Annotated in this window: 48 protein-coding genes; 26 read left to right on the forward strand and 22 right to left on the reverse strand. The window is 60.6% G+C overall.

Annotated elements, in window-relative coordinates:
• The 3 genes from G5306_RS19700 to G5306_RS19710 form a co-directional block, all read right to left on the reverse strand.
• The coding region (locus G5306_RS19700; RefSeq protein ID WP_421313550.1) for a hypothetical protein at positions 1-226 on the reverse strand (226 nt) is incomplete at its 3' end.
• 68 nt (positions 227-294) lie between these two features.
• Positions 295-2,877 carry a GNAT family N-acetyltransferase gene (locus G5306_RS19705; RefSeq protein WP_421313552.1) on the reverse strand — a complete coding sequence of 861 codons (2,583 nt, stop codon included), beginning with the start codon at positions 2,875-2,877 and terminating at the stop codon, positions 295-297.
• A 73-nt stretch (positions 2,878-2,950) separates the two neighbouring features.
• Positions 2,951-3,142 (reverse strand): hypothetical protein, encoded by a 192-nt coding sequence (locus G5306_RS19710; RefSeq protein ID WP_005339486.1) that lies wholly within the window; start codon positions 3,140-3,142, stop codon positions 2,951-2,953.
• Between the two features lie 192 nt (positions 3,143-3,334).
• On the opposite strand from G5306_RS19710, the gene G5306_RS19715 reads away from it, so the two are divergent.
• On the forward strand, positions 3,335-4,195 hold the full coding sequence (locus G5306_RS19715; RefSeq protein WP_236317843.1) for a hypothetical protein: 861 nt from the start codon (positions 3,335-3,337) through the stop codon (positions 4,193-4,195).
• On the opposite strand, the gene ilvY is transcribed toward G5306_RS19715, so the two are convergent.
• Positions 4,184-5,077, reverse strand: a complete 894-nt coding sequence (ilvY, locus tag G5306_RS19720) for an HTH-type transcriptional activator IlvY (protein WP_005342097.1) — start codon at positions 5,075-5,077, stop codon at positions 4,184-4,186. The genes G5306_RS19715 and ilvY overlap by 12 nt on opposite strands.
• A 221-nt stretch (positions 5,078-5,298) precedes the next feature.
• Between ilvY and ilvC the strand changes: the two genes are divergently transcribed.
• Positions 5,299-6,780, forward strand: a complete 1,482-nt coding sequence (gene ilvC / locus G5306_RS19725; RefSeq protein ID WP_421313554.1) for a ketol-acid reductoisomerase — start codon at positions 5,299-5,301, stop codon at positions 6,778-6,780.
• A gap of 156 nt (positions 6,781-6,936) precedes the next feature.
• Here the strand turns inward: ilvC and pgi are convergent, their stop codons facing one another.
• The 5 genes from pgi to coaBC form a co-directional block, all read right to left on the reverse strand.
• Positions 6,937-8,586, reverse strand: a complete 1,650-nt coding sequence (pgi, locus tag G5306_RS19730; protein WP_236563704.1) for a glucose-6-phosphate isomerase — start codon at positions 8,584-8,586, stop codon at positions 6,937-6,939.
• A gap of 347 nt (positions 8,587-8,933) precedes the next feature.
• On the reverse strand, positions 8,934-9,770 hold the full coding sequence (locus G5306_RS19735; protein ID WP_005339493.1) for a mechanosensitive ion channel domain-containing protein: 837 nt from the start codon (positions 9,768-9,770) through the stop codon (positions 8,934-8,936).
• Between the two features lie 165 nt (positions 9,771-9,935).
• Positions 9,936-10,532, reverse strand: coding sequence for a nucleoid occlusion factor SlmA (gene slmA / locus G5306_RS19740; protein ID WP_005339495.1), 597 nt, complete (start codon positions 10,530-10,532; stop codon positions 9,936-9,938).
• A gap of 67 nt (positions 10,533-10,599) precedes the next feature.
• Positions 10,600-11,058, reverse strand: coding sequence for a dUTP diphosphatase (gene dut / locus G5306_RS19745; RefSeq protein WP_005339498.1), 459 nt, complete (start codon positions 11,056-11,058; stop codon positions 10,600-10,602).
• Between the two features lie 81 nt (positions 11,059-11,139).
• On the reverse strand, positions 11,140-12,342 hold the full coding sequence (coaBC, locus tag G5306_RS19750) for a bifunctional phosphopantothenoylcysteine decarboxylase/phosphopantothenate--cysteine ligase CoaBC (RefSeq protein WP_421210221.1): 1,203 nt from the start codon (positions 12,340-12,342) through the stop codon (positions 11,140-11,142).
• A gap of 147 nt (positions 12,343-12,489) precedes the next feature.
• Here coaBC and radC point away from each other — a divergent pair, with 147 nt between their 5' ends.
• The 6 genes from radC to G5306_RS19780 all read left to right on the forward strand — a co-directional run bounded on the left by radC (position 12,490) and on the right by G5306_RS19780 (position 16,179).
• Positions 12,490-13,164: a RadC family protein gene (gene radC, locus G5306_RS19755; RefSeq protein ID WP_421259607.1), complete on the forward strand. Its 675-nt coding sequence runs from the start codon at positions 12,490-12,492 to the stop codon at positions 13,162-13,164.
• A gap of 136 nt (positions 13,165-13,300) precedes the next feature.
• Positions 13,301-13,537 carry a 50S ribosomal protein L28 gene (gene rpmB / locus G5306_RS19760; protein WP_005307492.1) on the forward strand — a complete coding sequence of 79 codons (237 nt, stop codon included), beginning with the start codon at positions 13,301-13,303 and terminating at the stop codon, positions 13,535-13,537.
• An 11-nt stretch (positions 13,538-13,548) separates the two neighbouring features.
• Positions 13,549-13,716 (forward strand): 50S ribosomal protein L33, encoded by a 168-nt coding sequence (rpmG, locus tag G5306_RS19765; RefSeq protein WP_005307500.1) that lies wholly within the window; start codon positions 13,549-13,551, stop codon positions 13,714-13,716.
• Positions 13,717-13,809: 93 nt separating this feature from the next.
• Entirely contained in the window at positions 13,810-14,265 is a 456-nt protein-coding gene (locus tag G5306_RS19770; protein ID WP_216952392.1) for a hypothetical protein, read from the forward strand.
• 24 nt (positions 14,266-14,289) lie between these two features.
• Entirely contained in the window at positions 14,290-15,102 is an 813-nt protein-coding gene (gene mutM / locus G5306_RS19775; protein ID WP_005357390.1) for a bifunctional DNA-formamidopyrimidine glycosylase/DNA-(apurinic or apyrimidinic site) lyase, read from the forward strand.
• Positions 15,103-15,216: 114 nt separating this feature from the next.
• The gene (locus G5306_RS19780) at positions 15,217-16,179 is read left to right on the forward strand and encodes a VirK/YbjX family protein (protein ID WP_421313558.1); all 963 of its coding nucleotides are present in this window, start codon (positions 15,217-15,219) and stop codon (positions 16,177-16,179) included.
• Positions 16,180-16,243: 64 nt separating this feature from the next.
• On the opposite strand, the gene coaD is transcribed toward G5306_RS19780, so the two are convergent.
• A complete protein-coding gene (gene coaD, locus G5306_RS19785) occupies positions 16,244-16,729 on the reverse strand; it encodes a pantetheine-phosphate adenylyltransferase (RefSeq protein ID WP_071914926.1) in 486 nt (161 codons plus the stop codon).
• Between the two features lie 134 nt (positions 16,730-16,863).
• Between coaD and G5306_RS19790 the strand changes: the two genes are divergently transcribed.
• The gene (locus G5306_RS19790; protein WP_421313560.1) at positions 16,864-17,901 is read left to right on the forward strand and encodes a glycosyltransferase family 9 protein; all 1,038 of its coding nucleotides are present in this window, start codon (positions 16,864-16,866) and stop codon (positions 17,899-17,901) included.
• 51 nt (positions 17,902-17,952) lie between these two features.
• On the opposite strand, the gene G5306_RS19795 is transcribed toward G5306_RS19790, so the two are convergent.
• On the reverse strand, positions 17,953-18,729 hold the full coding sequence (locus G5306_RS19795) for a glycosyltransferase family 2 protein (protein ID WP_227341725.1): 777 nt from the start codon (positions 18,727-18,729) through the stop codon (positions 17,953-17,955).
• 276 nt (positions 18,730-19,005) lie between these two features.
• Between G5306_RS19795 and waaF the strand changes: the two genes are divergently transcribed.
• Together waaF and waaA are read left to right on the forward strand one after the other, a co-directional pair.
• Positions 19,006-20,040: a lipopolysaccharide heptosyltransferase II gene (gene waaF, locus G5306_RS19800; protein ID WP_227341726.1), complete on the forward strand. Its 1,035-nt coding sequence runs from the start codon at positions 19,006-19,008 to the stop codon at positions 20,038-20,040.
• A gap of 1 nt (position 20,041) precedes the next feature.
• A complete protein-coding gene (waaA, locus tag G5306_RS19805) occupies positions 20,042-21,307 on the forward strand; it encodes a lipid IV(A) 3-deoxy-D-manno-octulosonic acid transferase (RefSeq protein WP_227341727.1) in 1,266 nt (421 codons plus the stop codon).
• A gap of 78 nt (positions 21,308-21,385) precedes the next feature.
• Here the strand turns inward: waaA and G5306_RS19810 are convergent, their stop codons facing one another.
• From G5306_RS19810 to G5306_RS19820, 3 genes are read right to left on the reverse strand one after another with little or no spacing between them, the layout of a single operon-like run.
• On the reverse strand, positions 21,386-22,645 hold the full coding sequence (locus G5306_RS19810; RefSeq protein ID WP_042030406.1) for a PTS ascorbate transporter subunit IIC: 1,260 nt from the start codon (positions 22,643-22,645) through the stop codon (positions 21,386-21,388).
• A gap of 51 nt (positions 22,646-22,696) precedes the next feature.
• Positions 22,697-22,984: a PTS sugar transporter subunit IIB gene (locus G5306_RS19815; RefSeq protein WP_227341728.1), complete on the reverse strand. Its 288-nt coding sequence runs from the start codon at positions 22,982-22,984 to the stop codon at positions 22,697-22,699.
• Between the two features lie 35 nt (positions 22,985-23,019).
• On the reverse strand, positions 23,020-23,463 hold the full coding sequence (locus G5306_RS19820; RefSeq protein WP_421313562.1) for a PTS sugar transporter subunit IIA: 444 nt from the start codon (positions 23,461-23,463) through the stop codon (positions 23,020-23,022).
• 251 nt (positions 23,464-23,714) lie between these two features.
• Between G5306_RS19820 and G5306_RS19825 the strand changes: the two genes are divergently transcribed.
• From G5306_RS19825 to G5306_RS19840, 4 genes are all read left to right on the forward strand, one after another.
• A complete protein-coding gene (locus tag G5306_RS19825) occupies positions 23,715-24,737 on the forward strand; it encodes a LacI family DNA-binding transcriptional regulator (protein ID WP_115522531.1) in 1,023 nt (340 codons plus the stop codon).
• A gap of 32 nt (positions 24,738-24,769) precedes the next feature.
• The gene (locus tag G5306_RS19830; protein WP_227341729.1) at positions 24,770-25,750 is read left to right on the forward strand and encodes an MDR family oxidoreductase; all 981 of its coding nucleotides are present in this window, start codon (positions 24,770-24,772) and stop codon (positions 25,748-25,750) included.
• 74 nt (positions 25,751-25,824) lie between these two features.
• Positions 25,825-25,962 carry a hypothetical protein gene (locus G5306_RS19835; RefSeq protein ID WP_216952376.1) on the forward strand — a complete coding sequence of 46 codons (138 nt, stop codon included), beginning with the start codon at positions 25,825-25,827 and terminating at the stop codon, positions 25,960-25,962.
• A 137-nt stretch (positions 25,963-26,099) separates the two neighbouring features.
• Positions 26,100-26,432: a DUF2799 domain-containing protein gene (locus G5306_RS19840; protein ID WP_216952374.1), complete on the forward strand. Its 333-nt coding sequence runs from the start codon at positions 26,100-26,102 to the stop codon at positions 26,430-26,432.
• Positions 26,433-26,450: 18 nt separating this feature from the next.
• On the opposite strand, the gene G5306_RS19845 is transcribed toward G5306_RS19840, so the two are convergent.
• Together G5306_RS19845 and G5306_RS19850 are read right to left on the reverse strand one after the other, a co-directional pair.
• On the reverse strand, positions 26,451-26,615 hold the full coding sequence (locus G5306_RS19845) for a hypothetical protein (RefSeq protein WP_098971330.1): 165 nt from the start codon (positions 26,613-26,615) through the stop codon (positions 26,451-26,453).
• A gap of 112 nt (positions 26,616-26,727) precedes the next feature.
• Entirely contained in the window at positions 26,728-27,168 is a 441-nt protein-coding gene (locus tag G5306_RS19850; protein WP_216952370.1) for a flagellar basal body-associated FliL family protein, read from the reverse strand.
• A gap of 145 nt (positions 27,169-27,313) precedes the next feature.
• On the opposite strand from G5306_RS19850, the gene G5306_RS19855 reads away from it, so the two are divergent.
• Together G5306_RS19855 and ubiA are read left to right on the forward strand one after the other, a co-directional pair.
• Positions 27,314-27,850 (forward strand): chorismate--pyruvate lyase family protein, encoded by a 537-nt coding sequence (locus tag G5306_RS19855; RefSeq protein ID WP_005339534.1) that lies wholly within the window; start codon positions 27,314-27,316, stop codon positions 27,848-27,850.
• The gene (gene ubiA, locus G5306_RS19860; RefSeq protein WP_005339536.1) at positions 27,847-28,716 is read left to right on the forward strand and encodes a 4-hydroxybenzoate octaprenyltransferase; all 870 of its coding nucleotides are present in this window, start codon (positions 27,847-27,849) and stop codon (positions 28,714-28,716) included. Before G5306_RS19855 ends, ubiA begins: the two co-directional genes overlap by 4 nt.
• A gap of 69 nt (positions 28,717-28,785) precedes the next feature.
• On the opposite strand, the gene plsB is transcribed toward ubiA, so the two are convergent.
• Entirely contained in the window at positions 28,786-31,209 is a 2,424-nt protein-coding gene (gene plsB / locus G5306_RS19865; protein WP_019446525.1) for a glycerol-3-phosphate 1-O-acyltransferase PlsB, read from the reverse strand.
• Positions 31,210-31,413: 204 nt separating this feature from the next.
• Here plsB and lexA point away from each other — a divergent pair, with 204 nt between their 5' ends.
• The 4 genes from lexA to dinF all read left to right on the forward strand — a co-directional run bounded on the left by lexA (position 31,414) and on the right by dinF (position 34,937).
• Positions 31,414-32,037: a transcriptional repressor LexA gene (gene lexA, locus G5306_RS19870; RefSeq protein ID WP_005339540.1), complete on the forward strand. Its 624-nt coding sequence runs from the start codon at positions 31,414-31,416 to the stop codon at positions 32,035-32,037.
• A gap of 483 nt (positions 32,038-32,520) precedes the next feature.
• Complete coding sequence (locus G5306_RS19875) at positions 32,521-32,736, forward strand: hypothetical protein (protein ID WP_019446524.1); 216 nt, start codon at positions 32,521-32,523, stop codon at positions 32,734-32,736.
• 210 nt (positions 32,737-32,946) lie between these two features.
• Positions 32,947-33,579 (forward strand): SCO family protein, encoded by a 633-nt coding sequence (locus G5306_RS19880; RefSeq protein WP_421210214.1) that lies wholly within the window; start codon positions 32,947-32,949, stop codon positions 33,577-33,579.
• A complete protein-coding gene (dinF, locus tag G5306_RS19885) occupies positions 33,576-34,937 on the forward strand; it encodes an MATE family efflux transporter DinF (protein WP_421313565.1) in 1,362 nt (453 codons plus the stop codon). The genes G5306_RS19880 and dinF overlap by 4 nt, the downstream gene beginning before the upstream one ends.
• Positions 34,938-34,950: 13 nt before the next feature.
• Here dinF and trmL read toward each other — a convergent pair whose 3' ends face one another.
• The 3 genes from trmL to G5306_RS19900 form a co-directional block, all read right to left on the reverse strand.
• Positions 34,951-35,415 (reverse strand): tRNA (uridine(34)/cytosine(34)/5-carboxymethylaminomethyluridine(34)-2'-O)-methyltransferase TrmL, encoded by a 465-nt coding sequence (gene trmL, locus G5306_RS19890; protein ID WP_005339545.1) that lies wholly within the window; start codon positions 35,413-35,415, stop codon positions 34,951-34,953.
• A gap of 74 nt (positions 35,416-35,489) precedes the next feature.
• On the reverse strand, positions 35,490-36,860 hold the full coding sequence (locus G5306_RS19895; RefSeq protein WP_410170594.1) for an ATP-binding protein: 1,371 nt from the start codon (positions 36,858-36,860) through the stop codon (positions 35,490-35,492).
• A complete protein-coding gene (locus tag G5306_RS19900) occupies positions 36,842-37,537 on the reverse strand; it encodes a response regulator (RefSeq protein ID WP_227341731.1) in 696 nt (231 codons plus the stop codon). Before G5306_RS19900 ends, G5306_RS19895 begins: the two co-directional genes overlap by 19 nt.
• Before the next feature lie 85 nt (positions 37,538-37,622).
• Here G5306_RS19900 and G5306_RS19905 point away from each other — a divergent pair, with 85 nt between their 5' ends.
• From G5306_RS19905 to G5306_RS19920, 4 genes are all read left to right on the forward strand, one after another.
• Positions 37,623-38,534, forward strand: coding sequence for a cation diffusion facilitator family transporter (locus G5306_RS19905; protein WP_216952360.1), 912 nt, complete (start codon positions 37,623-37,625; stop codon positions 38,532-38,534).
• An 8-nt stretch (positions 38,535-38,542) separates the two neighbouring features.
• Complete coding sequence (gene cysE, locus G5306_RS19910) at positions 38,543-39,322, forward strand: serine O-acetyltransferase (protein WP_005339552.1); 780 nt, start codon at positions 38,543-38,545, stop codon at positions 39,320-39,322.
• Positions 39,323-39,342: 20 nt separating this feature from the next.
• Positions 39,343-40,623 carry a hypothetical protein gene (locus tag G5306_RS19915; protein WP_227341733.1) on the forward strand — a complete coding sequence of 427 codons (1,281 nt, stop codon included), beginning with the start codon at positions 39,343-39,345 and terminating at the stop codon, positions 40,621-40,623.
• 246 nt (positions 40,624-40,869) lie between these two features.
• Positions 40,870-41,079, forward strand: a complete 210-nt coding sequence (locus tag G5306_RS19920) for a cell division protein ZapB (protein WP_005342050.1) — start codon at positions 40,870-40,872, stop codon at positions 41,077-41,079.
• Between the two features lie 77 nt (positions 41,080-41,156).
• Here the strand turns inward: G5306_RS19920 and elbB are convergent, their stop codons facing one another.
• Positions 41,157-41,807: an isoprenoid biosynthesis glyoxalase ElbB gene (gene elbB, locus G5306_RS19925; protein ID WP_421313567.1), complete on the reverse strand. Its 651-nt coding sequence runs from the start codon at positions 41,805-41,807 to the stop codon at positions 41,157-41,159.
• A 400-nt stretch (positions 41,808-42,207) separates the two neighbouring features.
• Between elbB and polA the strand changes: the two genes are divergently transcribed.
• A complete protein-coding gene (gene polA / locus G5306_RS19930) occupies positions 42,208-44,973 on the forward strand; it encodes a DNA polymerase I (RefSeq protein WP_421313569.1) in 2,766 nt (921 codons plus the stop codon).
• An 85-nt stretch (positions 44,974-45,058) separates the two neighbouring features.
• Here the strand turns inward: polA and G5306_RS19935 are convergent, their stop codons facing one another.
• A complete protein-coding gene (locus tag G5306_RS19935) occupies positions 45,059-45,601 on the reverse strand; it encodes a gamma carbonic anhydrase family protein (protein ID WP_160881280.1) in 543 nt (180 codons plus the stop codon).
• Between the last annotated feature and the right edge of the window lie 51 nt (positions 45,602-45,652).

Consider the following 45,652-nt stretch of genomic DNA (forward strand, 5'->3'; position numbering starts at 1 on the left):
TCGCGGGTTCGAGTCCCGTCCGCTCCGCCACTAATTTAAAGGCCTTCCCTGATGGGAAGGCCTTTTTGCTATGGGCGGTTTTGTCCATTAGACCCACAGATTTGCATACCAGAATCAACACAAAGCCCGGCTTCACGACCGGGCTTTGTGTTTTTAGCGTGTTAAACAGCCAACGTTTGGTTTTTACCTGCCAAGAGAGGGCCAGATAGCCGCTTATTCCCACCATTTTCGGGCTATATCAGAGTCTTATCAGTTTCATTTACAGCAATTTGAACGACTCTGCAGGTGGTCAAATCAGGCTTCTGTCGCTTGCTGGCTACAGAGCAGTTCCATATTGACCACCCCCTCTTCCATTTGCACATCGATCTTGAAGCCAAGTCGTTTGGCGAGGTTGACCATGCCGCGATTGCTGGGCATGGTCATGCCGGATAGCTGGCCAATCCCCTGCTCTTTGGCGTAACGGATGATCTTCTCCATCATCAATTTGCCGAGCCCCACCCCTTTCAAGTCCGATCGCACCAGAATGGCAAACTCGGCATCGCTCAGGTCCGGGGTCGAGATAGCGCGTACCACGCCGAGGATTTGATCCTGCAGCTCGCCATCTTGCCCTACCGCTACGAAGGCCATCTCCCGGTCGTAATCGATCTGGGTCATGCGGGCCAGCTCTTCGTGACCCAGTTCGCCGACATCGGCGAAGAAGCGTTTGTACCTGTCTTCATCAGAGACTTGCAGCACGAACTGCTTGTGAGCCGGTTCATCTTCCGGCCGGATTGGGCGCAGCAGGATATGGCGCTGATCTTTAAGCCAGGCACCCTCCTCCAGTTCGGTGGGATAGGGGCGGATCGCCAGTCGGTTGATTATCGGGATGGCGGGGTCAGTCAGTGTGAGGCTGGCATCCAGTACCACCATCTCGGTACCGCATGCTTGCAGCGGGTGCAGGTCCAGCTCCTGAATCTCCGGAAAGGCGAGCAATAGCTCTGAGAGCTGGCAAAGCACTTGGCCCAAGGCATCGATATCCAGTCGTTCCGGTGTGGCCTGCTCACGGATCTTGCGACTCTTGAGTGCGCCGATGATCTGGTAACGGGCCAGTGCCTGATTGAGCGGTGGCAAGGCAGCCACCATCTCCTGCGGTTCCGCACCCGACTCACCCAGCAGAATGACGGGGCCAAAGATGGCGTCTTGCTGGATGCGTACCCGCAGTTCGAGGCCGCCGCTGCGGCGAGCCATGCGCTGTACCAGCAGCCCTTCGATACGGGCGCCCGGATCATGCTGTTTGACCCTGTCCAGAATGGCATCTGCGGCTTGCGCCACTTCGGCCGAGGTACGGAGGTTGAGTACCACGCCGTGAACGGCCGATTTGTGCAGGATGTCGGGCGAGCGCAGTTTTACCGCTACTGGATAGCCGATCTGCTCGGCGGTGAGGGTCGCCTCGATGGCGTCGGTGACGATCCAGGTTGGCAGGGTCGATAGACCGGCGGCTTGTAAAATCGGGTGCACCAGATGGGTATCCAATCTTAGCTGTTTGCGGTCTTGCGCCTGGCGGATCAGCTGCTGGCACAGATCTACATTGAGCTGGTTGCCGTGCAGTGACGCCGGGGTTTCCATCAACTGCTTCTGGTTGCGGCGGTATTCCACCATGTGCATGAAGGCTGCCATGGCGCTTTCCGGCGTGCGGTAGGTCGGGAAGCCCGCCTCGGTAAAGAGTTTGCGACCCTCCTGCGCCGAGTATTCGCCCGCCCAGTTGGTGAGGATATTGAAACGGCGCGCTCTGGGATGCTGTTTCAGATGGGCGATAAGATGGCTGGCCAGCGGCGCGCTCGGTGCCGTGAGCGAGGGGGCGTGGATAATCAGGATGGCGTCGATGCCGTCTTCCTGCAACATGCTGTCCAGCGCCTCCTGATAGGTGGTGATGGTGGCATCGCTGCCGATATCGAGCGGCGGGCGAGCCAGCTTTCCGCCCCGCTCCAGCAGCACATCTACCGCCATATTGGCCAGCCCGCGACCGTTGGAGATGATGGCGAGCCGCTCCCCCTTGAGGGTCATGGAGTGGCTGAGGGTTTCCACCGCGGCAAACAGTTCGTGGGTATCCCGCACCCGCAGCATACCGGCGCGGCGGATGGCGGCATCATAGACATTGTCGAGACCGTGGGTCGGTTCGTGGCGCCCGCTTTTCAGCACCAGGATCGGCTTGTTGCGTGAGGCTGCCCGCGCCGCCGAGAGAAAGTGGCGGGCGTCGTGCAACTTGTCCATGTAGATCAAAATGGCGCGGGTGACGCTGTCGCGGGAGAGCTGGTCCAGCAGCTGGCCGAAGTCGATATCGCAGTGATCACCAAGGGAGATGAAGGCGGAAAAGCCCAGTTCATGCTGCTTGGCCCAATCCAGAATGGTGGTGCTGACGGCGGCGGATTGCGACAGAAATGCGACCTGCCCCGGCTTGGCGGCAATGGGGGAAAAGCTGGCGTTGATCCCCTGGCCGGGCAGCAGCATTCCCATGCTGTTGGGGCCGAGCAGGCGAATGCCATATTGCTGGCAGACCCGTTTCAGCTCCAGCCGCTCCTCGGGGGAAAAGTCGGCGGCCAGTATGATGGCTGCGCCCGTACCCTTCTGGCCGAGCGCTTCCAGCAACGGCAAGACCCGCTCCCGCCTGGTGCAGATGATGGCGAGATCCGGGGTCAGCGGCAGACTGGCGATATCGGGATAGGCCAGCACGCCGGCGATGGCCTTGTTGCGCGGGGTGACGGGGAGGATGGGCCCTTTGAACTGGCCCGCCAGCAGGTGGCGCACGATCACATGACCCGCCTTGAGCGGGTCGGTCGAGGCGCCGATCACGGCGATTGAGTGGGGTTTGAACAGCCGATCCAGACCGCTTGCTTTCATGGGCACTCCCGACAAAAGGGGGAAGATACCAGTCTAATACGCCTTTGCTGCGGGTTCTGTGACCGGATCCTGATCACCGTTTGTTCAGGGCATTGGCACGCAGATAAAAGCGCAGTTCGCCTTGCACCCGGCGAATGGCACCCAGATGGCGTTCCTGCAGATAGATATCCTGCTCTCGGTCGAGTGCCGTGCTGGGCACGCCCATGCTTTGCAGATACTCGTCAAACAGGGTTGAACCCTTGATCTCTACCAGATGCTGTTTCATGGCTCTCCTCCCTGCGCCTTGGCGTTTGTTGATGAACGCCCAGTCTGCGATGACCTGCCGGGTTTGCCTATTGTCACTTTTGACACGAGATTTGACACGAGAGCGCTCACACATCTTTCAGAGAGGGCGCCGTTGAGGCGCTGGCTGGCGTTATAGTATGGCGAGGAGCATGAGGCACGGATGGTGCACAGGATGATCAGAGTCTGGTGGTGGTGCATGGCACTGTGGACGGTTGGCGTATCGGCAACCGAGCAGCCTATCCGCGCCTGGAATCTGCTGCTGGATCACCCCAACCCCGCCGTCGTCCAGTTGCTGCGCCTCTCTCTCGATCTCACCGTGCCCGAATATGGCCCCTATCAGCTGGTATCCAGCCCGCAAATGGAGCAGGGGCGGGCGGTGAAGGAGCTGCGCAGCGGTGAGCTGGTTCAGGTCGGTGTCTTTGCCCCGGATGGTCAGCGAGAACGGGAGTTGCTGGCAATCCACATTCCGCTGGCCAAGGGGCTGCTGGGGTGGCGGGTGTGTCTGGTTCGGCAGGGGGATGAGAGGCGTTTTGCCGCCATCGGGTCGTTGGCAGACTGGCATCGCGCCGGACTCTCCATCGGTCAGCACAGATCCTGGCCAGACACCCAGTTGCTGCGGGCTAACGGCCTCAAGGTGACGGTGGGCAATCTTTATGAGGCGCTCTTCAACATGCTGCGCAAGAAGCGCTTTGACTGCTTCCTGCGCTCGGTCATCGAGGTCGAGGATGAGCTAAGGCAGCATCCGGATCTCGCCATCGAGCCCCGTCTGGTGTTTCGCTATCCGCTGGCGCTGCTCTTCTTTGTCTCGCCAAAATATCCGGAGCTGGCGCAGCGCATCGAGCTTGGCCTGCTGCGGGCGCGGCAGTCTGGTGCTTTTGACCGGGTCTTTGAAGAGGGATTTGGCAGCACCATTCGGCGGCTGAAACTGGATGAGCGGGTGCGCCTCGAGCTGCATAACCCCGACTTGCCGCAGCCCAGCCGCATCATGATGGCCGATCCGGCCCTTATCTATAATCCGGTGTCAGCGCAGTGAGCCCTGATTCTGCGCAGTATCCCAGAAGGCGCGGATCAGCGGTTCCTCCAGCCGCTTCTTGAGTACCCCGATCCCCACATCAAATGGTTTGAAGGCTGGCTTGAGGTCGATGATCCGCACCTTGTCGCCGAGCGGGCTGTGGTCGATCACTGCTGCCGGCACCAGCCCCACGCCACAGCCGAGCGCCACCATGGCGACAATCCCCTCATTACCCGCCACTTCGGCATAGATGTTGGGCGCGATCCCCTTGTTGCGAAACCATTGGTCGCTGCGTTTGCGGGCCAGCCCCTGCTCGGAGAGGATGACAGGCAGCTGCTCCCAGTCCGGCTCGCCCTGACGGAACCACTGGTTCAGCTGCGGGGCATTGCGCGGCGCGATAAAGACCAGCGGCACCAGTTGCAGGCTGGCGAACTCCAGCTTGGCGGGCAGAGCGTCGGGACGGGCGGCGATGGCGAGATCGGCCTCGTCGGCCAGGATTTTGTCCACCGCCAGCGCCGGGTCACCGGTCTCCAGCTTGATCTCCAGCTGGGGGTAGCGGCGGCGAAAGCGCTCCAGTACCTCGGGCAGCAGAAAGTAGCTGGCGGTGACCGAACAGAAGACCCGCAGCCGCCCCTGCAGCGGCTCGTCGCTGCGTTTGAGCTCCTGCTTGAGCTGACGCCACTCCTGCAACAGGCCGCCGCCGAATTCGCGCAGCTTCTCGCCGGCGGGGGTGAGCCGTACCGAGCGGTTGTCCCGCTCGAACAGGATGCAGCCGGTCTCCTGCTCCAGTCGCTGGATGGCGCGGCTCAGGGTGGAGGGGCTGACCGCCATGGCATCGGCGCTCTTGCCGAAGTGGAGGGAGTCGGCGAGGTGGAGAAACAGCTCGAGATTGCGAAGGTCCATCTTTCAGCTCCTGGCGCGGCTTGTGTGCCCGATATCCAGCGGTTGGCGGCTTGTTTCTGCCATCTCGCGGTACATTCAGCAGGCAATTATGAAGGATTAACGTTTCAATTATTGCAACGTACTGTTTCGAATATATCAGTTCAGGCAATAAGTGTCCCGCGCTATAGTGGTTCAGACAACGCCGCTACCCGGCATGGAATCAATCGAACGGAGCAATCACCATGGCTAACTATTTCAACACCTTGAACCTGCGTCAGCAGTTGGCCCAATTGGGCAAGTGTCGTTTCATGCAGCGCGAAGAGTTCGCGGACGGCTGCAACGTGCTGAAGGGCAAGAAGGTGGTGATTGTGGGCTGTGGTGCCCAGGGTCTGAACCAGGGTCTGAACATGCGTGACTCCGGGCTGGATATCTCCTACGCCCTGCGCAAGGCCGCCATCACCGAGAAGCGTGCCTCCTGGCAGAAAGCCACCGACAACGGCTTCGCGGTCGGTACCTATGAAGAGCTGATCCCGACCGCCGATCTGGTGCTGAACCTGACCCCGGACAAGCAGCACTCCGACGTCGTGAAAACCGTGATGCCGCTGATGAAGCAGGGCGCCGCGCTGGGCTACTCCCACGGCTTCAACGTGGTGGAAGAGGGTCAGCAGATCCGCGCCGACATCACTGTCGTGATGGTTGCGCCCAAGTGCCCGGGTACCGAAGTGCGTGAGGAGTACAAGCGTGGCTTTGGTGTGCCGACCCTGATCGCCGTTCACCCAGAGAACGATCCCAAGGGCGAAGGCATGGCCATCGCCAAGGCGTGGGCCTCTGCCACCGGCGGCGACCGTGCCGGGGTGCTGGAATCCTCCTTCGTGGCGGAAGTGAAATCCGACCTGATGGGCGAGCAGACCATCCTCTGCGGCATGCTGCAGGCCGGTTCCCTGCTCTGCTACGACAAGCTGGTTGCCGAAGGCACAGACCCGGCCTACGCCGGCAAGCTGATCCAGTTCGGCTGGGAGACCATCACCGAAGCCCTGAAGCAGGGCGGCATCAGCCTGATGATGGATCGCCTCTCCAACCCGGCCAAGTTGCGCGCCTTCGAGCTCTCCGAGCAGCTCAAGACCCTGATGCGCCCACTGTTCGAGAAGCACATGGACGACATTATCGCCGGTGAGTTCTCCCGCGGCATGATGGCCGACTGGGCCGAAGATGACGTCAAACTGTTCACCTGGCGTGAAGAGACCGGCAAGTCCGCCTTCGAAAACGCCCCGGCGTTCGCTGGCAAGATTGCCGAGCAGGAGTACTTTGACAATGGCGTGGTGATGGTGGCCATGGTCAAGGCGGGTGTCGAGCTGGCGTTCGAGACCATGGTGGCTTCCGGTATCTACGAGGAGTCTGCCTACTACGAATCCCTGCACGAGTTGCCGTTGATCGCCAACACCGTTGCCCGCAAGCGCCTGTACGAGATGAACGTGGTTATTTCCGACACCGCTGAGTACGGTAACTACCTGTTCGCCAACGCTGCCGTGCCCTTGCTGCGCGAGCACTTCATGCCGACCCTGAAAGCGGGCGATCTGGGTGCCAGCAAGGCGGAAGGGCAGAGCGTCGACAACCTGGCGCTGCTGGCGGCCAACGAAGCGACCCGCAACCACCCGATCGAAAAAATCGGCCAGGTACTGCGCGGTTACATGAAGGACATGAAACGCATCGCCGTTGGCGGTTAAGTCTGCATCGGGCAGGATGATGAAGGGGCGGGGATGACGATCCCCGTCGCCGGCCGGACTGGACACCCGCTCGGCCAGCCAGAAAACTCAGCCTGACAGTCATAAAAAAGCCCCGCTCATCGAGCGGGGCTTTTGCATTCAGAAAGGCCGGATAAATCAGGCTTTCCACGCTTTCCAGGTGTTGATCAGACCGTTGGTGGAGCAGTCGTGGCTGGTGACAGCCTCGTTGTTGCCCAGCTCAGGCAGGATCTTGTTGGCCAGCTGTTTGCCCAGCTCCACGCCCCACTGGTCGAAGGAGAAGATGTTCCAGATTGCGCCCTGTACGAAGATCTTGTGCTCGTACATGGCGATCAGGGCACCCAGGGTTTTCGGGGTCAGGCTCTTGAACAGGATGGAGTTGGTCGGGCGGTTGCCTTCGAACACCTTGAACGGCACCAGATCCTTGACCTGCTCCAGGGTTTTGCCAGCCGCCAGGAACTCGGCTTCGACCTGTTCTTTGCTCTTGCCGAAGGCCAGCGCTTCGGTCTGGGCGAAGAAGTTGGCCAGCAGTTTCGGATGGTGGTCACCGATCGGGTTGTGGCTGATGGCTGGCGCCAGGAAGTCGCAGGGGATCAGCTTGGTGCCTTGGTGGATCAGCTGGTAGAAGGCGTGCTGGCCGTTGGTGCCCGGCTCACCCCAGATGATGGGGCCAGTCTGGTAGTCAACCGGCTTGCCATTACGATCCACGTACTTGCCGTTGGACTCCATGTTGCCCTGCTGGAAGTAGGCAGGGAAGCGGTGCATGTACTGGTCGTACGGCAGAATGGCTTCGGACTCGGCACCGTAGAAGTTGTTGTACCACAGGCCGATCAGCGCTAGCAGAACCGGCACGTTCTGCTCATAGGAGGCAGTGGCGAAGTGCATGTCCATCTCGAAGGCGCCTTGCAGCAGGGCTTCGAAGTTCTCGAAACCGACAGACAGGGCGATGGGCATGCCGATGGCAGACCAGGAGGAGTAGCGGCCGCCAACCCAGTCCCAGAACTCGAACATGTTGTTGGTGTCGATGCCGAACTCGGCCACGGCCTTGCCGTTGGTGGAGAGCGCGGCGAAGTGCTTGGCAACGTGGGCCTTGTCACCGGCGATGTTGATGAACCAGTCGCGGGCGGTCAGGGCGTTGGTCATGGTCTCCTGGGTGGTGAAGGTCTTGGAGGCCACCAGGAACAGGGTGGTTTCCGGATCGATCTTCTTCAGGGTCTCGGCGATGTGGGTGCCATCGACGTTGGAGACGAAGTGCATCTGCAGGTGGTTTTTGTAGGGACGCAGAGCCTCGGTGATCATCACCGGGCCCAGATCAGAGCCACCGATACCGATGTTGACCACGTGCTGGATCGCCTTGCCGGTGTAGCCTTTCCACTCGCCTCCGATTACCTTCTCGCAGAAGCCTTTCATCTTGGCCAGTACGGCGTTCACTTCCGGCATCACGTCCTTGCCGTCGCACTCAATGGGGCGGTCGGAGCGGTTGCGCAGGGCCACGTGCAGTACGGAGCGGCCTTCGGTCATGTTGATCTTGTCGCCATTGAACATGGCATCGATCGCGCTGCGAAGATCGGTCTCTTTGGCCAGATCAACCAGCAACTTGAGGGTTTCTTCGGTGATCAGGTTCTTCGAGTAATCAACCAGGATGTCGCCGCCGAAGGTAAGGGAAAACTTGTCAAAGCGCTTCGGGTCCTGCGCGAACAGATCCTTGAGTCGAGTCTCTTTGTTTGCTGCAAAGTGGGCTTCCAGTGCCTGCCAGGCCTGGGTTTGGGTTGGATTGATATTTTTCATAGGATTCCTGAAATGCCAAGTTGTGTTTGAACCTTGCAGGCAAGGTCCCGCCAAACCTTATTATCCGAGCATTATAGCGAGCCTGCCGGGCGGCCCGTGTAACAGATTTTTACCGATTGTCTTTTACCGCAATGGGTCACTGTCGGGAGCATACAACCAGAACATTGGGATTATGTGTCACGAAAGCAAGGCGGATCTTGCGCTTGCTCATGATTGGGGCCACCCCGATAGCCTGAAATTGTTTTCATCCGGTTGGCGTGGTTATGCATCGACATTGCCATGGGCTGGGGCCAGAAACGACAATGCCAGCCCGAAGGCTGGCATTGTCTGTTGCCGCAGAACCGTGATCACGCCTGCGGTTTTTGCATGTGCATCACCATCTGCGGGAAGGGGATCTCGATGCCTTCGGCATCAAAGGTCAGTTTCACCTTCTCGTGGAAGTCGAACCAGACACCCCAGTAGTCAGCGGTTTTCACCCAGGGGCGCACCACGATATTGACCGAGGAGTCGGCCAGCGCGGCAACGGCGATGGTGGCTGCCGGATCTTTCAGGATGCGTGGCTCTTCGCTTACCAGACGCTCGAGGATCTGTTTGGCCTTGCGCAGGTCAGAGCCGTAGCCGATGCCAAAGGTCATGTCGACGCGGCGGGTATCCATGCGCGAGTAGTTGACGATGGTGCCGTTGAGGATGGCGGAGTTCGGGACTACTACCATCTTGTTGTCACCGGAGGTGAGGGTGGTGGTAAAGAGCTGAACGGACTGTACTACACCCGCGGTACCTGCAACTTCGATGAACTCGCCCGCCTTGATGGGGCGGAAGATAATCAGCAGGAAGCCGGCAGCGAAGTTGGAGAGCGAGCCTTGCAGCGCCAGACCGATGGCCAGACCGGCGGCACCGATAATGGCGACGAAGGAGGCGGTCTGCACGCCGACACGGCCCAGCGCGGCGATCACTACGAACACCAGAATGGCGTACTTGAGGATGCTGCCGACGAAGTGAGTGACGGTGGTGTCCAGCTTGCGGGCCTGCATCACCTTGACCACACCACCGCTGATGAGGTTGGCGGCGATATAGCCGACCAGCAGGGTCAGCAGGGCGGCGGCGATATTGACGCCGTATTCGATCAGCAGTCCCTGATTATTGACCAGCCAGGTCTGCGCTTCGGTAATGATTTCGGGTTCCATAGGATGTCCTGTCAGGTTCTAAAAGGTTTATGGTGGATAAATCTAACACCGCAGCGCGACAGTACGGGTCGCATCTGGTACTTCTTTTCTGCCATAAAAACCTGACACAAAAAAGAAGGGAGGCCAAAGCCTCTCTTCTTTTTGCTGAATGACGCGAAAAAAACATCAGCTCTGCAGCAGTTGGCTGCGGATAAATTGCCACTGATCTTCGAAACCTGCGGTCGGCTTGAGCTTGAACTCGGAGCGCACGAACTGGCTGATGCGACCTTCGGTGTAGGCCAGCAGCAGATTGGCCAACATGGTCTCGTCGAGCTGGAAGCCCTGACCCTCGCGCAGCCGCTTCTCGCGCAGCACCTGCTTGATCTGGGTCTCCAGCTTGTCGAACAGGATGCTGATGCGATCCCGCAGCCGATCGTGCTCACCCAGCAGGGCGTCGCCATTGAGGATGCGGGTAATGCCGGGATTGCGCTCGGCGAACACCAGCAGCAGCTGCAGGATATGGTGGCAGCGCGCCATGGTGTCCTTCTCTTCCGCCATGATCAGATTGACCCGTGACAGCAGGGAATCCTCGATAAAGTCGATCAGCCCCTCGAACATCCGCGCCTTGCTGGGAAAATGTCGATAGAGGGCTGCTTCAGAGACGCCGACCTCGGCCGCCAGACGGGCCGTGGTGATGCGCTGACCCGGACTGGTTTCCAGCATATGGGCGAGCGCCTGCAGGATCTGATCGCGCCGACTCTGTTTCTGATTACTGCTTGCCATGGATTCCCCTAAAAAAACAATGGCTTGATTCTATTATTAGGCACCGCCATCGGGCTGGTGTGGTCTGTTATTGTCGACCAGAAGAACCAAAACCGCCTTCACCCCGTTCGCTCTGATTGAACTCATCGACCAGTTGGAAGCTGGCCTGAACTACCGGCATGATCACCAGCTGGGCGATGCGCTCGCCGGGTTGCATGGTGAACTCATCCTTGCCGCGGTTCCAGACCGAGACCATCAGCTGACCCTGGTAATCGGAATCGATCAGACCGACCAGGTTGCCCAGCACGATGCCGTGCTTATGGCCGAGGCCGGAGCGGGGCAGAATGGTGGCACACAGACCCGGATCCTGGATGTGGATGGCCAGACCGGTCGGCACCAAGGTGGTATCACCCGGAGCCAGAGTCAGCGGCGCATCCAGCAGTGCGCGCAGATCCATGCCGGCAGAGCCCGGTGTGGCGTAGGCGGGCAGCGGGTACTCGGTACCGATACGGGCATCCAGAATCTTCAGTTCAATTTGTGTAGTCATGAATCGCTTTTTCAGTTGGATCTTGTATTGGCGCCCCTCTTGGCAAGGCGGGGCGCCGTGAGTCTTGTTCTGTCGGGACGCTCAGTGCCGGTAGTGGCGCGCAATCAGGGCGATCAGGTGACGGGCCAGCGTCAGCTTGTCGGCCAGCGGCAGCGGGGCCTGGCCCCCTTGCCAGAACACGGTCAGGGCGTTGTCATCGGCGTTGAAGCCTTGCCCCTCGCGGGACACATCGTTGGCGGCGATCATGTCCAGCCGCTTACGCTGCAACTTGTCGAGGGCGTATTGTTCCACATCCACGGTTTCGGCGGCAAATCCGACGGTGAAGGGTTTGTCTGAAAGGGCGCCGACGGCCGCGATGATGTCGGGGTTTTTCACCAGCTTCACCACCATCTGGTCGTTGTCGCCGGTTTTCTTGATCTTCTGGCTGGCCACCTGCTCAGGACGATAGTCGGCTACCGCCGCGCAGCCGATGAAGAGGTCGCACTCGCCGACTCGGCTCATTACCGCCTGATGCATCTGCTCGGCGCTTTCGACATCGATGCGGGTGACGCCAGCTGGTGTAGCCAGCGTTACCGGGCCGCTCACCAGCGTCACCTCGGCGCCCGCTTCACGAGCGGCGCGAGCGATGGCGTAACCCATCTTGCCGGAGCTGTGGTTGCTGATGTAGCGCACCGGATCCAGCGCCTCGCGGGTTGGACCGGCGGTGAGCAGCAGCTTGACGCCTGCCAGCAAGGGCTCGGCGGCCAGCTGCTGGCAGCAGCGATCCACCAGTTCGAGGGGGTCCAGCATCCGCCCCGGGCCCACATCGCCACAGGCCTGGCTGCCGGCATCCGGGCCCCACAGCAGAATGCCGCGGCTGGCCAGGGTCTTGAGGTTGGCCTGGGTGGCGGCGTTGAGATACATCTGCTGATTCATTGCTGGTGCCAGCGCGATGGACGCCGGAGTGGCCAGACAGAGGGTGGTCAGCAGTTCGTCGGCCATGCCTGCAGCCATCCGCGCCATCAGGTTGGCGCTGGCGGGGGCGATCAGCACCAGATCGGCCCACTTGGCCAGTTCGATATGGCCCATGCCCGCTTCGGCAGAGGGGTCCAGCAGGCTGTAGGCCACCGGATGACCGGAGACCGCCTGCAGGGTCAGCGGGGTGATGAACTCCTTGGCGGAGCGGGTCATCACCACCCGCACTTCGGCGCCCTGATCTTTCAGGCGGCGTACCAGCTCGGCACTCTTGTAGGCGGCGATCCCGCCACTGACACCCAACAGGATGCGTTTATCGGCCAATCTCATCTGCTGTTTCTCTATCCGGCTCATTCTGACTGGTCGGCTAAGATACCACAGGCAATGGATGACGACAGGGGTTGGCATCAAGGGGTGTGGTCGGGCGTGCGCAATTTTTTGCTATGTTTTTTCTCAACAGGGATGAGGGAGAGACAAATGAGCATCAAAGAGTGGCCGGAAGATGAACGCCCCAGAGAGAAGTTGCTGCGTCAGGGGTCTGCGGCGCTCTCCGATGCCGAGCTGCTCGCCATCTTTCTGCGCACCGGTGTCAATGGCCTGAGTGCAGTGGATCTTTCACGCAACTTGTTGAATCAATTCGGCTCTTTACGCAGTTTGCTGGGGGCGGATCAACGGTCATTCTGCGAGGCGCACGGCCTTGGCCCGGCCAAATATGCCCAGTTGCAGGCGGTGCTGGAGATGGCCAGACGCCATCTGGCCGAGCAGTTGCAACGGGGTGATGCGCTCACCTCGCCCCAGCTGACCCGGGACTATCTGCAGGCCCAGCTGCGGGATCGGCCACGCGAGGTGTTTGCCCTGCTGTTGCTCGACAATCAGCACAGAGTCATTCAATTTGTTGAGCTTTTTTTCGGCACTATCGACTCGGCGAGCGTCTGGCCAAGAGAAATCGTGCAGATCGCGCTCAAACATAATGCAGCCGCAGTGATTCTGGCGCATAATCACCCGTCCGGCGTCGCCGAGCCCAGCAGGGCCGACCGCCAGATCACGGATCGGATCACGGCCGCTTTGGCCCTGATCGATATCAGAGTGCTGGATCACTTGGTGATCGGTGACGGCATCACGGTTTCTTTTGCCGAGCGCGGTTGGCTATAACTGTGCTCTGGCACCGTATTAGTTGATCTTTGATCACGGATGCTGTATAAAATGCCGCCTTCTGTTTGCCCCGCAATCGAAGGCCAGCGGGGCAGATATTTGCTCGAGCAATGAAGTAAGATTTGGAGAGACTGACATGTCTAGAGTATGCCAAGTAACCGGCAAGCGCCCGGCAGTTGGTAACAACCGTTCGCACGCTAACAACGCTACCAAGCGTCGTTTCCTGCCGAACCTGCACACTCACCGTTTCTGGGTTGAGAGTGAAAAACGCTTCGTAAGCCTGCGCGTATCCGCAAAAGGCATGCGTATCATCGACAAGCGTGGCGTTGAAGTGGTTCTGGCTGAACTGCGCGCCAGCGGTGTTAAGGTATAAGGAATTAGATCATGGCTAAAGGTATTCGCGAGAAAATTCGCCTGAACTCCAGCGCCGGTACTGGTCACTTCTATACCACTACCAAAAACAAGCGCACCATGCCCGAAAAAATGGAGATCAAAAAGTTTGATCCCGTTGTTCGTCAGCATGTGATCTACAAGGAAGGCAAAATCAAGTAATTACTTGATGCTGCATTCCCAAAAACCCGGCTTCGTGCCGGGTTTTTTTATGCGTCGAATTCAGTACACTGCCGGTTCAAAGGGAGACTTGCCATGTTCAAATTGAGCCGCAAAGGCTGGAATAACGTGATCATCGTGGTGGTGCTGATCGTGATCACCCTGTTGCATCGTATGGAGTTGGCCCAGCAGGAGAATAGCGCCAAGCGGGCTCGCCCCTTGCTGCCTGATGCGGCTGTGGTGCTCACCTGGCAGGGGCCGAGCTGGCAGATTGAGCGGATCGGTCAGGGCTGGCGCAGCGGGCCGGATCTGGGGCTCGACAGCGCGCAGCTGGATGCCCGTCTGGCACGTTGGCAGGGCTGGTTGTTACCCCCCGGTGAAGCGGTACGCGGTGCGCCGGTGACCATCAAGGTGTGGATTGCCGGCCAGAACGATCCGGTCGAGATCGGCCTCTATCAGAATAGCGGTCAGTATGGTGCCCAGCTGCCGTCCGGTCTCTGGCTCGCCCTCACAGCCGAGCAGTATCGCGATCTGCTGCGCCCTGCCCCCTGAGTTCCTTTTCCTTGTGAGGTACCCATGCCTGAATTGCCAGAAGTTGAAGTCAGCCGTCAGGGGATCTCCCCCTGGCTCACCGGTATCAAGGTGACGCGCGTGGTGGTGCGGGATGGCCGCCTGCGCTGGCCGATCCCCGGTGAGATTCAGGAGCTGGTGGACCTCACCATCCATCGGGTGCGCCGCCGTGCCAAATACCTGCTGCTGGAGACCGATTTCGGCACCGCCATCCTCCATCTGGGGATGTCCGGCAGCCTGCGGGTACTGGATATCGGCACCCCGGCCGAGAAGCACGACCATGTGGATATCGAGCTGGAGAATGGCAAGCTGCTGCGGCTCAACGATCCGCGCCGCTTCGGCGCCCTGCTCTGGACCAGGGAACCGGCCGAAGCCCACGCGCTGCTCGCCAAGCTGGGGCCCGAGCCGCTCACCGATGCCTTCAGTGCTGATTACCTGCAGGGGCGTGCCAAGGGGCGCAGCACTGCCATCAAGCAGTTCCTGATGGACAATCAGGTGGTGGTCGGGGTAGGCAACATCTACGCCAACGAGGCGCTCTATGCCGCCGGTATTCACCCCAAACGGGCGGCGGGCAATATCAGCGCCGAGCGGCTGGGAACCCTGGTGGCCGAGATCAAGCGGGTGTTGGCCGAAGCCATCCGGCAGGGCGGCACCACCCTCAAGGATTTCACCAGTGCCGATGGCAAGCCAGGCTATTTCGTGCAGCAGTTGCAGGTCTACGGCCGTGGCGGTCAGCCCTGTTTCCACTGTCACACCCTGCTGACCGAGACAAGAATGGGGCAGCGTACCACGGTTTTTTGCAGTCATTGCCAGCGCTGAGCGTACTTTTTTCCCCGATCCGGGGGAAGTTGTAACAGCATATTTCCAGGCTGTTGAATATTTGCGCAGTCATTACTAGTATCAGCGGCCGTTCAGGCGGTTTGAGAACTAGAAATGACTTTAAAATCAATAGACTGGGAGTATCTATCCCGGCAGGAGCGCTATTGCGCAAAATCCATGGCCCGCTTCCTCTATCCCGAGGGGTGCGAGCGCCAAACCTTCAATCGCGGCAAGTTTGTGCTGCGCAGCCTGCTCTATCGCAAGTCGTTGAGCCGGGTCTTCAGCCTGTTTCAGTGCGACTCGCTCAAGGCACTGCCAGCTGTTTATCCCGAGCTGCTCGACAAGCCGATGCGTCCCTATCGCTTCGCCTGTGCCAGCGCCCGTCAACGGGCCGAGATGCTGGAAAATCACTATCGGTTGCTGCTGGAGTGCTACCCCCAGCTGATTGATCCCCTCTATCTGGGCGAGGGGATCGAGTTGGGGCACTATCCCCAGAGTGGCTGCCGCCTTCTGCTGCGCCATGATGGCACCTTCCGCCGCGAGGCCGAGCTGGCGCTCTCCATCGTCAACGGCGAGGGGCAGCGCCTCTACAGCTGCGCCTTTTCGCTGGCGGGTAGCGTGGTTCATTTGATTCTGATGATCGGCTCCATGCAGGGGCCGGAGCCTGCGGTCGAGAATGCCCAGGATCGGGTGCGCGAGCTGACCAAAGAGGGACACGGCCTGCGGCCCAAATCCCTGCTGGTGCAGCTGGTGCTGCAACTGGCGCAGAGCATGGGGGCGGCGGAGGTGCTGGCGGTGCGCAAGCGGGCCCACGTGTTTCAGGCTAGGCGCTACAGCAGCAAGCAAAAAGCCAACCTGCAGGCCGATTATGACGAGCTGTGGCAGGAGTTCGACGCCCGGGATGTGGATGCCAACTTTGTCGCCCTGCAAACCCAGCCGCGCAAGCCGCTGGAGGAGATTGCCTCCAGGAAGCGGGCCATGTATCGGCGCCGCTACGAGTGGCTCGATCTGCTGGTTCAGGAGATGAACGAGCGGTTCGCCCGTCAGGAACCGGCAAGCAGGCTGACCTCTCCATAGCGAGAGAGATACAACAAGGGCTACCCGCGGGTAGCCCTTGTCGTTTCTGCCATCAGGGGAGGAATTAGCGCTGTTGCTGTTTGGCTGCGATTGCCTGGGCTACCACGGGGTCGACAAACTGGCGGATGTCGCCACCGTGCAGCGCCACCTCTTTCACCAAGGTGGAGGAGATAAAGGAGTTCTCCTCGGCCGGGGTGAGGAAGACGCTCTCAAGCGTGGGCATCAGGCGGCGGTTCATGTTGGCCAGCTGGAACTCGTACTCGAAGTCGGAGACGGCGCGCAGGCCGCGGATCAGCACATTGGCCTGATGCTCTTTGGCGAAATCGACCAGCAGCCCGGAGAAGCCGACCACCTTGACGTTGGGAAGCTGGCTGGTCACTTGCTGGACAAGCTGGACACGTTCCGCCAGATCGAACAGCGGGCGCTTGCTCGGGCTGTTGGCGACGCCGACGATCACCTCGTCAAACAGCTTGGCGGCGCGGCCGATCAGGTCGGCATGGCCATTGGTAACGGGATCAAATGTCCCGGGATAGATCACCCTGGTAGTCATCTTTGTGGTCCTGCAACCTGGAAATTTGGTCGCATTATAAGGTCGTCGCTTGAGAATAGCAGTGCATCAGGCAAGAATACGCCATCGCGCATCAAGCCTCCTTGCATTGGTGACAGGGAGCAAAGGGATTTTTTATGAAACGTATTCTGGTCGTTCGCAATGACAAGATTGGTGACTTCATGCTGGCGTGGCCTAGCTTCGCCATGCTCAAAGGCTCCATGGAGTGTCATGTGACTGCCCTGGTTCCGGCCTACACGGCGCCGCTGGCCCGGCTCTGCCCCTGGATTGACGAGGTGATCATCGATCCGGGCGTGCGGGCCGACAAGGAGCAACAGCGAGCGCTGCTGGCGCGGATCAAGGCGGCGGCGTTCGACGCGTCCATCTGCCTCTTCTCCAACTCCCGCAACGCCATGCTGGTGTGGAAGGCGCACATCCCTTACCGGCTGGCCCCGGCGACCAAGCTGGCGCAGGTGCTCTACAACCAGCGACTGGTGCAGCGTCGCTCCCGCTCCCAGAAACCGGAGTCCGAGTACAACCTGGAGCTGATCCGCCGCTTCCTGGCCGATCAGCAGGTGGCCGTGGTGGAGCCCCAGACCCCCTTCCTGCAGTTCGATGAGGAGACTCTGCGGCAGGTGCGCGAGCAGCTGGCGCTCAAGCTCAAGCTCGATACCAGTCGCCCCTGGCTGATGGTACATGCCGGTAGCGGCGGTTCGGCCAACAACCTCTCCATCGAGCAGTATGCTCGCATCATCATCAAGCTCAATCAGGCCTGCCCCGAGCTGCAGTGTGTGCTGACCGCAGGCCCGGGCGAGGAGAAGATGGCCGAACAGCTGGCGGCCGAGTTGCTGGCCCACGGTGGCAATGGCTGGATCTACCGCTCCAGCGATGGTCTGCCGATGTTCTGTCAGGTGCTGGCCAACGCAGCCCTGTTTATCGCTGGCAGTACCGGCCCGCTCCATATCGCCGGTGCGCTCGATGTGCCGACTATCGGTTTCTTCCCGATGCGCCGCTCCGCGACTCCGCTGCGCTGGAAGCCCCTCAACAGCGAAGGGCGTCACCTTGCCTTCAGCCCGCCGGAGGATAGCGACCATCCTGAGGATATGAGCCAGCTCGATCCCAAGACCATGGTGCCGGTGATGGCCCGCTGGGCGGCGCCTTTCTGGCGCAAATAACGTATGCAGCAATGTAAACAGGGCCCCGTGGTGCCCTGTTTCGTATGACGGTTATTCCGGCTGCTGCGGTTGCTGGCGCACCCAGAGGTCGGCGTATTTGACGAAGGTGGAGTGGGCGGAGAGGATCGCCAGCAGCAACCCCTGCTTGCCATCGAGGAAGCCAGCCTTGAGCAGGTACATCTTGATGAAGCAGCCGACGGCATGCATCAGCCCCTGACTGAGGGAGCCCTTCTTGCCGCGAGCGGTGCGCTGATCGGCCCAGGCGCGGGCATAACCGGCCGATTTGACCAGATAGTGCTCCAGATCCCGATAGGTGAAGTGGTGCAGGTCGCCGTAGAGGTTGACGATCTTCATGTTGGCGCGCACCTCCACCTTCTCGTGCACCAGCGCCTCGTTGTAGCTGGTGAGTGCCTTGGGATAGAGGCGCAGCACCCGATCCGGATACCAGCCACTGTGGCGAATAAAGCGGCCAAACACCCAGGAGAGGCGCGGGATCGAGTAGATGGTATCGCTGGCCGGATTGGTCATCACGTTGGCTATGGCGGTTTTCAGCTCGGGGGTGAGCCGCTCGTCGGCATCCAGCCACAGCACCCAGTCGGATTGCACGTGGGACTGGGCCAGTCGGCGCTGTTTGCCAAAGCCGGGCCACTTGGCGTTGACGAAGAAGCGGGCCCCAAATTCGGCGGCAATGGCCGGGGTCTCGTCCTGGCTGCCGGAGTCCAGAATGACGATCTCGTCCACCAGTCCGTCGAGGGAGGCGAGGCACTTGCGCAGGTTGTCGGCTTCATTCTTGACGATCAGAACGGCAGCCAGAGTCGGTTTTTTCACGAAATGGGGCTCACGGTTATTGCCCGGCTGGCGGGTCGAATGCGTATTGATGGGCCATTCTAACGGAAAAATGGGCCAAAGAGAGAGCCGCCATTGCCCGTTTCTATCAGCTGTTTGCCTGTCTCGTCTCGTCCGGTTGGAAGCGGGGCACCGCTGGAAAAATGGGGTGACGGCAGCGTCTGCCAAGGATCTTCTGTTATTTATCCGACCATTCTTGGGGCATAATCTCGCCCAGTGATGATTAACAGCCGGGCCAGTCCCGAGAGAAGACGCGTGATGAAAATATTGGTGATCGGCCCCTCTTGGGTCGGCGATATGGTGATGTCCCAGAGCCTCTACAAGGCGATCAAGGCCAACCATCCGGAGTGCGAACTGCACGTGATGGCCCCCGCCTGGTGCTGTGCCCTGCTGGAGCGGATGCCGGAGGTGGACAAGGCGATCACCATGCCCCTTGGCCACGGTGACTTCAAACTGGTGGCGCGCCGCCGCCTCGGCAAGCAGCTGGCAGCCGAGAAGTACGATCAGGCCATCGTCCAGCCCAACTCCATGAAGTCGGCGCTGATCCCCTGGTTTGCTCGCATTCCGGTGCGTACCGGCTGGAAGGGTGAGAGCCGCTATGGCCTGCTCAACGACCTGCGCAGCAACAAGTCCGCCTTCCCGCTGATGGTGGAGGGCTATCTGGCGCTCGCTTATCCCAAAGCGCAGATGAAGAGTCGGGCCGATATCCCGACCATTCCGTATCCGGCGCTCCATGTCGATCTGATAAACCAGAGCAAGGCGCTGGAGCGGCTGGGGCTGGATCGCGCCCGCCCGGTGCTGGTGCTCTGTCCCGGCGCCGAGTTCGGCCCGGCCAAGCGCTGGCCTGAAGGGCACTACGCCGTGGTAGCCCAGCAGCATCTGGACGAGGGGTGGCAGGTGTGGATCTTCGGTTCCAACAAGGATGTGCCGGTGGCCAATACCATCCGGGATCGGGTCAATCTGCTGACGCGCCCCAACTGCCACGTGCTGGCGGGCAAGACCAGCCTGCACGAGGCGATCGATCTGATGGCGCTGGCCAGCCGGGTCATCTCCAACGACTCCGGCCTGATGCACATCGCCGCCGCCCTCAACCGGCCGCTGGTGGGCGTCTATGGCTCCACCTCGCCACTCTACACCCCGCCGCTGGCGGATCGGGTCGAGATCGTTCACACCGACATCGAGTGTCGCCCCTGCTTCAAGCGCACCTGCAAGTTCGGCCATCTCAAGTGCCTGATCGACCTGGCGCCGGAGCAGGTGGTCGATGCCTGCAAGAAGCTGGAGCAGAGTCAGTAAGATGCCCTACCGCCTGCTCTACAACCTGCTGATCCATCTGGGATTGCCGCTGGCGCTGCTGGCCCTCTACAAGCCTAAGAAAGGCAAGCCCGGCTTTGGCAAGCGCTGGGCCGAGCATCTCGGGCGGCTGCCCGCCACCGGACAGGAGGCGCCGCTCTGGATCCATGCGGTGAGCGTGGGGGAGACGCTGGCCATCACGCCGCTCATTCGCGCCCTCAAGGCGGAGCGGCCCGATCTGCCGATCCTGCTCACCACCACCACCCGCACCGGCGCCGATCAGGCTGCCAAGCTGGGGGATCTGGTGATCCATCGCTACGCGCCACTCGACTACCCCTGGGCCATTGCCGCCTTTCTTGACACCTTCAAGCCGCGCGCGCTCTGGGTGATGGAGACCGAGCTGTGGCCGAACTGGCTGGCCGCCTGCGAGGCGCGCCACCTGCCGGTGACCATCATCAATGCCCGCCTCTCCGAGCGATCCTGCCAGCGTTATGCCCGCTTCCACGGTGCTTTCGACGCCCTGAGCCGGCCGCTGACCCATCTGCTCTGCCAGCATCAGGATGATGCCGACCGCTTCGCCCGCCTCGGCATCGATCGTTCGCGGCTGGCGGTGACCGGCTCCATCAAGTTCGACATCCAGTTTGGTGACGAGGTGCAGGCCAAAGGGCGCTCTCTGCGCCAGCTGCTGGGCGCCGAGCGGCCGGTCTGGATCGCCGCCAGCACCCATCTGGGTGAGGACGAGCAGGTGCTGGCCGCCTTCGATCTGCTGCTCAAACGCCATCCCGACGCGCTGCTCATTCTGGTGCCGCGCCACCCCGAGCGGTTCGATCGGGTGGCCGAGCAGTGTGCCCCTTATGGCTGCGTGCGGCGCACTGATGGTGCTGCGGTGAGTGCGGAGGATAAGGTCTATCTCGGCGATACCATGGGCGAGCTGCCGCTGATGCTGGCTGCGGCCGATGTGGCCTTCGTTGGCGGCAGTCTGGTGAAGATCGGCGGTCACAACCTGCTGGAGCCGGCGGCCCTCGGCAAGCCCTGCCTGACCGGTCCCGCCTACTTCAACTTCAGCGACATCACCCGCCAGCTGGTGGCTCAGGGGGGCGCCGCCATTGTGGCCGATGCCGCCGAGCTGGGCGAGCGGGTGAGCCAGCTGTTTGCCGACGGCAACGCCCGCCGCGAGATGGGGGAGCAGGCTCGCGCCGTTGTGCTGCGCAATCAGGGAGCGCTGGCGCGTACCCTCTCGCACTGCCTCACTGCGTTGGAGAACGACTGAGTGTCAGCCTTTCATACATCTCAGCCATAAAAAAACGGAGCGCGATACGCTCCGTTTTGTTTTTGGCGGTGACCGGAATTAGCGAACGATCAGCCCCAGCAGGATGCCGACCACACCGAAGTCGGAGTCGCTGAAGGTGGTGTTGGCGAAACCGAGGTCGCCCAGCACCGGCAGCAGGAACACCGGCAGAATGGTGAGCAGCAGCAGGCCGTTGGCGAAGGCACCCAGAATGGCGCCGCGACGACCACCGGTGGCGTTGCCGAATACCCCGGCAGCGGCGCCGACGAAGAAGTGCGGTACCACGCCCGGGATGATGACGGTCAGGCCCATGGCGTAGAGCAGCGCCATCCCCACCAGACCGGCGGCAAAGCTCGACAGGAAGCCGATCAGCACGGCGTTGGGGGCGTAGGGGAAGACGATCGGGCAGTCGAGTGCCGGCTTGGCGTTCGGTACCAGCTTGTCGGAGATACCCTTGAAGGCCGGTACGATCTCGGCGATGACCATCCGCACACCTTGCAGGATGACGTAGACACCGGCGGCGAAGGTGATGGACTGCATCAGGGAGAACATGAACCAGTGCTTGCCCTTGGCGACGCTGGAGACAAACTCGGGGCCGGCGAAGGCGGAGGTCACCAGGAAGATGATACCCATGGTGAAGGAGATGGCCACCGGGGTATCGCGCAGGAACAGCAGGCTCTTGGGCACCTGCACATCTTCGCAGCTGTGTGCCTTGTTGCCGAACTTGGCGCCGATCAGGGCGGAGAGCACGTAGGAGCAGGTGGAGAAGTGGCCCAGCGCCACGTCATCGGAGCCGGTGATCTGCTTCATGAAGGGGTGGGCGATGGCCGGGAAGAAGACCATGGCGACACCGACCACCAGACTGCCCACCGCGATCAGCGGCACGCCGCTCATGCCGCCGGCAGAGAGGATCACCGCCACCATCATCGACATGAACAGGGTGTGGTGACCGGTCAGGAAGATGAATTTCCACGGGGTCAGACGGGCGATCAGGATGTTCACCAGCATGGCGAAGAACATGATCATCGCCATCTCCTTGCCAAACGAGGTCTGGGCGATGGAGACGATGGCTTCGTTGTTGGGCACGACCCCCTTGATGCCGAAGGCGTGCTGGAAGATGACGGCAAAGTCACCCAGCGAGTTGATCACCAGGGTGGCACCGGCCCCCAGAATGACGAAACCCATGATGGTCTTGACCGTGCCCTTGATGCACTCGGTCACCGGTTTCTTCTGGGCAATCAGGCCGATAAGCGCGATCAGGCCGACCAGCACGGCGGGCTCGGACAGCACGTCAAACATCAGAAAGTTGAAAAATTCCATGGTCAGCTCCTGGCAATGGAAGATGCGGCCCGCAGGCCGCATGGAGGATCCTTAGAGGGCGCCCAGTTCGCGCAGGGCGGTGGCGAGCTTCTCTTTCATCGCGGCCTTGTCGACCATGTTGTCGAGGGCCACCAAACGGCTGTTGACCCCCATGGATTGGAGCTGCTCGGCGATGTCACGGGTGGCGACAAAGATCTCGGCAGTTTCGCTGCCGGCGGAGGCCAGATCGCGATGATCCACTTCGGCGGTGACTGCCAGCTCTTTCAGGATGCTCTTGATGCTCATCTCCATCATCAGGCTGGTGCCCAGACCGTGACCGCATACAACCAGAATTTTCATTGTCTCTTCCTCTGTCAGGTGCGCCTTGGCGCAGACTAGTAGCGCGCCAGAATGCGCAAGATGTCGTCTTTGGTGTCGGCCGCAATGATGGCCGCCACGTCCTCTTCATTCATAAACAGCTCGGCCAGCTGGGCGATGGTCTCCACGTGGGAGTTGCTGTCGCTGGCGGCCAGGGTGATCAGCAGCCGGATCGGGTCGTTGCCCTCGGAGTCGAAGTTGACCCCCTGCTTGATGACGGTCAGCCCCAGACCCAACCGGTTGACGCCGTCTTCGGGACGAGCGTGGGGCATAGCCAGACCGGGGCCCAGCACGTAGTAGGGGCCGAGCTCTTCATGGGAGCGAAACAGCGCCGCCGCGTAGGAGGGTTCGATGGTGCCATTGGCCAGCAGGGGCGCCGTCGCCAGCTCGATGGCGTGACGCCAGTCGCGGGCTGCGGGTTCGATGCGGATGACATCCTCGGTCAGCAGTTGAGTCAGCATGGTGGTGATCCGGCTAGTTAAGATGGCGCCAATCTATCGATCTTGCGGTGGTGAAACTGTGAGGGTGATCGCGAAAGTTAGCGCTATCAGATAGCGCTAACATCAAACTGTGATAGCGCTATCACTTCACCCATTAACGGGAGTCATCTTGCCCCCGTGATCCGGGAAAGAGGGTAGAATCGGCCCTGAGCAAATAGTCAGTGGCGCTCTTTTGCCTTAAAGTGAGCAGCCGCAAGCCGAGGAAGGGATGGATGTCAGAAGCAAAGAAGCGCCGTAGCACGGGTCGGGTGACCCTCAACGATGTGGCCCAGCTGGCTGGTGTGGGGGCCATGACGGTTTCCCGTGCCCTGCGCACGCCGGAGATGGTCTCCGACAGGATGCGTGAGCGCATCGAAGCTGCGGTGGAAGAGCTCGGCTATATCCCCAATCGGGCCGCCGGGGCGTTGGCCTCTGCGACTTCCCAGACCATCGTAGTGATCGTCCCGAGTCTGGCGGAAGCGGGCTGTGGCGAGATGATCGCTGGCCTGCAACAGACCCTGCTCGAGGAGGGTTACCAGATCATGCTGGGGGATGCCCAGCATCTGAAACAGCAGGAAGAGCGCCTGCTGACCAGCTTTTTGCAGCACAATCCGGCGGCGGTGGTGCTGTTTGGTGGCGATCCCGGCGAGACGATCCGTACTCGCCTGAAAGCCTCCCGCCTGCCGGTGGTGGAAGTGGGTGCTATGGCCCGCAGCCCCATCGATATGAATGTGGGAGTCTCCAACTTCGATGCCGGTTATCAGCTCACCCGCCACCTTATCGAGCGGGGCTACCGCAATATCGGTTTTCTCTGCGCCCGTCAGGAGCAGTGGATGCTGCAACAGCGGATGCAGGGCTGGCAGAAGGCGCTGCTCGACAACTACCTCTCCCCCGATGCCATCATCAACACCTCGGAGCGGCCCAGCTTCAGTACCGGCGCCACTATGCTGGGTGAATTTCTGCTGCGTTGGCCCGAGCTGGACGCGCTGATCTGTGTCAACGACGAACTGGCGGCCGGGGTGCTGTTCGAGTGCCAGCGCCGCCATTTGAATGTGCCGGGCAAACTCGCCATCGCCGGATTTGACGATCTGGATGTGGCGCGCGCCTGTTATCCGACCCTTACTTCGGTCAGGATCCCCTATCGCAAAATGGGGCAGGAGGCTGCCGAGCTGATCCTGCGCCAACTGGCCGGGGAGCCCGTGATGGGCACCGCTCTGGCTCTCGATTTTCAACTGCAAAAGCGTCAAAGCAGCTGATCCCCGTTTCACACGTCATCAAAGAGGCAACCATGTTCAAGGCTCTGTTACTGGAAAACCAAGACGGCAAGACTGTACCGACTCTGACCCGGCTGGCCGAGAGCCAGTTGCCGGAAGGTGAAGTGCGGGTGGCGGTCGCTTACAGCTCGATCAACTACAAGGATGGGCTGGCTATCACCGGCAAGGGCAAGATCGTGCGCCAGTGGCCGCTGGTGCCCGGTATCGACTTCGCCGGTACCGTGCTCGAATCTGCCGACAGCCGCTATCAGACCGGCGACAAGGTGGTGCTGACCGGTTGGGGCGTGGGCGAAGGCCACTGGGGCGGCATGGCCGAACAGGCGCGGGTCAAAGGGGACTGGCTGGTGCCGTTGCCCGCCGGGCTGGATGAACGGCAGGCCATGTGCATCGGTACCGCCGGTCTCACCGCCATGCTCTGCGTGCTGGCACTGGAAGAGGCGGGTATTACTCCCGCAAGTGGCGAGGTGCTGGTCACCGGTGCGGCAGGCGGTGTGGGCTCCACCTCGGTTGCCCTGCTGGCGGCCCTTGGCTATCAGGTGGCGGCGCTGACCGGTCGTCCCGAAGAGCAGGACGCCATGCTCACTGCGCTGGGTGCCAGCCGCATCGTGCCGCGCAGCGAGCTGCTGGTGCCTGCCAAACCGCTGGAGAAGCAGCTTTGGGCCGGTGCCATCGATACCGTCGGCAGTCAGGTGCTGGCCAAGCTGCTGGCCCAGATGAACTATGGCGGCGCCGTGGCGGCCTGTGGGTTGGCGGGCGGTTTCGATCTGCCGACCAGTGTGATGCCCTTTATCCTGCGTAATGTGCGGTTGCAGGGGGTCGATTCGGTGATGTGCCCGTTTGAACGTCGCCAACTGGCGTGGCAGCGACTGGCACGGGATCTGCCTGCCAGCTTCTTTGAACAGGCGGTCACCGAGATTGGGCTGGAGCAGGTAGTGGAGGCCGCCGAGGCCATCACGCAAGGCCAGATCGCCGGCCGCACCTTGGTCAAACTTTGAACTCCCTCTGACTGGCGAGCCCGACAATTCCGGATAAAATTGGAGTGCGGGTGAACTATCCAAGGAGAGTGAAGATGGGTGGACACAAGCCGGATTACGACTCCTCTGATGATGATTGGGAGCCGGATTCCTGGGAAGAAGAGCTGGATCAGTGGGAAGAAGAAGGCTGGCAGGACGATGATCCCTTCGATGACCCCTTCAACAACCCGTGATCCATAGCATTGAATGAACAGGCGGGCATTGTGCCCGCCTGATTTTTTTGGTGCGCTCACAGGGTGGATGCAAGTTGCTTGTGGTCATCCCCTGGCTGGTCAAGAATGAACAGCTCAAACGACACTCAAGGATGACTATGCGACTTTCCATCATATTGCTGGCGGCCCTGCTGGGGGGCTGTGTCTCCAACGATGACCCTTGCGAGAAGGTGTGGAGCGAAGTGGGGGAGGCTGACGGCAAGCTGGGCTTCACCACCGAACGGGTTGAGTTCCATCAGGGCCAGTGTGGCAAGAAGGTGGATACCGAGCTGTGGAAGCAGGGACATCAGAAGGGATTGGCATGGTATTGCCGCCCCGAGCATCTCTATCTGGCTGGCCGCTCAGGCGAGGAGTATCGCGGTGTCTGCCCGAACGATACCCAGGCGCGCAGATTGTTCGAGCAGGGACGACAGGGTTGGACCGATCAATAGTGCACTGACCGTGAGGGGTTACTCCTCTTTCAAGCGGAGTGGCTGGCAGAGGTAACCCTTGTCATTGGCGCTGCGGGCGCACTTGCCGCAGACGAATTTCGGCTTGCGAACAATTTTGCGCAAAGCTTTGAGATCAGTGGGGATCTCGTGGCGACGCCACTCACACAGGGTCTTGCTGCCCATAACGACTACCTCTAAGACTCGACGGCCGTATTGTAATCGATTTTCATTTCGAGTGAATCGGTAAAGCTCGCTTATTGGCCGTTATGCCAATAAGCGATTGTTTCGGGAGGGATTACTGGTAAAGGAACTTGGTGAAGATGAGCTCGCGCACCGCTTTCTTGCCAGTCTCTTTGACCAGCAGTTCGTTGACCTTGGTTTCGCACTCCTTGCGCAACTCTTCACGGCTGACCAGGGATTTGATCTGCTCGGCGCTCTTGCTGCCCATCAAACGAATGATGGTATCTCGGATCAGCGGGTCATGCTGCTCCAGCAGCTTGAGGTCGGCTTCGTTTTCCGCCATTAGCTCCACCGTGACTCGGACATAACCGAGGGTTTTGCCGTTGCTCAGGTAGTTGGTGATGATGTCGGGGTCGAGCGCGTGGTAGGAAAAGCCCGGCTTGGCGGCTGCGGCTGCTTCTTCTCCCTCTGCGGGCGGCTCTTCTTCGGATGAGGCTTGTACATGCAGCGCACCACAGCTCAGTAACAACACCAGCAGAATTTTGAAGATCTTCATATAGATGGCTCATCAGCAAGAGATAACCCATTTTTGATGTTGCCATCGGGGCCGTCAAGCACGGATGTTCTTACATTTCGCTATTGATTTACGGATAATAAACCGGATTTTAACCTGAACACGGAAATCTCTGGATGGTGAAGCTGTGAAGTCCGAGTTGACTGTTCCCCTCACGCCGTTAAGCGGGTGGCTGGCCCCCGAATGTTGCGAATTGCCCGCCAGCCTGCGCCCTTGGCTGCTGGAGCCCGGCTCCATGACCCGGCGGCTGCGTCAGCACAATCGCCACTTTTCGGTGGAGTGGCTGGGCAATCACCCGGTCGCCCTTACTGCCGATGAGCAGTGGCTGGTGGATTCGGCCTCGCCGGCCGGTACCTGCCGCGAGGTGATCCTGCACGGGGATCGTGGGCCCGCCGTGCTGGGCTGGACCCTGTTTGCCGATGACGCATTGCAAGGGAGCGGCATTGCCGAGCTTGGCGAGCAGCCGCTGGGTGAGCGGGTATTTGGCCATGAGCCTGCCCGCCGTGATCACCTGCAGCTGGCCCGTTTCGATATTGCCGCCAATCCTCGTTGCCCGGCCGCCACTGTCTGGGGGCGTCGTTCCCGTCTGTTTCTGGGGCAGTGGCCACTGCTGGTGCACGAGCTGTTTCTGCCCTCTCTCGTCTGTGACAAGGAGCTGGAGTGAACCTGTTAACCAAGGAGCGGGGACTTGCCTACATGCAGTTGGCCCGCGTCGACAAACCCATAGGTACTCTGCTGCTGCTGTGGCCAACCCTGTGGGCGCTCTGGCTGGCCGCTGGTGGCCTGCCCAATCTCTGGGTGCTGACCGTGTTTGTGGTCGGGGTCTTTCTGATGCGCTCGGCAGGGTGCGTCATCAACGACTATGCGGATCGCAACTTCGATGGCCACGTCAAACGCACCGCTGGTCGCCCCTTGCCTACGGGTAGAGTCAAGCCGTGGGAGGTGCTGGCGCTCTTCTTCGTGCTGGCGCTTATCTCCTTTGGTCTGGTGCTGACCATGAATCCGCTCACCATCGGTCTGTCGTTTGTCGCCCTGCTGCTGGCGGTGAGCTACCCCTTTATGAAGCGCTTTATCTCGAACCCTCAGCTGGTGCTCGGGATGGCCTTCTCCTGGTCGATCCCGATGGCCTATGCGGCGCAGGCGGATGCTCTGCCGCTGGTGGCCTGGCTGCTCTTTTTCGCCAACCTGCTCTGGACGGTGGCTTACGACACCCAGTACGCCATGGTGGATCGGGATGACGACCTCAAGATCGGCCTCAAATCCAGCGCCATCCTGTTTGGTCGTTACGACAAGCGGATCATCGGCGCACTGCAACTCTCGACGCTGCTGCTGTTGCTGGCGGTCGGGCAGCTGATGACGCTGGGGGGCTGGTATTACTGGGGATTGCTGGGGGCGGCGGTGCTGTTTGTCTATCAGCAGCGGCTCATTCGCGAGCGGCAGCGGGAAGCCTGCTTCCAGGCGTTTCTCAACAACAACTATGTGGGGGCGCTGGTGTTTGCCGGTCTGGTGCTCGATTACCTGCTGGCGTGACATGTTCCCGCGCAGACTCCGATAAAAAAGAAGGCCGCATGATGCGGCCTTCTTTGTTTGCGTTGCAGATCAGAGCTGATTGCCTGCCTGAATGGTGCGGCGGATCTTGTTGCTCAGCAGCGGCACTATATTGTCGGCCAGCGCCTGGAAGCGGCCGAGATCCGGCTTGCACTCTGGGGAGAGGTAACCCTCTTTGCGCAAGGTGTGGATCAGGGTGCTGAACAGCTTCTGGTCGAAGAACTCGGGGGCGTTGATGCCGTGCAGGGTGCCGAGGCGCTCTGCCATCATCAGGCCGTCCGCCTCCAGCTGCTCCGCTTCGATATGAGGCTGGGCCAGTACCCGGGTCAGCACGATGGCGTAGCGTTGCAGGGTCTCCTGAATACTCTCCGCCAGCAGCAGCAGGCGCATCTGGTTGGCCGGATTGACCCAGTAGCCGTCATCGCGGGTCTCGATCAGTTGCTGGGTTTGCAGCGCGTCGAGCAGGCTGTCGACCAGCGCTGGTAACTCCTCCTCTTCATAACGCAGGAACAGCTCGGTCTTGAGCAGCGGATAGATGTCGATGCAGCGGGCCATGATCTCGCTGCGGGAGATCCCCTCGCACCGTTCGATCAATGCCGCCACCAGAGAGGGCATGGCGAACAGGTGGAGAATGTTGTTGCGGTAGTAGGTCAGCAGGATCGCCTGATAGCGGTCGAGACTGATGATCTGCCCCAGCTTGTCCTCGCTCACTTCGAACTTGTTGAGCTCCATCGCCTGATCCAGCAGGGTCTTGGCATCCTCATCCGGAATGGTGCTCTGCGGGCTGTAGGGCACCGCTTTGAGCAGATCCAGATAGGTGTTGAGCTGGGCCTGCAACTCGTCGCGGGTCAGGGCGTGGCGCTCGGCGGCCAGCAGCGCCAGCGCGCTCAGGGTCAGGCCGTTGACCGCGGCAGCGCCGTTGATGCGGGTCATCAGCAGTTCGGCCAGATTGTTGACGGTGCCCGCCATCCACTCCGGACGCTCCTCTTCCCCGATGTGCTTTTTCCAGTCGGGGATGTGTTCGCTCAGGTAGCTGTTGAGAGTCAGCGGCTCGCCGAAGTTGACGAAGCCACGGCCGTAGTTGCGCAGCTTGCGCAGGATGCCGAGCACCTGCAGGAAGCTCTCTTTCTCCTTGCGACTCCCCTTGAGCTCGTTGTGGTAGGTGTTCACCTCCATCACGTGCTCGTAACCCAGATAGACCGGCACCAGAGTGACCGGCCTGTCCAGCCCGCGCATCATCGCCTGCAGGGTCATCGCCAGCATGCCGGTCTTGGGCGGCAGCAGACGGCCGGTACGGGAGCGACCGCCTTCGGTGAAGAACTCTACCGAGTAACCCTTGGCAAACAGCAGGTTGAGGTATTCCCGGAATACCGTGCTGTAGAGCGGGTTGCCCTTGAAGGTGCGGCGAATGAAGAAGGCGCCGCCGTGGCGGAAGATGGGGCCCGCCGGCCAGAAGTTGAGGTTGATGCCTGCCGCGATATGGGGCGGCACCATCCCCTGGTGGTAGATGACGTAGGAGAGCAGCAGGTAGTCCATGTGGCTGCGGTGGCAGGGGACGTAGACGATCTCGTGCCCTTCCTGCGCCAGCTGGCGTACCTTCTCGGCGCCATTGACCGACAAGCCGCGGTAGAGCTTGTTCCACAGCCAGCCAAGGAAGCTCTCGCCCAGGCGGATCAGCCGGTAAGAGAAGTTGGAGGCGATCTCGTCCATGTAGCCATGGGCGCGCTTTTGCGCCTTCTCGAGGCTGATCCCCTCGCGCTGGGCCTCCTCTTCAATCGCCTGCTGGATCACCGCGGAGTCGAGCAACTGCTTGAACAGCAGGTTGCGGTTCGGCAGTTTCGGGCCGGTAGCGGCCAGCTGCTGGCGGCTGAAGTGGGTACGGGCCACTCGTGCCAGCTTGTGGGCGATCGCCTCGTCGGTGCCGTGTTTGTCCGCCATGTAGCGCAGGGAGAGCGGCGGCGAGAAGCGCACCAGATTCTCGCGACCCTTGAGGATCACGATGAGCGCCTTCTTCAGCCGGTTCGGCGCCAGGCTGCTGATGATGTTGAGGCCGGAGGCCTCCTCGCCTTCCCGACCCGGAGCTCGGCCCCAGAACAGGGTGACGGGCACCACCTGGATATCCAGCTCGGGATCCTGCTTGTGCAGATCCAGCAGCTGGTGGAACTCCTGCAGGAAGGGGAGCGGTTTGCTGCGTTTGCCAAACAGGGGAGGCGGACGATCCAGACAGACATAGCGCGGCAGCAGCTGGCCGTTGAGCTCCAGCGGCGTGAAGGGACCGGGCAGACCGAGATCCTCGCAGCACTGCTGCAGGGTCATCAGGTCGGTGATCGAACTGGTTTTCAGGGCATAGACGATGGGTCTGGCCGGATCCAGATTGAGTTCTGTGATGGGATTTTCCGGCAGGCTCTTGTGATTGACCAAGCCGCTGACCGGCCATTGCAAGATGGCTCTGGAAATCTTCTGTCCTAGGGACATGTGCGTCTGCTCTCCAAAAAAATGCGGCGTGAGCATAGCAAATCGACAGCCCCTTGTCGCCGAGAGGTACGATGAGTCGGCTGCGCAGGATCAAAACAGTAGTAAATGAGGGGTTGGTCGCGACAAATGTCAGCTGCGCCTTGCCTTGGCCACTGCACTGTATATACTGCCAGTGTGCTGTATAAAAAGACAGGTGCCAATTCTATGAAACCCCTTACCCCCCGCCAGGCCGAAGTGCTGGAGCTGATCAAGGTGAACATGAGCGAGACCGGTATGCCGCCGACTCGTGCAGAGATTGCCCAGAAGCTTGGTTTCAAGTCGGCCAATGCGGCCGAAGAACATCTGAAGGCCCTGGCCAAAAAAGGGGTCATCGAGATCATGCCGGGCACGTCCCGCGGCATTCGCCTGTTGCTCGAAGAGGAAGAGGTGCTGGAAGAGAGCGGCCTGCCGCTCATCGGCAAGGTCGCTGCCGGTGAACCCATCCTGGCGCAGGAGCATATCGAGAGCCACTATCAGGTTGATCCCGCCCTGTTCCATCCGCGCGCAGATTTTCTGCTGCGGGTACAGGGGATGAGCATGAAGAACATCGGCATTCTCGATGGTGATCTGCTGGCGGTGCACAAGACCCAGGAAGTGCGCAACGGTCAGGTGGTGGTCGCCCGTCTCGATGAGGATGTCACCGTCAAGCGCTTCCAGCGCAAGGGCAGTCAGGTATGGCTGCTGCCGGAGAATGAAGAGCTCTCCCCCATCGAGGTGGATCTCTCCTGCCAGCAGCTCACCATCGAAGGGCTGGCGGTCGGGGTGATCCGCAACGCTGACTGGATGTAATCATCCCCGCCAACTGCGTTTGCCACACGGCCTCCTTCGGGAGGCCGTGCTGTTTCTGGCGCACTTTCCCTGTCATATCAAACAGATCATCGGCGGCGGCATTTTTGTCCTGCGCGACCGGCTACCAATCATCCATTTCAGATATATGCTCAGATCAGTGCCCTGTCGCCGAGACAGGCCTTGGCACCTCCCTCTGACCATCGCAATGCGCAGGACGGGAGGGCCGGTAACAACGAGAATCGGGCAGTACACCTTCACGGGATATGAAGGGGGAGTGGGGAGATCCCGAGCCTTGTCGGGCAAAGGGGACCACTTGTAATGGTTGCAGATAGTCGTGACGGGCCTGTTCCCAGTTCAGGCCGACGAAGCAACATGACCTGTCGGTCAAGGAGGACTGGTATGGCATCAAGATCGCCATGGGATTCAGAGGCTGGGGCTGCGCCAGCGGAATCGTCAATCACCCGTTTTGTCAAAGGCAGCCGGATGACCTGGTTTTACGGTCTCTGGCTGCACCATCGTGGTTCGCACTGGACGCTCTGGCTGGGATGCCCGAAAGAGAAGGTGGTGCGTCTGGTGCTGCTGTTCAAACGGGGTCACGGTGATCGCCAGGGGGAAGAGGGCTGGCTGGCCCCCGTGATTCCAATCGGCGTGCGGGCCATCGGCAAGATGTTGCAGCAGGGGCGTAACGCTCGCCCCTGAGCAGAAGAGACAAACAAATCCATCCATAACCGGCACCCGAGGGGGCCGGTTTTTTTATGGCCGCAACTGGCGATTAATTATGCCAAATGGTCGACTCCTGACAGGGCGTTGCACAAGGTTGAACCACCTTGGCGGCTCGCTGGGGTACAATGCCACCCTCTTGTCCGGTCACTGCTGGCCATCTGCCTCGAACTGAAAGGGTCTCTTGTTATGATGAAGCTCCGCTATCCCCTGCTCTTTCTGCTGCTGACAGCCTGCCTGATCCTGGTGTTCTACGCCACGCAGCCAGAGCAGCCGGAACAGGCTGACTACTATCCGGCGGGGCGGGACATCAATGATTTCGCCTTTACCGATGCGGACAACCAGCCGTTCACTCCTGCCAACCTGAAGGGGCACTGGACCTTCCTGTTTGTCGGCTACACCTTCTGCCCCGATATTTGCCCCACCACCCTGGCAGATATGCGCTCCGTCTATGACCAGCTGAAGAAGATGGCGCCCGACAGTCAGGTAGTGTTTATCTCGGCGGATCCCCAGCGTGACGATATTCCACGCCTCAAGACCTATACCGCCTTCTTCAATCCCGAATTCAAGGCGGCCACTGCCCCCCACGACAAGCTGTTCCCGTTCGTGCGCAATCTGGGGCTGATCTACTCCATCGCCAATCAGGGGGAGAAGGATTACCTGATCGATCACTCCGCTTCCATCGTGCTCATCAATCCCAAGGGCAAGCTGCAGGCGGTATTCCGCCCGCAGGTGGCGCCGGATCAGGTGCCCCGGGTGCAGATGGCCACCATGCTCTCTGACTTCTCCCGCATCCTGAAGCTGACAGGCCACTTAGCGTGACCCCAGCTGTTGCGCCTTGGTGGCGAGACCCATCTCGCCACCGCGCCGTCTTTGCGCTCGCTCTGCCCATGGTTTTTTCCAATATCACCACCCCCTTGCTGGGGCTGGTGGACACCTGGGTGATCGGTCATCTCGGTCAGGCCTGGTTTCTGGGGGGCGTTTCGGTCGGCGCGACCCTGATCAACCTCATCTTCTGGCTGCTCGGCTTTTTGCGGATGTCGACCACCGGCCTGACGGCGCAGGCGCACGGCGCCGCCGACGGTCGTGCCCAGCTTGATACCCTGCTGCGGGCACTGGGGCTGGCTATCGCCTTGGGGTTGATGCTGCTTCTGTTGCTCTTCCCCCTGTTGCCGCGATTGATCGCCCTGAGTGGCGGCTCGCCCGAGGTGCAGCTCTATGCGGGCCAATATGTGGCGGTACGGATCTGGAGCGCCCCGGCGGCGCTCTGCAATCTGGTGATCATGGGCTGGCTGTTGGGGATGCAGGATGCCCGCAGCCCCATGGTGATGCTGATCCTCACCAATCTGGTCAATATGGCGCTCGATGCCCTGTTTGTGCTCGGGCTCGGCTGGCAGGTGCGGGGTGTGGCGGCGGCCTCGGTCATGGCGGACTACTGCGCGCTGGCAGTCGGTATCTGGCTGGTACGCCGTCAGCTGCGGCAACTGGCGCCGACGGTGTGGCAGGATGGCTGGCAGCGCTGGCGGCAGCTTGCGCCCATGGTGCGGCTGCTCGGCCTCAACCGCGATATCTTCCTGCGCTCCCTCTGTTTGCAGCTCTGTTTCGCCTTCATGACTCTGCAAGGGGCACGACTGGGGGATGTGGCGGTGGCCGCCAATGCGGTGCTGCTCAACTTCCTGATGCTTATCTCCTACGGACTCGATGGTTTTGCCTATGCGGTGGAGGCCATGGTAGGGCGAGCCATCGGTCAGCGGGATCGGCAGAAACTGCGGGAGGCCATCGTGCTCAATTTGGGTTGGGCCGCCCTCATCGCCAGTGGTTTTACCCTGCTGTTTGCCCTCTTTGGGGCCCACCTTATCGGCTATATCACCGATATTCCGGCCGTGGTGGCGGAGGCACATCGCCAGCTTCCCTGGCTGATCGCCATGCCCTTGCTGGCGGTCTGGTGCTTCTTGCTGGATGGCGTATTCATCGGGGCGACCCGGGCGCAGGAGATGCGCAACAGCATGTTGCTGGCCGCGTTTGGCGGCTTCTTCCCGATCTGGTGGCTCTGTCAGTCGTGGGGCGTGGCCGCGTTATGGGCGGCGATGGCGGCGCTGATGGTGGGGCGCGGTCTGTCGCTGGGGGTCACTTGCTGGCGGCTGGAGCGCAGCGGGCATCTGCTCGACGCCCGCCACTGATCATTGGTGGCGCTTACATGGCACCGTCGTAGCCGAGCTGGCGCCAGCTCTCGTAGACAAAGACAGACACCGCGTTGGATAGGTTCATGCTGCGGCTCTGGGGCACCATAGGGATGCGCAGCCGCTGCTCGAATGGCAGGCTCTCGATGATCTCGATGGGCAGGCCGCGACTCTCCGGGCCAAACAGCAGGGCGTCGCCAAGGGCATATTGTGCTGCCGAGTGCGCGGTGCGGCCCTTGGTGGTGCAGGCAAACACCCGCTTGGGCGCCACGGCAGCCAGAAAAGCCTCATAGCTCGGCCAGCGCTTCACCTCGGCAAATTCGTGATAGTCGAGTCCCGCCCGCTTTACCCGCTTGTCATCCCACTCAAACCCCAGCGGCTCGATCAGATGGAGCCGGTAACCGGTATTGGCGCAAAGCCGGATGATATTGCCGGTGTTGGGCGGAATTTCCGGCTGGTAGAGGACGATATCGAGCATGACGAGCTCCTGCAAAGAGATGTAAAGCCAAGAAGGGGCGCCAGCATACCCAGCGCCCGTCCGGATGAAAAGGATCAGGCGATGGGCAAGCGGATGGTGATGGTCAGCCCGGTGGGGTGATTATTGCTGGCCGCAATGGTGCCGCCGTGGCGCTGGATCGCCTCCGAGGCGATGGCCAGCCCCAGCCCGGTGCCGCCAGTCTTGGCGTTGCGGGCGTCATCGACCCGGAAGAAGGGCTGGAACAGCAGCGCCTGCTGCTCGTCTGGCACCCCGGGGCCGTCATCCCGAATGGTCATCACCCACTCCAGTCCCTCCCGATACCAGTCCACCTTGATGAACTCGCGGGCATATTTGAGGGCGTTGCGCAGGGGGTTCTCCACGGCCCGGGCCAGCAGCTCGGGCCACATCTGGATCGACTCTGCGGGCAGCGGCGGCAGTCTGAGCTGTTTGCCACTCTGATTCGCTTCGAACATGGCATCTTCGAGGATGGGTTCCAGCAGGTCGGCCAGCGGATGTACCACCGGCGCCTCCACATGCTGCTGCACTCGCGACAGATCCAGCAGATCGCCGATCAGCTTGTCCAGCCGTCCGATCTCCGATTCGATCCGCGCCAGCTCGGCGCTGTCACCCTGCTTGCGGCGGATCAGCGCCTGCGCCAGTTGCATCCGGGTGAGGGGGCTGCGCAGCTCGTGGGAGATATCGGAAAGCAGCTGTTTCTGCTTCTGGATCATGCTCTTGAGTGTCTCCACCATGCGGCTGACGTTATCCGCCAGCTGGCCGATCTCGTCGCCCCGTCCCAGGTTGGGGATCTGTACCTCCAGATTGCCAGCCGCCAGTTGGGAGACCGACTTCTGCAACTGCAAGATGGGGCGGGTCAGCCGCCAGGCGAGCAGCAGGCAGAGCGGGGTGCTGACCAGCATCGAGATGCCCAGAATGCGGATCGGGTGATCCAGCACCTGTATGAACAGGAACAGGTAGGGGTTCTCGGCATTGAGGCCGAAATAGACGTGATAGCGATGGCCGCGGTGCTCCATCAGGAAGGGACCAGCGATCGCCTTGCGATCCTCGTTGCCCAGCATGGGTTTGGCCGGGTCATCGGCGTCCACCATAAAGCGCACCACAAACTTGCGCGGATGGGTGGTGGACTGGATCTGCCCCCTCTCGTCGCGCAGGTAGACATTGTCCACCGGGAGCATGGCGATCTTGTCCATCGTTTTGGCCAGATCGAAATCCTGATTCGGATCGGCAGCGTTGAGCAGGGCCTGCACATTTTTCTGCATTCGCACCGCCTCATGGGTCGGCAGCGGGATCTGGTTGCGAGGATCCAGAGTGGGCAGGCTGATCACGGCGGCCAGCATCACCAGCAGCATGAACCAGAACCAGAGGAAGATGTGGGTCGATATGCCGTTGAGGGAGCTGGTACTCTTTATTCTTGCTCTAGCCACAGGTAACCGCGCCCCCGTACGGTTTTGAAGCGGGGCTGGCCATCACTGCGGTCCGGCAGCTTCTTGCGCAGGTTGCTCAGGTGCATGTCGATGGCCCGATCGAAGGGCTCCAGCTTCTTGCCAAGCACCTGTTCGGAGAGGTGGCTCTTGCTGACAATCTGGCCGGGATTGCGCAGCAGGCACTCCAGCAGCCCGAATTCGGTGGCGGTCAGCTCCAGCAGTTGTACGCCGCAGCGGGCCTGCTGCAGGCCGGGTTGCAGCACGATATCCATGAAGTGCACTTCGTCGGAGGAGCTGCCACGCTGGGGCGGGGCACTCTGGGTACGGCGCAGGATGGCGCGAACCCGGGCCAGCAGCTCCCGATCGTCGAACGGCTTGGCCAGATAGTCGTCGGCACCCGCTTCCAGACCGTTAACCCGATCCTGGCTGTCGCCACGAGCGGTCAACATCAGCACCGGGGTTTCATGGGTCTTGCGCAGCTTGGTCAGCATGGCAAAGCCGTTGAGTTTGGGCATCATCACGTCCAGCAGCACCAGATCGAAGCTCTGCTCCGCCAGCCGTTGCAGCCCCTCTTCACCATCCTCGGCGACCGTGACCTGAAATCCCTCCAGGGTCAGAATTTCGGTGAGCAGCTGGGTCAATTCAAGATCGTCGTCGACCAGGAGTATTCTGTTCATCGGGTGTTATTCCGCAGATTTTCGCGCCAAACTGACGCCGGGGTCAGGGTATAATAAGTTTTTCATCGCCAGAGGAAAGCCGGTTTTGAGCCATCAACAATATTCCCGTTGGGTTACCTTTGCCAGCATGGCGGCCGTCACGACTGCCACCCTGCTCATCATCGGCAAACTGATCGCCTGGCTGATGACAGACTCGTCGACCCTGCTGGCGTCGCTCACCGACTCTTTTATGGATGTGAGTGCCTCCATCATCAACCTGCTGGCCATTCGCTATGCGCTGGCCCCCGCCGATGATGAACACCGCTTCGGTCACGGCAAGGCGGAGTCTCTGGCGGGGCTGATCCAGTCGGCCTTTATCTCCGGTTCCGCATTGCTGCTGGTGATGCACGGCATCTCCTCCCTGCTCAAACAGGCACCTATTGAACGGTTAGAGGCGGGTCTCTGGGTTAGTGGCGGTTCCATTGTGCTGACCCTGCTGCTGGTCAGTTTCCAGAGTTTCGTTATTCGCAAGACCAACAGCGTGGCCATCAAGGCGGACATGTTGCACTACCGCTCCGATCTGCTGCTCAACGCCGGTGTCTTGCTGGCGCTGGTGCTGGCGGGGCAGGGGTGGTACTGGGCTGACGGCCTGTTTGCCATCCTGATCGGGTTGTTCCTGTTGTGGGGGGCGGGACATATCGGCTACGAGTCGGTGCAGGCCCTGCTCGATCGTCAGTTGCCAGCGGAAGAACAAGCGAGAATAATGGCCCTCTGCTGCGCCGTCGAAGGGGTACACGGCGTACATGACCTGCGCACCCGTCAATCCGGGCCGACCCGATTCGTACAGTTGCATCTGGAACTGGATGATCAGATCCCCCTGGTCAAGGCCCATCAGATCGCCGATGAAGCCGAGCTGGCGGTTCGCCAGGCATTCGAGCGGATGGATGTCATCATCCACATGGACCCCATCTCGGTGCTGACAAAAGAACAACAGAGCCCTCACCCAGAACAACAGTAGGCTGCAACATGGATGAACTGGTTGCCAAAACTTGGCACAAAATTCAGCAAGAAGCGGAGTGCATGGCGGCCCAGGAGCCGATGCTGGCCAGCTTCTTCCACTCCACCATTCTCAATCACAAGAATCTGCGTTCGGCGCTGAGCTTCCAGCTGGCCAACAAACTCGACAGCGCCACCATGCCCGCCATCGCCCTGCGCGAGGTGATCGAGCTGGCCCTGCGCAGCGAGCCCGAGCTGCTGACGGTAGTGGCGGCCGACATCTGCGCCGTGCAGGAGCGCGATCCTGCGGTCGACCTCTTCTCCACCCCGCTGCTCTACCTCAAGGGGTTCCATGCCCTGCAGGGGTATCGGGTCGCCAACTGGCTGTGGCGTCAGGGGCGCCGCTCGCTGGCTCTTTATCTGCAGAACCAGATCTCGGTGGTGTTCGGGGTGGATGTGCACCCGGCCGCCCGCATCGGCAAGGGCATCATGTTTGACCATGCCACCGGCATAGTGGTCGGCGAGACGGCGGTGATTGAAGATGATGTCTCCATCCTGCAGAGCGTTACCCTCGGTGGTACCGGCAAGGAGAGCGGCGATCGCCACCCCAAGATCCGCGAAGGGGTGATGATAGGGGCGGGCGCCAAGGTGCTCGGCAATATCGAAGTGGGCGTGGGTGCCAAAATCGGCGCCGGCAGCGTGGTGATCAACCCGGTGCCACCTCATACCACGGTTGCTGGCGTACCCGCCAAGATCGTCGGCCGTCCGGAGTGCGACAAGCCTTCACTGGATATGGATCAGTGTCTCTGATCTCCTGACCGGAGGCGTCGATGGCCAAACGCTGGTCGGGTTATCTGATTTTGGGGATGTGGCTGCTCAACCTGCTTCATCTCTATCTGGGTCTCTCCCCCTGGCCCGCGGCCATTGCAGCCTGGGGGGCGTCACTGCTCACCTGGCCCTGGCTGGTAGGGGCCGCCAGGCGGCAGGCGCTGGCCCTGTATAGTGCCGCCCTGCTGCTGTTGATCTTCTCCTGGTGGCAGGGCGCGACCCTCATTGCCGGTGACTGGCTGCTGCCCAATATCAATATGCTCACCATGTTTGCCGCGGTGAGCACCCTCAACCTTGCCACTTCCGGCTTGCTGACCGGCACCACCTCCTGGACCGGGCGCAAGGGGCTGTGGAGCACCATGGCCAGCCTCAATCTGCTGGGGGCGGTCATCAATCTCTCGGTGCTCTTTATCATCGGCGATCGGCTGGAGCGTAATGGCACCCTGGAGCGGCGTCAGGTGATGGTGCTGAGCCGGATCTTCTGTGCCGCCGCCTTCTGGTCACCCTTCTTTGTCGCCATGGCGGTGGCGCTCACCTATGCGCCGGGCTTGCAGCTCTCCCATATTCTGCCGTTCGGGATCCTCGCCGCCTTGCTGGCGATGGGGCTGACTGCCTGGCAGGTGGAGAGGATCGGAGTGGCCGACTTTGCCGGTTATCCGCTGCGGTTGCAGACACTGGGGTTGCCAGTCACGCTGGCGTTGCTGGTACTGCTCATCAAGCAGATCTGGCCCCAGCTCGGCATTCTGGCGGTGATCGCACTGGTGGCCCCGCTGCTGGCGCTGCTCTTTATGCCGAGGACAGGGCGCAAGGCGGCCCTCAAGCGGCAGGTGGTGGAGCGTTTCCCCGCCATCGGCGGTCAGCTGGTGCTGTTTCTGGGGGCCGGTTTGTTGGCGGCAGGCATCAACAGTGCGCTGTCGGTCATCGATTTCGGTGCCGGTCACGGCCTGCCGCTGTTCAACCACTTTGGCTGGCTGGAGGCATCCCTCACTCTGCTGCTGATCCTGCTGGTGGCCATCGTCGGGGTGCATCCGCTCATCAGTATCTCCGGGCTGGCGCCACTGCTCTGGCCGCTGGCGCCGGATCCCAGCCTGCTCGGTATGTGTTTCCTGCTGGGATGGGGGCTTGCCACCGGCACCAGTCCGCTCTCCGGATCCAATCTGGCGCTGGCCTCCCGTTACAACCTCAGTGCCGGGCTGATCCTGCGCTGGAACCTGCTTTACGGCCTGCTGATGTATGTGGTCGCCTGTCTGTTGCTGGGGGCTTATATCGCCTTGCATGGATAGCGACCGTGCCATCAGGATGGCATCAATGATGCGTTGGTAGCGGCGCTTTTTAGGTACGGTTTAGAGTGTTGTCGCGGCTCTGGCGCAGGATGCGAGAAAAATAGACGCATATTTAGACAATACATCTATGGAAGGCGCATTTTACAGCGCACTGGCTTGTTTGTGCCGATAGGCTCGGGGTATGCTGGCTCCACGCGCTTGAATCGCCCTCTGTGGGGCATCGCAATTGAACAAACAGGTATGCATATGTCACTAGAAGTCCTTGAGCAACTCGAATCCAAAGTACAATCCGCTGTCGACAACATCTCCCTGCTGAAGATGGAGCTGGACGAGCTGAAAGAACAGAACAGCAAGCTGCAAGACGAGAACCATCAGCTGCGTAACGAGCACGCTGCATGGCAGGAGCGTCTGCGTGCCCTGCTGGGTAAAATGGATCAGATGGGCGAAACCATCTAATTCATCGCCTTCAGGCAGAATTGAAAACGGGCCGCTCTATGAGCGGCCCGTCTATTTTTGTTTTGGCGGGATGGGAATTACAGCGCCAGCAGTTGTTTGACTGTCTTCTCGATGCCGTCCGCGGCTTCGACTATGTTGTTGGCCAGCATGTAGGCGGGGGTGGAGATCACCTTGCGCTCCTGATCCACCACAAACTCGTTGACCGGGCAGTTGAGATGGGTGCCACCCATCTCCTCGATGGCGTTGGCGGTACCCTCGTCATGGCCGATGGTCGCCAGCGTTCCAGCACCATATATCAGCGGGATCATGGCGGGCGCGATGCAGATATAGGCGGCCGGTTTATTGGCTTTGGCAAAGCTCTGGCACGCTTTCAGCACATCGGGCTGGATCTGGCATTCGGCGCCCCTGATTGCGAAGTCGCACAGGTTTTTGGCAGCGCCAAAGCCACCGGGCACCAGCAGGGCGTCATAATCTACCGCATCCAGCTCGGCCACATCCTTGATCTGGCCACGGCAGATGCGGGCCGCTTCGACCAACACGTTGCGGCTCTCTCCCTCGCTCACTTCACCGGTCAGGTGGTTGATGACATGGAGCTGCGCCACGTTCGGGGCGAAGCACTGGACGGCGGCTCCCTGACGGGCCAGCGCCAGCAGGCTGATGACGGCCTCATGGATTTCGGCTCCGTCAAAGACACCGCAGCCACTCAAAATCACGGCCACTTTTTTCATGGCAAACTCCTCGTTGTTGAAAATGTGAGCCAAGATGGATTGTTGTACTTTTGTATGGTTATCGCTCGCCATCTGCTGGTCAAGTCATCTTGCTGTGCTAGGATTGTTTCGTTTTGGATCCTGCCGTACCTACTCCCTTAAATCTTTTTCCACATTGATCGAGATCATTCTAACTGTCTTGCGATCGGTTTTTGCGATCTCAATATATTGTTTTTAATGGTTTTTTATGTTCTTATGCACAGTTTTGTCACTGTGCACTCTGATGCACTCCATTTTTGAACACAGAGTTATCCACAGGCTGAGTCCATTTATCAGGCGTTGTGTACTGTTGCTACGCCCCTTGGTGTGAGGGGGGGCCTGTGGCATCCTAGCGGCTGTTTATCTCTGGCAGGACGATTTCATGGCCCCTAGCAACCCCCTTATTCTGGTCGACGGCTCCTCTTATCTTTACCGCGCCTTCTTCGCCTCCCAGCAGGCCGATCTGCGCACATCGACCGGTTTGCCAAGCGGCGCCGTCCGTGTCATGGCCAACATGATGCGCAGCCTGCGCAAGCAATATCCTGACTGTCATGTGGCCGTGGTGTTTGATGCCAAGGGCAAGACCTTCCGCGATGACATCTATCCCGAGTACAAGGCGACCCGTGCCAGCATGCCGGACGATCTGCGCAGCCAGGTCGCGCCTATCCACCAGATGATCAAGGCGATGGGCTTCCCCTTCCTGATGGTGGAGGGGGTGGAGGCTGACGACGTGATCGGCACCCTGGCCCGCCAGGCGACCGAGAAGCAGCTGCCGGTACTGATCAGCACAGGTGACAAGGATATGGCACAGCTGGTCTCCGACCATGTCACCCTGATCGACACCATGAAAGATGTGAAGACCGATAGGGAAGGGGTGATCGAGAAGTTTGGCGTACCGCCCGAGCTCATCATCGACTATCTGGCTCTGATGGGGGACAAGGTCGACAACATTCCCGGCATGACCGGCGTCGGTGAAAAGACTGCACTGGCCCTGTTGCAGGGGATTGGCAGCATCGACGAGATTGCCGCCAACCTCGACAAGGTAGCTGCGCTCGGCTTCCGTGGCTCCAAGGCGTTCGCCGACAAGTTCCGCGAGCAGGAGGAGCAGGTTCGCCTCTCCTATCGACTGGCGACCATCAAGACCGATGTCGAGCTGGAACAGAGTCTGGAAGAGCTGTTGCTCAAGCCGGTCGACAAGGAGTCCCTGCTGGCGGTCTATCGCGAATACGAGCTGCGCAACCTGATCAAGGAGCTGGAATCCGGTGGTGAAGAGGGCAGCGAGAGCGCCGGACAAGACGAGGCTGGCGATGAGAGCGCCGCTCCGGTTGCCGCCATCGAAACCGACTACCGCTGCATTCTGGACGAAGCCGAGTTTGACGGCTGGCTGGAACAGCTGAAAGCGGCACCGTTGTTTGCCTTCGATACCGAAACCACCAGTCTCGACTATATGGAGGCGCGGATCGTCGGCGTCTCCTTCGCGGTTGAGCCGGGCAAGGCTGCTTATGTGCCGTTTGGCCATGACTATCTGGGGGCACCGTTACAGCTGAGCGAGGCTGTGGTGTTGGGCAAGCTCAAACCGCTGCTGGAAGATCCGACCCGTCTCAAGGTGGGGCAGAATCTCAAGTACGATCGCAACGTGCTGCTCAACCACGACATCGACCTGCAGGGCATTGCCTACGACACCATGCTCGAATCCTATGTGCTCAACTCCACCGCCAGTCGTCACGATATGGATTCGCTGGCCAAGCGTTACCTCGGGGTCGAGACCACCTCGTTTGAAGATATCGCCGGCAAGGGAGTGAAACAGCTCACCTTTAACCAGATCGAGCTGGAGCAGGCCGCTCCCTATGCGGCGGAAGATGCCGATATCACCCTGCGTCTACACCAGACCCTGTGGGGTCAGCTGGAGGCCGTGCCGGGTCTCGCCAAGGTATTCAGCGAGATCGAGCTGCCGCTGTTACCTGTACTGGCGCGGATGGAGTTGCTCGGTACCACCATCGATCCCAAGCTGCTGCACCAGCAGAGCCAGGAGATCGAAGTGCGTCTGGCGGAGCTGGAGAAGCAGGCCCATGAGCTGGCTGGACAGGAGTTCAACCTCTCCTCACCCAAGCAGCTTGGGGAGATCCTCTTCACCAAGCTGGGCCTGCCGATCATCAAAAAGACTCCGAAGGGGGCGCCGTCCACCGCAGAAGAGGTACTGGCCGAGCTGGCGGAGACCTACGAGCTGCCGCAACTGCTGATGGAGCACCGTGGGCTGGCCAAGCTCAAGTCCACCTACACCGACAAGTTGCCGCTGATGATCAAGCCGCAGACCGGGCGGGTACACACCTCCTATCATCAGGCGGTAGCGGCTACGGGCCGTTTGTCATCATCTGATCCCAACCTGCAGAACATCCCGGTGCGCAATGAGCAAGGGCGCCGGATCCGTCAGGCCTTCATCCCGAGCGCCGGTTACAAGCTGGTGGCGGCGGACTACTCCCAGATCGAGCTGCGCATCATGGCGCACCTCTCCGGTGACAAGGGGCTGCTGACCGCCTTTGCCGAGGGCAAGGACATCCACAAGGCGACTGCCGCCGAGGTGTTCGGCGTGGCGCTCGATGCGGTCACCACCGACATGCGCCGCGGCGCCAAGGCGATCAACTTCGGCCTTATCTACGGCATGAGTGCCTTCGGTCTGGCCAAGCAGCTGGGGATCGGTCGTGCCGAAGCGCAGAAGTACATGGATCTCTACTTCGAACGCTACCCGGGCGTGCTGGAGTATATGGAGCGCACCCGTCAGCAGGCGGAAGCCCAGGGGTATGTCGAGACCCTGTTTGGTCGTCGCCTCTATCTGCCGGATATCAAGTCCCGCAACGCCGGTCTGCGCAAGGCTGCCGAACGGGCCGCCATCAACGCCCCGATGCAGGGCACGGCCGCCGATATCATCAAGCGCGCCATGATCAACGTGGATAGCTGGATCCGCGGTATCGAGGATGAGTCGATCCGCATGCTGATGCAGGTACACGATGAACTGGTGTTCGAGATCCGCGAAGAGAAGCTGGAGGAGTACACCGCCATCATCAAGGAGAAGATGTCGGCCGCTGCCGAACTGCATGTGCCGCTGCTGGTGGAAGCGGGTACCGGCGATAACTGGGATCAGGCCCACTGATTTCCGGTCAGCCGTTCTGCACGGCTATATAGCTATATAAGAAGCGAAGCCCGGCATCATGCCGGGCTTCCTGTTTCTGCCTGCCCTATGAGGTCTCTTGCAGATACTCATCCTTGAGCAGGACATAGTTGTCAGCCGAGGTTTTGAGAAAGGCGATCTCGGCAGGTTTGAGCGGGCGAGCCTGTTTGACGGGATTACCTATATATAGAAAGCCCGATTCGAGTCGCTTGCCCGGTGGCACCAGTGAACCTGCGCCGATCATCACATCATCTTCAACCACGACGCCATCAAGCAGAATGGCACCCATGCCGACCAGCACCCGGTTGCCGATGGTGCAGCCGTGCAACATCGCCTTGTGACCCACAGTGACATCTTCACCGATCAGCAGCGGATAGCCGGTCGGGTTGCTGGCGCTCTTGCGAGTCAGGTGCAGCACCGTGCCGTCCTGAATATTGCTGCGGGCGCCGATGCGGATATGGTTAACATCCCCCCGCGCCGCCACCATGGGCCAGATGCTGGCATCATCGGCCAGTTCGATATCGCCCACCAGTGTTGCGCAGGGGTCTACATACACCCGTTTGCCCAGTTGCGGGCGTTTTCCTTTGTAGGGTCTCAGTCGCAAGTCCATCTTGGCCTCCTTGTTTTCGGCCATTCTAGCAACCAGAAGGGTGTTTCTGTG

The sequence above is a fragment of the Aeromonas sp. 603404 genome (assembly GCF_049171775.1).
In the GTDB taxonomy this organism is placed as follows: Bacteria; Pseudomonadota; Gammaproteobacteria; order Enterobacterales; family Aeromonadaceae; genus Aeromonas; species Aeromonas veronii_A.

Bases quoted from the DNA above. Each gene is read 5' to 3' on its own strand.
- G5306_RS19705 (WP_421313552.1), bottom strand. From the start codon at position 2,877: ATGAAAGCAAGCGGTCTGGATCGGCTGTTCAAACCCCACTCAATCGCC.
- G5306_RS19710 (WP_005339486.1), bottom strand. From the start codon at position 3,142: ATGAAACAGCATCTGGTAGAGATCAAGGGTTCAACCCTGTTTGACGAG.
- G5306_RS19715 (WP_236317843.1), top strand. From the start codon at position 3,335: ATGATCAGAGTCTGGTGGTGGTGCATGGCACTGTGGACGGTTGGCGTA.
- ilvY (WP_005342097.1), bottom strand. From the start codon at position 5,077: ATGGACCTTCGCAATCTCGAGCTGTTTCTCCACCTCGCCGACTCCCTC.
- ilvC (WP_421313554.1), top strand. From the start codon at position 5,299: ATGGCTAACTATTTCAACACCTTGAACCTGCGTCAGCAGTTGGCCCAA.
- pgi (WP_236563704.1), bottom strand. From the start codon at position 8,586: ATGAAAAATATCAATCCAACCCAAACCCAGGCCTGGCAGGCACTGGAA.
- G5306_RS19735 (WP_005339493.1), bottom strand. From the start codon at position 9,770: ATGGAACCCGAAATCATTACCGAAGCGCAGACCTGGCTGGTCAATAAT.
- slmA (WP_005339495.1), bottom strand. From the start codon at position 10,532: ATGGCAAGCAGTAATCAGAAACAGAGTCGGCGCGATCAGATCCTGCAG.
- dut (WP_005339498.1), bottom strand. From the start codon at position 11,058: ATGACTACACAAATTGAACTGAAGATTCTGGATGCCCGTATCGGTACC.
- coaBC (WP_421210221.1), bottom strand. From the start codon at position 12,342: ATGAGATTGGCCGATAAACGCATCCTGTTGGGTGTCAGTGGCGGGATC.
- radC (WP_421259607.1), top strand. From the start codon at position 12,490: ATGAGCATCAAAGAGTGGCCGGAAGATGAACGCCCCAGAGAGAAGTTG.
- rpmB (WP_005307492.1), top strand. From the start codon at position 13,301: ATGTCTAGAGTATGCCAAGTAACCGGCAAGCGCCCGGCAGTTGGTAAC.
- rpmG (WP_005307500.1), top strand. From the start codon at position 13,549: ATGGCTAAAGGTATTCGCGAGAAAATTCGCCTGAACTCCAGCGCCGGT.
- G5306_RS19770 (WP_216952392.1), top strand. From the start codon at position 13,810: ATGTTCAAATTGAGCCGCAAAGGCTGGAATAACGTGATCATCGTGGTG.
- mutM (WP_005357390.1), top strand. From the start codon at position 14,290: ATGCCTGAATTGCCAGAAGTTGAAGTCAGCCGTCAGGGGATCTCCCCC.
- G5306_RS19780 (WP_421313558.1), top strand. From the start codon at position 15,217: ATGACTTTAAAATCAATAGACTGGGAGTATCTATCCCGGCAGGAGCGC.
- coaD (WP_071914926.1), bottom strand. From the start codon at position 16,729: ATGACTACCAGGGTGATCTATCCCGGGACATTTGATCCCGTTACCAAT.
- G5306_RS19790 (WP_421313560.1), top strand. From the start codon at position 16,864: ATGAAACGTATTCTGGTCGTTCGCAATGACAAGATTGGTGACTTCATG.
- waaF (WP_227341726.1), top strand. From the start codon at position 19,006: ATGAAAATATTGGTGATCGGCCCCTCTTGGGTCGGCGATATGGTGATG.
- waaA (WP_227341727.1), top strand. From the start codon at position 20,042: ATGCCCTACCGCCTGCTCTACAACCTGCTGATCCATCTGGGATTGCCG.
- G5306_RS19810 (WP_042030406.1), bottom strand. From the start codon at position 22,645: ATGGAATTTTTCAACTTTCTGATGTTTGACGTGCTGTCCGAGCCCGCC.
- G5306_RS19815 (WP_227341728.1), bottom strand. From the start codon at position 22,984: ATGAAAATTCTGGTTGTATGCGGTCACGGTCTGGGCACCAGCCTGATG.
- G5306_RS19820 (WP_421313562.1), bottom strand. From the start codon at position 23,463: ATGCTGACTCAACTGCTGACCGAGGATGTCATCCGCATCGAACCCGCA.
- G5306_RS19825 (WP_115522531.1), top strand. From the start codon at position 23,715: ATGTCAGAAGCAAAGAAGCGCCGTAGCACGGGTCGGGTGACCCTCAAC.
- G5306_RS19830 (WP_227341729.1), top strand. From the start codon at position 24,770: ATGTTCAAGGCTCTGTTACTGGAAAACCAAGACGGCAAGACTGTACCG.
- G5306_RS19835 (WP_216952376.1), top strand. From the start codon at position 25,825: ATGGGTGGACACAAGCCGGATTACGACTCCTCTGATGATGATTGGGAG.
- G5306_RS19840 (WP_216952374.1), top strand. From the start codon at position 26,100: ATGCGACTTTCCATCATATTGCTGGCGGCCCTGCTGGGGGGCTGTGTC.
- G5306_RS19845 (WP_098971330.1), bottom strand. From the start codon at position 26,615: ATGGGCAGCAAGACCCTGTGTGAGTGGCGTCGCCACGAGATCCCCACT.
- G5306_RS19850 (WP_216952370.1), bottom strand. From the start codon at position 27,168: ATGAAGATCTTCAAAATTCTGCTGGTGTTGTTACTGAGCTGTGGTGCG.
- plsB (WP_019446525.1), bottom strand. From the start codon at position 31,209: ATGTCCCTAGGACAGAAGATTTCCAGAGCCATCTTGCAATGGCCGGTC.
- lexA (WP_005339540.1), top strand. From the start codon at position 31,414: ATGAAACCCCTTACCCCCCGCCAGGCCGAAGTGCTGGAGCTGATCAAG.
- G5306_RS19875 (WP_019446524.1), top strand. From the start codon at position 32,521: ATGACCTGGTTTTACGGTCTCTGGCTGCACCATCGTGGTTCGCACTGG.
- G5306_RS19880 (WP_421210214.1), top strand. From the start codon at position 32,947: ATGATGAAGCTCCGCTATCCCCTGCTCTTTCTGCTGCTGACAGCCTGC.
- trmL (WP_005339545.1), bottom strand. From the start codon at position 35,415: ATGCTCGATATCGTCCTCTACCAGCCGGAAATTCCGCCCAACACCGGC.
- G5306_RS19900 (WP_227341731.1), bottom strand. From the start codon at position 37,537: ATGAACAGAATACTCCTGGTCGACGACGATCTTGAATTGACCCAGCTG.
- cysE (WP_005339552.1), top strand. From the start codon at position 38,543: ATGGATGAACTGGTTGCCAAAACTTGGCACAAAATTCAGCAAGAAGCG.
- G5306_RS19915 (WP_227341733.1), top strand. From the start codon at position 39,343: ATGGCCAAACGCTGGTCGGGTTATCTGATTTTGGGGATGTGGCTGCTC.
- G5306_RS19920 (WP_005342050.1), top strand. From the start codon at position 40,870: ATGTCACTAGAAGTCCTTGAGCAACTCGAATCCAAAGTACAATCCGCT.
- elbB (WP_421313567.1), bottom strand. From the start codon at position 41,807: ATGAAAAAAGTGGCCGTGATTTTGAGTGGCTGCGGTGTCTTTGACGGA.
- polA (WP_421313569.1), top strand. From the start codon at position 42,208: ATGGCCCCTAGCAACCCCCTTATTCTGGTCGACGGCTCCTCTTATCTT.
- G5306_RS19935 (WP_160881280.1), bottom strand. From the start codon at position 45,601: ATGGACTTGCGACTGAGACCCTACAAAGGAAAACGCCCGCAACTGGGC.